The sequence below is a fragment of the Streptomyces tamarix genome (genome assembly GCF_032423885.1).
GTDB lineage: Bacteria > Actinomycetota > Actinomycetes > Streptomycetales > Streptomycetaceae > Streptomyces > Streptomyces tamarix.
This window is the reverse complement of the sequence record NZ_JAWCTQ010000051.1, coordinates 1-50,807: the sequence shown is the minus strand read 5'-3', so window position 1 is coordinate 50,807 and position 50,807 is coordinate 1. Positions and strand designations below refer to the sequence as shown.

Annotated in this window: 45 protein-coding genes and 1 riboswitch; of the genes, 16 read left to right on the top strand and 29 right to left on the bottom strand. The window is 75.1% G+C overall.

The window, feature by feature from the left end:
* Nucleotides 1–147 precede the first annotated feature (147 nt).
* The 4 genes from fxsA to RND61_RS28400 all read right to left on the bottom strand — a co-directional run bounded on the left by fxsA (nt 148) and on the right by RND61_RS28400 (nt 4,249).
* The gene (gene fxsA, locus RND61_RS28415; RefSeq protein ID WP_315881000.1) at nt 148–699 is read right to left on the bottom strand and encodes an FxsA family membrane protein; all 552 of its coding nucleotides are present in this window, start codon (nt 697–699) and stop codon (nt 148–150) included.
* A 58-nt stretch (nt 700–757) separates the two neighbouring features.
* A complete protein-coding gene (locus RND61_RS28410; protein ID WP_391654326.1) occupies nt 758–1,477 on the bottom strand; it encodes a polyprenol monophosphomannose synthase in 720 nt (239 codons plus the stop codon).
* A gap of 588 nt (nt 1,478–2,065) precedes the next feature.
* Nucleotides 2,066–3,730, bottom strand: a complete 1,665-nt coding sequence (locus RND61_RS28405; RefSeq protein WP_315880998.1) for an amidohydrolase — start codon at nt 3,728–3,730, stop codon at nt 2,066–2,068.
* A 78-nt stretch (nt 3,731–3,808) separates the two neighbouring features.
* The gene (locus RND61_RS28400; protein WP_236239047.1) at nt 3,809–4,249 is read right to left on the bottom strand and encodes an Lrp/AsnC family transcriptional regulator; all 441 of its coding nucleotides are present in this window, start codon (nt 4,247–4,249) and stop codon (nt 3,809–3,811) included.
* A gap of 202 nt (nt 4,250–4,451) precedes the next feature.
* Between RND61_RS28400 and RND61_RS28395 the strand changes: the two genes are divergently transcribed.
* Complete coding sequence (locus tag RND61_RS28395; protein WP_315880997.1) at nt 4,452–4,838, top strand: hypothetical protein; 387 nt, start codon at nt 4,452–4,454, stop codon at nt 4,836–4,838.
* Nucleotides 4,839–5,007: 169 nt separating this feature from the next.
* Here the strand turns inward: RND61_RS28395 and RND61_RS28390 are convergent, their stop codons facing one another.
* The 3 genes from RND61_RS28390 to RND61_RS28380 all read right to left on the bottom strand — a co-directional run bounded on the left by RND61_RS28390 (nt 5,008) and on the right by RND61_RS28380 (nt 8,049).
* Nucleotides 5,008–6,180 (bottom strand): acyl-CoA dehydrogenase family protein, encoded by a 1,173-nt coding sequence (locus RND61_RS28390; protein WP_315880996.1) that lies wholly within the window; start codon nt 6,178–6,180, stop codon nt 5,008–5,010.
* A gap of 227 nt (nt 6,181–6,407) precedes the next feature.
* Complete coding sequence (locus RND61_RS28385; protein WP_315880995.1) at nt 6,408–6,554, bottom strand: SCO1431 family membrane protein; 147 nt, start codon at nt 6,552–6,554, stop codon at nt 6,408–6,410.
* Between the two features lie 88 nt (nt 6,555–6,642).
* Nucleotides 6,643–8,049: a peptidase C39 family protein gene (locus tag RND61_RS28380; protein WP_315880994.1), complete on the bottom strand. Its 1,407-nt coding sequence runs from the start codon at nt 8,047–8,049 to the stop codon at nt 6,643–6,645.
* A 172-nt stretch (nt 8,050–8,221) separates the two neighbouring features.
* Between RND61_RS28380 and RND61_RS28375 the strand changes: the two genes are divergently transcribed.
* Nucleotides 8,222–8,860: a uridine kinase family protein gene (locus tag RND61_RS28375; RefSeq protein WP_315880993.1), complete on the top strand. Its 639-nt coding sequence runs from the start codon at nt 8,222–8,224 to the stop codon at nt 8,858–8,860.
* Between the two features lie 408 nt (nt 8,861–9,268).
* Nucleotides 9,269–11,221, top strand: coding sequence for an AAA family ATPase (locus RND61_RS28370; protein WP_315880992.1), 1,953 nt, complete (start codon nt 9,269–9,271; stop codon nt 11,219–11,221).
* Between the two features lie 24 nt (nt 11,222–11,245).
* On the opposite strand, the gene RND61_RS28365 is transcribed toward RND61_RS28370, so the two are convergent.
* From RND61_RS28365 to ribD, 10 genes are all read right to left on the bottom strand, one after another.
* The gene (locus tag RND61_RS28365) at nt 11,246–12,319 is read right to left on the bottom strand and encodes a hemolysin family protein (RefSeq protein WP_315880991.1); all 1,074 of its coding nucleotides are present in this window, start codon (nt 12,317–12,319) and stop codon (nt 11,246–11,248) included.
* A complete protein-coding gene (locus RND61_RS28360; protein ID WP_315880990.1) occupies nt 12,316–13,647 on the bottom strand; it encodes a hemolysin family protein in 1,332 nt (443 codons plus the stop codon). Before RND61_RS28360 ends, RND61_RS28365 begins: the two co-directional genes overlap by 4 nt.
* 208 nt (nt 13,648–13,855) lie before the next feature.
* Nucleotides 13,856–14,314, bottom strand: coding sequence for a PH domain-containing protein (locus tag RND61_RS28355; protein WP_315880989.1), 459 nt, complete (start codon nt 14,312–14,314; stop codon nt 13,856–13,858).
* Nucleotides 14,315–14,336: 22 nt separating this feature from the next.
* Nucleotides 14,337–15,185 (bottom strand): ATP phosphoribosyltransferase, encoded by an 849-nt coding sequence (gene hisG / locus RND61_RS28350; protein ID WP_315880988.1) that lies wholly within the window; start codon nt 15,183–15,185, stop codon nt 14,337–14,339.
* A 65-nt stretch (nt 15,186–15,250) separates the two neighbouring features.
* Nucleotides 15,251–15,523, bottom strand: a complete 273-nt coding sequence (locus RND61_RS28345) for a phosphoribosyl-ATP diphosphatase (RefSeq protein WP_315880987.1) — start codon at nt 15,521–15,523, stop codon at nt 15,251–15,253.
* Nucleotides 15,524–15,557: 34 nt separating this feature from the next.
* Nucleotides 15,558–16,043 carry a 6,7-dimethyl-8-ribityllumazine synthase gene (gene ribH, locus RND61_RS28340; protein WP_315880986.1) on the bottom strand — a complete coding sequence of 162 codons (486 nt, stop codon included), beginning with the start codon at nt 16,041–16,043 and terminating at the stop codon, nt 15,558–15,560.
* A 58-nt stretch (nt 16,044–16,101) separates the two neighbouring features.
* A complete protein-coding gene (locus RND61_RS28335; protein ID WP_315880985.1) occupies nt 16,102–17,427 on the bottom strand; it encodes a bifunctional 3,4-dihydroxy-2-butanone-4-phosphate synthase/GTP cyclohydrolase II in 1,326 nt (441 codons plus the stop codon).
* A complete protein-coding gene (locus RND61_RS28330) occupies nt 17,424–18,074 on the bottom strand; it encodes a nicotinamide mononucleotide transporter family protein (RefSeq protein ID WP_315880984.1) in 651 nt (216 codons plus the stop codon). The genes RND61_RS28335 and RND61_RS28330 overlap by 4 nt, the downstream gene beginning before the upstream one ends.
* Entirely contained in the window at nt 18,071–18,673 is a 603-nt protein-coding gene (locus tag RND61_RS28325; protein ID WP_315880983.1) for a riboflavin synthase, read from the bottom strand. The genes RND61_RS28330 and RND61_RS28325 overlap by 4 nt, the downstream gene beginning before the upstream one ends.
* Entirely contained in the window at nt 18,674–19,780 is a 1,107-nt protein-coding gene (ribD, locus tag RND61_RS28320; RefSeq protein ID WP_315880982.1) for a bifunctional diaminohydroxyphosphoribosylaminopyrimidine deaminase/5-amino-6-(5-phosphoribosylamino)uracil reductase RibD, read from the bottom strand.
* Nucleotides 19,781–19,940: 160 nt separating this feature from the next.
* A riboswitch (FMN riboswitch) is annotated at nt 19,941–20,071 on the bottom strand.
* A gap of 301 nt (nt 20,072–20,372) precedes the next feature.
* Between ribD and RND61_RS28315 the strand changes: the two genes are divergently transcribed.
* The 3 genes from RND61_RS28315 to RND61_RS28305 all read left to right on the top strand — a co-directional run bounded on the left by RND61_RS28315 (nt 20,373) and on the right by RND61_RS28305 (nt 24,526).
* Nucleotides 20,373–22,691 carry a chitinase C-terminal domain-containing protein gene (locus RND61_RS28315; RefSeq protein ID WP_315881001.1) on the top strand — a complete coding sequence of 773 codons (2,319 nt, stop codon included), beginning with the start codon at nt 20,373–20,375 and terminating at the stop codon, nt 22,689–22,691.
* Between the two features lie 138 nt (nt 22,692–22,829).
* Nucleotides 22,830–23,735, top strand: a complete 906-nt coding sequence (locus tag RND61_RS28310) for an RNA polymerase sigma-70 factor (protein ID WP_315880981.1) — start codon at nt 22,830–22,832, stop codon at nt 23,733–23,735.
* A 38-nt stretch (nt 23,736–23,773) separates the two neighbouring features.
* Entirely contained in the window at nt 23,774–24,526 is a 753-nt protein-coding gene (locus RND61_RS28305) for an SDR family oxidoreductase (protein ID WP_315880980.1), read from the top strand.
* Nucleotides 24,527–24,610: 84 nt separating this feature from the next.
* Here RND61_RS28305 and RND61_RS28300 read toward each other — a convergent pair whose 3' ends face one another.
* On the bottom strand, nt 24,611–25,855 hold the full coding sequence (locus RND61_RS28300) for an ROK family transcriptional regulator (protein WP_315880979.1): 1,245 nt from the start codon (nt 25,853–25,855) through the stop codon (nt 24,611–24,613).
* A 94-nt stretch (nt 25,856–25,949) separates the two neighbouring features.
* On the opposite strand from RND61_RS28300, the gene RND61_RS28295 reads away from it, so the two are divergent.
* Together RND61_RS28295 and RND61_RS28290 are read left to right on the top strand one after the other, a co-directional pair.
* The gene (locus RND61_RS28295; protein WP_315880978.1) at nt 25,950–27,170 is read left to right on the top strand and encodes an MFS transporter; all 1,221 of its coding nucleotides are present in this window, start codon (nt 25,950–25,952) and stop codon (nt 27,168–27,170) included.
* 136 nt (nt 27,171–27,306) lie between these two features.
* A complete protein-coding gene (locus RND61_RS28290; RefSeq protein WP_315880977.1) occupies nt 27,307–28,728 on the top strand; it encodes a uracil-xanthine permease family protein in 1,422 nt (473 codons plus the stop codon).
* A gap of 180 nt (nt 28,729–28,908) precedes the next feature.
* Here the strand turns inward: RND61_RS28290 and RND61_RS28285 are convergent, their stop codons facing one another.
* From RND61_RS28285 to RND61_RS28270, 4 genes are all read right to left on the bottom strand, one after another.
* Nucleotides 28,909–30,600 (bottom strand): flavin monoamine oxidase family protein, encoded by a 1,692-nt coding sequence (locus tag RND61_RS28285; protein WP_315880976.1) that lies wholly within the window; start codon nt 30,598–30,600, stop codon nt 28,909–28,911.
* A gap of 85 nt (nt 30,601–30,685) precedes the next feature.
* Nucleotides 30,686–31,483: a carbon-nitrogen hydrolase family protein gene (locus RND61_RS28280; RefSeq protein WP_315880975.1), complete on the bottom strand. Its 798-nt coding sequence runs from the start codon at nt 31,481–31,483 to the stop codon at nt 30,686–30,688.
* A gap of 638 nt (nt 31,484–32,121) precedes the next feature.
* Complete coding sequence (locus tag RND61_RS28275) at nt 32,122–32,577, bottom strand: Lrp/AsnC family transcriptional regulator (RefSeq protein WP_023589679.1); 456 nt, start codon at nt 32,575–32,577, stop codon at nt 32,122–32,124.
* 10 nt (nt 32,578–32,587) lie between these two features.
* Nucleotides 32,588–34,060, bottom strand: coding sequence for an amino acid permease (locus RND61_RS28270; RefSeq protein WP_315880974.1), 1,473 nt, complete (start codon nt 34,058–34,060; stop codon nt 32,588–32,590).
* A gap of 331 nt (nt 34,061–34,391) precedes the next feature.
* On the opposite strand from RND61_RS28270, the gene RND61_RS28265 reads away from it, so the two are divergent.
* From RND61_RS28265 to RND61_RS28235, 7 genes are all read left to right on the top strand, one after another.
* Nucleotides 34,392–35,480, top strand: a complete 1,089-nt coding sequence (locus RND61_RS28265) for a GDSL-type esterase/lipase family protein (RefSeq protein WP_315880973.1) — start codon at nt 34,392–34,394, stop codon at nt 35,478–35,480.
* A gap of 178 nt (nt 35,481–35,658) precedes the next feature.
* Nucleotides 35,659–36,555, top strand: a complete 897-nt coding sequence (locus RND61_RS28260) for an STAS domain-containing protein (protein WP_315880972.1) — start codon at nt 35,659–35,661, stop codon at nt 36,553–36,555.
* Nucleotides 36,552–36,959 (top strand): STAS domain-containing protein, encoded by a 408-nt coding sequence (locus RND61_RS28255; protein WP_315880971.1) that lies wholly within the window; start codon nt 36,552–36,554, stop codon nt 36,957–36,959. The genes RND61_RS28260 and RND61_RS28255 overlap by 4 nt, the downstream gene beginning before the upstream one ends.
* Nucleotides 36,956–37,510 (top strand): anti-sigma regulatory factor, encoded by a 555-nt coding sequence (locus tag RND61_RS28250; protein ID WP_315880970.1) that lies wholly within the window; start codon nt 36,956–36,958, stop codon nt 37,508–37,510. The genes RND61_RS28255 and RND61_RS28250 overlap by 4 nt, the downstream gene beginning before the upstream one ends.
* Nucleotides 37,507–38,595: a SpoIIE family protein phosphatase gene (locus tag RND61_RS28245; RefSeq protein ID WP_315880969.1), complete on the top strand. Its 1,089-nt coding sequence runs from the start codon at nt 37,507–37,509 to the stop codon at nt 38,593–38,595. The genes RND61_RS28250 and RND61_RS28245 overlap by 4 nt, the downstream gene beginning before the upstream one ends.
* Nucleotides 38,592–39,830 carry a PP2C family protein-serine/threonine phosphatase gene (locus RND61_RS28240; protein WP_315880968.1) on the top strand — a complete coding sequence of 413 codons (1,239 nt, stop codon included), beginning with the start codon at nt 38,592–38,594 and terminating at the stop codon, nt 39,828–39,830. Before RND61_RS28245 ends, RND61_RS28240 begins: the two co-directional genes overlap by 4 nt.
* Before the next feature lie 43 nt (nt 39,831–39,873).
* Nucleotides 39,874–40,347: an ATP-binding protein gene (locus RND61_RS28235; protein ID WP_315880967.1), complete on the top strand. Its 474-nt coding sequence runs from the start codon at nt 39,874–39,876 to the stop codon at nt 40,345–40,347.
* A gap of 55 nt (nt 40,348–40,402) precedes the next feature.
* Here the strand turns inward: RND61_RS28235 and RND61_RS28230 are convergent, their stop codons facing one another.
* The 6 genes from RND61_RS28230 to fmt all read right to left on the bottom strand — a co-directional run bounded on the left by RND61_RS28230 (nt 40,403) and on the right by fmt (nt 47,448).
* Nucleotides 40,403–41,275 carry an RNA polymerase sigma factor SigF gene (locus tag RND61_RS28230; RefSeq protein ID WP_391654311.1) on the bottom strand — a complete coding sequence of 291 codons (873 nt, stop codon included), beginning with the start codon at nt 41,273–41,275 and terminating at the stop codon, nt 40,403–40,405.
* Nucleotides 41,276–41,417: 142 nt separating this feature from the next.
* A complete protein-coding gene (locus RND61_RS28225; RefSeq protein ID WP_315880965.1) occupies nt 41,418–42,860 on the bottom strand; it encodes a GuaB1 family IMP dehydrogenase-related protein in 1,443 nt (480 codons plus the stop codon).
* Nucleotides 42,861–43,026: 166 nt separating this feature from the next.
* Nucleotides 43,027–44,073: a sugar-binding transcriptional regulator gene (locus RND61_RS28220; protein WP_315880964.1), complete on the bottom strand. Its 1,047-nt coding sequence runs from the start codon at nt 44,071–44,073 to the stop codon at nt 43,027–43,029.
* Nucleotides 44,074–44,156: 83 nt separating this feature from the next.
* Nucleotides 44,157–44,840 (bottom strand): ribulose-phosphate 3-epimerase, encoded by a 684-nt coding sequence (rpe, locus tag RND61_RS28215; protein WP_315880963.1) that lies wholly within the window; start codon nt 44,838–44,840, stop codon nt 44,157–44,159.
* A 165-nt stretch (nt 44,841–45,005) separates the two neighbouring features.
* Nucleotides 45,006–46,442: an RsmB/NOP family class I SAM-dependent RNA methyltransferase gene (locus tag RND61_RS28210; protein WP_315880962.1), complete on the bottom strand. Its 1,437-nt coding sequence runs from the start codon at nt 46,440–46,442 to the stop codon at nt 45,006–45,008.
* A gap of 73 nt (nt 46,443–46,515) precedes the next feature.
* A complete protein-coding gene (fmt, locus tag RND61_RS28205; RefSeq protein ID WP_315880961.1) occupies nt 46,516–47,448 on the bottom strand; it encodes a methionyl-tRNA formyltransferase in 933 nt (310 codons plus the stop codon).
* Between the two features lie 270 nt (nt 47,449–47,718).
* Between fmt and RND61_RS28200 the strand changes: the two genes are divergently transcribed.
* The gene (locus RND61_RS28200) at nt 47,719–48,255 is read left to right on the top strand and encodes a hypothetical protein (RefSeq protein WP_315880960.1); all 537 of its coding nucleotides are present in this window, start codon (nt 47,719–47,721) and stop codon (nt 48,253–48,255) included.
* A gap of 198 nt (nt 48,256–48,453) precedes the next feature.
* Here the strand turns inward: RND61_RS28200 and RND61_RS28195 are convergent, their stop codons facing one another.
* Complete coding sequence (locus RND61_RS28195; protein WP_315880959.1) at nt 48,454–50,598, bottom strand: primosomal protein N'; 2,145 nt, start codon at nt 50,596–50,598, stop codon at nt 48,454–48,456.
* Nucleotides 50,599–50,807 lie beyond the last annotated feature (209 nt).

Here is a 50,807-nt window from a genome sequence, read left to right as displayed (position 1 = left end):
GCGGGCGCGCCCCCCCGGGCCCCCCCCCCCCCCGCGGCTTTCACGTGCCTGCGGGCGCCCGGGTGCGCCCCGCCGGGCGCACCCGGTGCCGGACGGGCCGCACCCGGTGCCGGGCGGATGCCCGGCCGCGGTGCGGCGCCCCGGTCGTCAGGGGGTGAGCGGCGGGCGGGTGCCCCGAGGGTCCGCCGGGTCCCCGGAGGCGTCGCGGATCACCTCGCCCGGAACCACCTTGCCGTCCGGGCGGTGGATGCGGGCCTGCCGGAGGACCGTGCCCACGCGGCGGTCCAGGGCGCGTTCCGCGAAGCGGGCCGCGGCCGTGCGGACCGGCGGGAGGAGGAGGAGCAGGCCCAGCACGTCGGAGACCAGGCCCGGCAGCATCAGCAGCAGCCCGCCGAGCATCAGCATGCCGTTGCCGGTGCCGCCCTTCCCGTCCGCGGCCGGCGCACCGCCCGTCCGCTGCTGCTGGAGCGTCTCGGTGAGCGCCGTGAACGCCCGGCGCCCGGCCCGCTTCACCACGGCCGCGCCGAGCGCCCCGGCGGCCACCAGCAGGGCGAGCACCGCGAGGGCGCTCGCGGCGTCCGCCACCAGGGCCAGCAGCCAGATCTCCAGCACCAGCCAGGCGGCCAGGCCGAGGGGTATGAGGGTGCGGGCGCGGGAACGCCCACGGGTCGGGGGCAGCAGGGGTGCACCGGTCGTCATGCCTCCAGTGTGCCCGGGGCCGCGGCAGGACGGCGTAAAGGCCCGCCCCCGTCCCGCGTCAGCGGCGCTCGCGGCCCGTCAGGCGACCGGCGCGGGCGGTCACGCCCCAGGCGGTGACCCGCCACAGCGCCTCGACGATGATGTCCCGGCTCATCTTGGAGTCGCCGTGCTCGCGCTCCACGAAGGTGATGGGCACCTCGACCACGTGGAAGCCGGCGGCGACCGCGCGGCGGGCGAGGTCGATCTGGAAGCAGTACCCCTGCGACGCCACGTCCCTCAGCCCCAGCCCCCGCAGCGTCTCCGTGCGGAACGCCCGGAACCCGCCGGTGACGTCCCGGATCGGCACGCCCAGCAGCAGCCGCGAGTAGACGCTGGCGCCCCGGGAGAGGTACTCCCGCGACTTCGGCCAGTTCACGATCCGCCCGCCGGGGATCCAACGGGAGCCGAGCACCAGGTCCGCGCCCTTCAGGGCGGTGAGGAGCCGGGGCAGTTCCTCGGGCCGGTGGGAACCGTCGGCGTCCATCTCGACGAGGACGCCGTAGCCGTGGTCCATGCCCCAGCGGAAGCCCGCGAGGTAGGCCGCGCCGAGGCCCTCCTTGCCCTTGCGGTGCAGCACGTGGACGTGCGCGTCCTCGGCGGACAGCTCGTCGGCGATCTTGCCGGTGCCGTCCGGGCTGTTGTCGTCGGCGACGAGGATGTCCGCGTCCGGCACGGCGGCCCGCACCCGGGAGACGATCGGCCCGATGTTCTCCGCCTCGTTGTAGGTCGGAATGATCACCAAGGCTCTGCCCAGCGGTCCGTACCGCCGCTGACTCTGACCGTCGTCTTTCACTACTGCCCCTTACGTCCTAGCGCGGATGCCCACCTTAGCGAGCCTGCGGCGCGGACGACCGGCGGCGTCGGGCGGAGCCGGACGGGGTGGCGCGTACCGGTCCGCACGGGGGCCCGGCGTCCTTCGGGCCGACCTTGGGGCCCGCTGGCTGCGGGTCGTCCGAGAGCCGTTGTCTACTGAACGTCCGGGCCCCACCCGGGTCGCACCCCGCCCCGGCTCCCGGGAGCCGGGGGGACGCCCGTCCGGAGACCTCCACCGCCGCGGGGCGCTGGCGCTGAACCTGGCTCCCAGCGGTGGCGCGCCGGTGCGGCGCGCCACCCCGCGATCCAGCGGCGCTCCGCGGCGGCGGGAAGGCTCTGCTCGGCCGGTCGGACGTCCGTGGTGGACGCGGCCGAACCTACCCGCCGTTCACCGTTGCCTGTCAACACCCGTGCCACCTGCGGCGTTTGGACGAACGCCCAGGTCAGCGACGAAGATCCGCAGGTCGTGGCGGAGCATCCGGCCCGCCGCCCGGGCGGCCGGACCGCCTCCGACTCACTCGTTCGGCCGCACGAAGACCGTGTGCCCGCCGACCACCGTGCGCAGGCACACCGGCAGCGGGGTGCCTGGGGTCAGGTCGGGCAGGCCGGGCGTGCCCGAGCGGGGGTCGGTGGACCAGCGGGCCACCCGGTCGTCGGGTGCCTGGACGACCAGGTCACCGGCCTGCCAGACGGCGTAGTCGGCGGGCGCGCCGGGCACGAGGACGCCGGCGTCGTCGCGGCCGACCGCCCGCCAGCCGCCGCGGGTGTGGGCGGTGAAGGCGGCGCGGACGGAGACGCGGTGCTCGGGCGTCCGGTGGAAGGCGGCGGCGCGGACGGTGCCCCAGGGGTCCAGGGGGGTGACCGGGCTGTCGGAGCCGAAGGCGAGGGGAACACCGGCGCGCAGCAGCGCCGCGTACGGGTTGAGGGTGCGGGCGCGCTCGACGCCCAGCCGCTCGGCGTACATGCCGTCCTCGCCGCCCCAGGCCGCGTCGAAGGCGGGCTGGACGGAGGCGGTGAGGCCGAGTTCGGCGAAGGCGGCGACGGTCTCGGGGGTGAGCATCTCGGCGTGCTCGACGCGGTGCCGGGCGGCGCGGATCCGGTGCAGGCCGACCGTCTCGGCGGCGGCCCGGACGCCCTCCACGACGGCGGTCACCGCGGCGTCGCCGATGGCGTGGAAACCGGCCTGGAGCCCGGCCTCGGTGCAGGCGGCGACGTGGGCGGCGACGGCGTCCGCGTCGAGGTGGGCGGTGCCGGTGTGCGGGGCGTCGGCGTACGGCTCGTGCAGGCAGGCCGTGTGGGAGCCGAGCGACCCGTCGACGAAGAGGTCGCCGGCGGCGCCGACGGCGCCCAGTTCGCGGATCCGCCGCGCGTCCGCGGCGCCCGCGACGGCCTCGGCCCAGTAGCCGACGACCCGGGGCAGCCCCTCCTCCCCGGCGAGCCCCAGCAGCGCGGTGAAGTCCTCCTCGTCGGAGATGTCCGGGCCGCCGCACTCGTGGACGGTGCCGATGCCGAGGGACGCGGCGTGGCGGAGGGCGGCGCGCTGGGCCTCGGCGCGCTGGGCCGGGGTGATCGCGCCGTGCGCGGCGGCCCGTACGGCGTGGTGGGCGGCGCCGGTGAGGGGCGCGTCGGGGTGGTGGCCGTCGAGGTCCGCGACGCCGGGGACGAGGTCGAGGAGCGCGGTGGTGACGACGGCGGAGTGCACGTCGATCCGCGGGAGGTAGAGGGGACGGCCGCCGGCCGCCTCGTCGAGTTCGGCGCGGCTCGGGTGGCGCCGCTCGGGCCAGCGCGCGGCGTCCCAGCCGTGCCCCAGCAGGACCCGGTCGCCCGGCCGGGCGGCGGCGAAGTCCCGTACGAGCGCGAGCGCCTCGCCGAGGGTGCGGGCGCCGGACAGGTCGAGGCCGGTCAGGGCGAGCCCGGTGGCGGTCGTGTGCACGTGGGCGTCGGTGAACGCGGGGGTGACCAGGGCGCCTTCGAGGTCGATGACCTCGTCCACACCGGAGGCGAAGGCGTCGGCCGCGCCCTCGGACCCCACCCAGGCGACGTGTCCGCGCTCGACGACCATCGCGGTGGCGAAGGGGTCGGCGGGGCTGTGGACGTCTCCGCCGCGCAGCAGCACGGTGGGGGCTCCCCCTGTTCGAGCGGGGTCGGCGGCAGGGGGGAGGTGTTCGCGCTCGGTCATGGTGACCAGCGTAGACAGCGCCGGCGGCCGCGTCCGGCCGGGGGCGGACGCGGCCGCCGGGGCGGTCGTGCGGCGGGGTCAGACGCGGGGCGGCCTCGCCTCGTACGGGGTGGAGAGGACCACCGTGGTGCGCGTGGAGACCCCGGACTGGGAGCGGATCCTGGTGAGCAGGTGCTCCAGCTCCAGCGGCGTCGCCACCCGCACCTTGAGGATGTAGTTCTCGTCACCGGCCACGCTGTGGCACGCCTCGATCTCGGGGATGTCGGCGAGCCGGTCGGCGATGTCGTCGGGGGCGCTGGGGTCGAAGGGTTTCACCGAGATGAACGCGGTCAGCGGCAGACCGACCGCCTCGGGGTCGACGACGGCGGCGTAGCCGCGGATGACGCCGCGCTGTTCGAGGCGGCGGACGCGCTGATGCACCGCCGAGGTGGACAGGCCCGTGGCCTTGCCCAGGTCGGTGTAGCTCATGCGCCCGTCCTTGACGAGCAACTCGACGATCTGACGATCCAGCTCCTCCATGCGGTCAACCTATTGCCCCGGAACCCCTCCGGCCCAGTCGTCCGGTCACCCCGCGGGCACCTGCGGGCGGCATGTGACCAACACCACACGCTTTTGGCCACGGACGTCCGTGACCGGACGGTTATCCGGCGGGCGCGCCGGGAAGTGCTTGGGGTGGTCGGGGCCGCATGCCTGGTCGGCCCGCCTGAGGGGGAGATTCTCCATGCAGGAGCCTGTTGATTCGGTCGAGGCCGATGAGCTCGACGCATACGACATGTTCGAGATGTTCCGGGTCGTCTGCCCGGACTGCGCGCAGCCCATCGCGCTGCTCGCGGACGAGGACACCCTGCCGGAGCACGCGCTGTGCCCGACGCCGTGGAACCCGTTCGTCCTGACGGTGTGCACCGGCTCCGGACGGCCCGTGGCGGAGGCGCGGCCCGTCGACGACGGGTCGGGGCCGCAGGAGCAGGAGATGGGGCTGCTGCTGACGCTCCCCCAGGAGCTCGACTGGCGTACGCAGCCGTTCTCGCACGTGGGCGGGCCGGGGTCCCGCCCGATCAAGGTCCCGCAGATGCGCGGCACCGCCTCGCGGATGGGGCGCGCCGCCTGACCTCCCGCTGATCCGACACCCCGCCCCGGTGCGCACGAGCGCGGCCGGGGCGGCTGCCGTCGGACCCGGGGTACGGCGCGGCACGCCGGCGGGCGGTTCCCGCCCCGGCCCGCCGCGCGCCGGGGAGCCGCGCCCCGCAACGCGGCGGGCGAGGCCCCGCCGCGGGGCCTCAGCGGCTCTCGGGGCCCACGAGGTGGCGGGCGACGACCACGCGCTGGATCTGGTTGGTGCCCTCGACGATCTGCAGGACCTTCGCCTCGCGCATGTGGCGTTCCACGGGGAAGTCTGCGGTGTAGCCGTACCCGCCGAGCACCTGGACGGCGTCGGTGGTGACCTTCATCGCGGCGTCCGTGCAGAACAGCTTCGCCATCGCCGCCTGCCGGGAGAACGGCCGGCCCGCGTCCCGCAGCCGGGCGGCGGCCAGGTACAGGGAGCGGCCCGCCTCGACCTGCGTGGCCATGTCGGCGAGCAGGAAGCGCAGCCCCTGGAAGTCCGCGACGGGCCGGCCGAACTGGCGCCGCTCCCGCGCGTACGCGACGGCCTCGTCGAGCGCCGCCTGGGCGACGCCGACGGCGCAGGCCGCGATGCCCAGCCGCCCGGAGTCCAGCGCCGACAGGGCGATCGTGAAGCCCTCCCCCTCCTCGCCGATCCGGCGGGAGTCGGGGACGCGGACGCCGTCGAAGTGGAGCTGGGCGGTGGGCGAGCCCTTCAACCCCATCTTCTTCTCGGGCGCGGCGGCGGTGAGCCCCTCCGCGTCGCCGGGGACGAGGAACGCCGTGATGCCGCGCGGGCCCTCGGCGCCGGTGCGGGCCATCACCGTGTAGAAGTCGGCGACGCCGCCGTGGGTGATCCACGCCTTGGTCCCCGTGATGACCCAGTCGTCGCCGTCGCGGACGGCCTTGGTGCGCAGGGAGGCCGCGTCGGAGCCGGAGGACGGCTCGGAGAGGCAGTAGCCGCCGAGGAGACCGCCGCCCAGCATCGCGGGCAGGTGCTCGGCCCGCTGCTCCTTCGTGCCGAACCCGGCGAGGCCGTGACAGGCGAGGGTGTGGACGCTGGCGCCGAGGCCGACGGTGAGGCGGGCGGCCGCCAGCTCCTCCAGGACCTGGAGGTACACCTCGTACGGCTGGTCGCCGCCGCCGTGGGCGGAGTCGTAGGGCAGGCCGAGCAGGCCCGCTTCGGAGAGGACGGAGAAGACCTCGCGCGGGAAGCGCCCGGCTTCCTCCTCCTCGGCCGCCCGGGGAGCGATCTCCCCCTGGACGATGTCGCGCACCAGGGCGATCAGATCCCTGGCCTCCTCCGTGGGCAGCTGGCGGTCCACCGGCTGCGGGGCGCGGTCGGGCATTGCGGCGCTCTCCTCCCTGTCGGGCGCTGCGGCGGGCGCGCGCGAAGGGTTGGGCGGCGCCGCCGGGTCACACTGCTTCGCCGATGCTGCCCCTCCGGGTCACGGAAACGGCAGTTCAGCGGCTGTGGCGGCACGAGTATGCCCGATCGGGTGCCTCCCGTCACCAGCGGAAAGACACCCTTCGGTAACGCTCGTTCACGTCCCGGCGGGAGGGTGCGCCGGGGAACTCAGAGGAGGCCGGCCTGGGTGACGAACATGGCGACGACGACGACGAGGACCCAGCCGAGGACGTGCTCGAGCACCTTGGGGCCGTCGTCCTGGGGGCCTCCGGTGCGGGCACGGAGGAAGGGGGCGGCGGCTGCGTTCGCGGTCATGGCATCTCGCTGTCGTCGTACGGCTGTGACTGTCCCCCCGGCCCCTCCACAGTGCCAGCGGGAAGGCCCCCGTGGGGGGAGACGTTGCTCACTCCCGGCCGCCGCCCCGCACCTCCTGTCCCACGCCGGCGTCCGCGAGCGCCCGGCGCTGGGCCGGGGTCGCCTCGTCGGGCCAGTACAGGTAGCAGACGCCGCCCGTCCCGGAGACGACCCCGCCGGTGGCGTCGCGGCGCCTGGTGCGCAGCCAGACCGTCTCCCACTCGCGCCGCCGGTAGACGCGGCGGACGGCCTGGTTGGTCGGGGACGCCGGGTCGTTGGCGATCACGTCGCCGTCGGCCGTGAAGCCGATCACCGTCATCAGGTGACCGGCGGTCCCGTAGCCGGCCCCCGTCAGCTCGCCCTCCAGGAAGGACTGGGAGGTGATCACGGGGATGCCGGCCCCGACGAGGTTCTCCAGGTCGGTGAGCGAGCGCAGCCGGGTCACGACGGCGTTCATGCCGTCGTAGGTCGCGGCGTAGGCGGCGTTGAAGGACCAGTTGCCGCAGCCCTCGTACTGGCTGTCGTACGTGGCGCGGGCGGCGTGGCAGACCTGCGGGTCGGCGTAGGCGGGGTCGACCCAGGCCAGTTGACGGGCGGTGGGACGGCGGCCCCAGTACTCGACGACCATCTGCGAGGAGGTGGGGCTGCACCACGCCTCGCCGCCGTTGTCGTACTCGGGGTACTGGCCGATGTGGGTGTTCTGGGAGTAGCGCGGCACGCTCAGCTCGCGGACCACGCGGTGCTCGGCGGCGGGGACGGTGAAGCGGTCCGGCACGTCGGAGGCCATGGCGCCCAGCCGCCACACGGTCGGCGTGCGGTCGCTCCCGGGTGCGCGGTGGAGGGTGACGCGGAGCCGGTACGACGTGGGGCGCGGCCCGTTCGCCGGGTCGTCGACCGCGACGGTGTCGGTCCAGACGCGGGTCCGGCCGTCGCCCTGGCCGTCGACCGAGGCGCGGCGGATGTCGCCGTCGCCGGCGGCCCAGTGGGCCATCACGTACCACGGCGAGTCGGTGCCGTCCGGGTAGCCGGCGGACAGCTCGACGGTGATCCAGGTCCCGGCGGGCGTGTCGGCGTTCCAGGAGGCGACCAGCTCGGTCGCGGGGGCGGCCGTGACGTGGCGGGGGGAGGTCCAGGAGGCGTACTCCCAGCGGGCGGTGGTGCCGGTGTGCGGGTCGGTGCGGTCGGCGCTGCCGACGGGGACGTCGATGGCGATGCCGGGGCGGGGGCCCGCGACGGCGCGGACGCCCTCGGCGGTGCCGGAGCGCCAGTCGGCGGGGGTGGTCCAGAAGCGGTTGTCGATCAGCGGGCCGGTCGTGTCCCCGCCGGCGGGGTGCGGGGCGGTGACGGGGCCGGCGGGCGCGGCCGGGGCCGGGGCGGCGGAGGCCGCGACGGTGGCGGCGGAGGCCGTGGCGAGGGCGGCGGCGAGCACGGTCCTGCGCGAGGTCGGTTCGGGCATGCGGGTGGTCCCCCTGTCGGGTCGGCTGCGGTCCGGGCGCGCGGGTGGGCGCGGAAGACGGGTCGGCGCCGCCCACTATCGCCGGCGGACCCCGCCTCCGCCAGGCAATCCGCGCCCGCGTCCCCCGGGCGGCCCCCGATGCGCCCGCCGGGGGCGTCGGTAGGGTGGCGGCATGTCCCAGGCCGCCACCGAACGCCCCGGCCGCCCCGGCCTCGGGGCGCTCGCCGCCGAGCTGCGCGCCCTCGCGCCGTCGTGCGGGCCCGTGCGGCTCGTCGCCGTGGACGGGCACGCGGGGTCCGGCAAGTCGACGTTCGCCGCGCGGCTCGCGGAGGCCCTCGGCGGGGCTCCGGTCCTCCACCTCGACGACATCGCCACGCACGACGAGCCGTTCGCCTGGACGGGCCGTCTGCGCGCGCAGGTCCTCGACCGGTTCGCGCGCGGCGAGGCGGCGGAGTACCGCCCGTACGACTGGGGCGCCCGCCGGTTCGGGCCGGCGCGGCGGCTGCCGCCCGCTCCGGTCGTCCTGGTCGAGGGCGTGGGCGCCGGGCGCCGCGCGCTCCGGCCCCGCCTGGCGCGGCTGATGTGGATGGAGCGCGCCGCCGAGGAGTCCTGGCGGCGGGGGCGGCACCGCGACGGACCCGCGCAGTCCGCTTTCTGGGACGGATGGACAGTGGCGGAGACCCGCCATTTCGCCCACGACCCCTCCCTGCCGTTCGCGGACACCCTGATACGTGAGTGCCAGGGGGGATATCTGTGGCTGCCGAGGCACTTTTCAGCCGCCGATTCGAAGCCAATCCGTCACACACCGTGACGATCAACGGGGATCTTCCGCAGGAGTCGGAAATCGGCCGCCCAGACTGCCTCAACTTCGCTTGACCGAGGGGCCGTACAGGTCTTACGTTCTCAATGTGCGGCTTTTCGGAGTCGCCGCAGACGCGAAGCCCCCGGTTGTTCCCCCGTGATCGGGGGCTTCGTTCTGCCCTCGCCGCTCCGGTTCACCCCATGGTTCGGCCGCTTGGCGCTTACCCTCGGTAACTATCGCCGGCGCGCCCGTGAACGCCTCCCGAGCACTGGTCGCGCCCTTAGTCGCGCACCCCGCGCGCGGGTACGATGCACCCCGGTGCGGTCAAAGCCCGTCCACGGGAAGGCGGTCGAAAAGCCTCCGGCGGGCGCCCGCCCGGCGGGACGGCTCCGGGGACACGTGTTGTGGGGGGACCCGATGGACATCGGCACGCAGGGCCCGCAGGCCCCCGCCGACCTCGCCTGGCTGCGCGGTGTCGACGCCTACACCATGGGCGCGTACCCCCAGGCCGAGGAGGAGTTCCGCACCGCCGTGCGGATCGACCCCGGCATGGCCGACGCCTGGCTCGGGCTGCACGCCCTGCGGGTCGACACGACGACCGCGCTGCTGCGGATGTACCACCACCGCGCCCGGTTCGGCGAGCAGCGGCGGCGCCACCGGCGGACGCTGAACTCCTGGTACTGGCTGGGCTGGTGGGTGCAGCCGGTGCTGGAGAGCTCCCGCGACCTGCTGCTCGCCCACGCCTCCCACTGGCTCGACGGCCGGCACGTCCCGGAGCTCGACCGGGCGCTGGCGGGGCTGCCGCCCGTGGACACCGACCCGCAGGTGCGGTTCCTGCACGCCTGCCGGGCCTACCTCGTCAAGGACTGGGACCAGCTCGTCCGGCACACCGAGCCCCTCGTCGACGACCCGCTGCTGGGCATCGAGGCCGGGCTGTTCGGCGGCATGGCGCGGGTGCGGCTGGAGATGTACGGGCAGGCCGAGCCGCTGCTGTCGGCGGCGCTGATGCGGTGCCGCAGCGAGCAGCCCCAGCGCAAGGAGCTGCGCTACTGGCTCGCCCGGGCGCACGAGGGCACCGGGCGCACCGCCGCCGCGCTGCCCCTGTACCGGGCGGTGCACCGGGTGGACCCGGCGTTCATGGACACGGCGGCGCGGCTCGCGGCCATCGCCGAGTACGACGGTTTCGACGGGACGCCCGAGGAGACCGCGGGCCTCGCGGCGGTCTCCCTGGCGGGCGGCGCCGGGGTCGGGGGCGGGGCGGACGGCGGGCCGGGCGCCGACCTGCTGGACCCGGGGTTCGACGACGTCGCGGGCCCCGGCCTCCCGCAGCAGTCCGGGCCGGCCGCGGGGCCGGGCGGGCCCGTGCCGGGGGCGCCGCCCGCCGCGCCCGCACCGCCCGGCGGGGCGCGGGAGAAGGCGGGCGGGGCCGTGCCGGGGCGGCCGGCGCCGCCGTTCCCGGCGAGCCCGACGGACCCGGAGCTGCTGGCGAAGGCGCTCGCCGAACTGGAGCGGATGGTCGGCCTCGATCCGGTGAAACGGCAGGTCAAGGCGCTCTCCGCGCAGTTGGAGATGGCCCGGTTACGGGCGGGCCAGGGGCTCCCCGTCCAGCCGCCGAAGCGGCACTTCGTCTTCTCCGGCCCCTCCGGCACGGGGAAGACCACCGTCGCCCGCATCCTCGGCCGGGTGTTCTACGCCCTGGGGCTGCTCGGCGGCGACCACCTCGTGGAGGCCCAGCGCGCCGACCTCGTCGGGGAGTTCCTGGGACAGACGGCGGTGAAGGCCAACGAGCTGATCGACTCCGCGCTCGGCGGCGTCCTCTTCGTCGACGAGGCGTACTCGCTCTCCAACTCCGGCTACAGCAAGGGCGACGCGTACGGCGACGAGGCGCTGCAGGTCCTGCTGAAGCGCGCCGAGGACAACCGCGACCACCTGGTGGTGATCCTCGCCGGTTACCCGGAGGGCATGGACCGGCTGCTCGCCGCCAACCCGGGGCTGTCGTCCCGGTTCACCACGCGCGTCGACTTCCCGTCGTACCGGCCGCTGGAGCTCACCGAGATCGGGAAGGTGCTGGCGGCGGCCAACGGCGACGTGTGGGACGAGGAGTCGCTCGACGAACTGCACTCGATCAGCGGCCACGTCGTGGAGCAGGGCTGGATCGACGAGCTGGGCAACGGCAGGTTCCTGCGGACCCTGTACGAGAAGTCGTGCGCCTACCGCGACCTGCGGCTCTCCGGGTACGCCGGGACGCCGACGCGGGAGGACCTGGCGACGCTGCGGCTGCCGGACCTGATGCAGGCGTACGGCGAGGTCCTCTCGGGCCGCGGCCCGGGCGGCCGCGGCCCGCAGGATCCCCTGCCCCCGGCGTACTGACCGCACGGCCGCCGGGCACCTCCGTTACGCCGGGAGGGCGTTCCCCTCCGGGGACGGGCGCGGACCCGCGACGCGGACGCGGTGCGCCGGGTCCCGCACCTCCCCCACCAGCATCTCCAGCACGTCCTCCAGGGCGACCAGGCCCAGTACCCGGCCCGACACGTCCGCGACCTGCGCCAGGTGGGCCGCCGCGCGCCGCATCACGGCCAGCGCCTCGTCCAGCGGCAGCTCGGCCCGCAGCGTGGCCATGGGCCGCCAGACGTGCTGCGGCACGGCCCGGTCCGGGTCCTCCAGGTCCAGGACGTCCTTGACGTGCAGGAAGCCGAGGAACGCGCCCCCGCCCTCCGGGCGCACCGGGAACCGCGAGTAGCCGGTGCGCACGGTGAGCGCCTCGAGCTGGGCCGGCGTGACCGACGGGGGGACGGTCACCACCGCCGTACGGGGGATCATCACCTCCCGCACGGGCCGCGTGCCCAGCTCCAGGGCGTCCTCCAGGCGCTCCTGCTCGGCCGGGGCGAGCAGGCCCGCCTGGCCGGCGTCCTCGACGAGGCGGTTGAGCTGCTCGCTGGTGAAGACGGCCTCCACCTCGTCCTTCGGCTCGACCCCGAAGGCCCTGAGCACGGCGCCGGAACAGGCGCCGAGGGCCGCGGTGACGGGCCGGCACAGCCGGGCGAAGCCGACCAGGGCCGGGCTCAGCCACAGCGCGGTCCTCTCCGGCGCGGCCATCGCCAGGTTCTTCGGGACCATCTCCCCCACCACGAGGTGCAGGAAGACGACCACGGCGAGGGCGATGACGTAGCCCAGGGGGTGGACCAGGCCCTCGGGGAGGCGCACGGCGTGGAACACCGGCTCCAGCAGCCGCGCCACGGTCGGCTCCGCGACCGCGCCGAGGGTGAGCGAGCAGACGGTGATGCCGAACTGCGCGGCGGCCATCATCTGCGGCAGGTTCTCCAGGCCGTGCAGGACCGTGCGGGCCCGGGGGGAGCCGAGCTGCTCGACCTGGCTGCGGCGGACGGAGACGAGGGCGAACTCGGCGCCCACGAAGAAGCCGTTCGCGAACACCAGCAGGGCAGCGAAGAGGAGTTGGAGCGCGCTCACCGGGCGGCCTCCGCCACGTCCGCCGTGCGGACCAGCCGGACGCGCCCGGCGCGGTACCGGTCCACCCGGCGGACGAGGAGCCGCCAGCCGGGCAGTTCGGCGCGGTCGCCGGGGGCGGGGATGCGGCCCAGCAGGTCGGCGACGAGCCCGGCGACGGTCTCGTACGGGCCCTCGGGGACCTCCAGCCCTATCCGCTTCAGCTCGTGCACCCGGCAGCTGCCGTTCGCCTCCCAGGCGGGCCGGCCGTCCTCCGGCGCGACGGCGGCGAGTTCGGGCTCGCCGTCCGCGACCGCGTCGTGCTCGTCGCGGACCTCGCCGACCAGTTCCTCGACGATGTCCTCCAGGGTGACCACGCCCGCCGTACCGCCGTACTCGTCGACGACGACGGCGATGGGCTGCTCGCTGCGGAGCCGTTCCAGCAGCGCCTGCGCGGGCAGCGTCTCGGGGACGAGGAGGGGCGGGACGGCGATCCGGCCCACCGGGGTCCGCGGTCGCGCGGGCGCGGGGACCGCGAGGGCGTCCTTCAGGTGGACCATGCCGACGATCTCGTCGATGCGGTCCCGGTACACGGGGAAGCGGGACAGGCCCGTCGCCCGCGTGAGGTTGAGGACGTCCGCGGCGGTCGCGTCGGACCGCAGGGCGTTGACCTTCACCCGGGGCGTCATCACGTGCTGCGCGGTGAGCCCGCCCAGGGACAGGGTCCGTACGAAGAGGTCGGCGGTGTCCTGTTCGAGGGCGCCGGCCCGGGCGGAGTGCCGCGCGAGGGCGACGAGCTCGCCGGGCGTACGGGCGGAGGCCAGCTCCTCGGCGGGCTCCACGCCCATGAGCCGCACCAGCCGGTTGGCGACGGCGTTCAGCAGCGCGATCACGGGGCGGAGGGCCGCCGAGAACGCGTACTGCGGGCCGGCGACGAACCGGGCCACCTGGAGCGGCCGGGACACCGCCCAGTTCTTCGGGACGAGCTCGCCGACCACCATCTGCAGGGCGGAGGCGGCGAGCATGCCGACGGCCACGGCGAGGCCGGACACGACGCCCGCGGGCAGTCCGGTCGCGGTGAGCGGGCCGCTCAGCAGCCGGGCGAGCGCCGGTTGCGCGAGCATGCCGACGACGAGCGAGGTGAGGGTGATGCCGAGCTGCGTGCCGGAGAGCTGGAAGGACAGCTCCCGCAGGGCCTTGACGACCGTACGGGCGCGCCGGTCGCCGTCCGAGGCGGCGCGTTCGGCGTCGGCCCGCTCCACGGTCACCAGGCCGAACTCGGCGGCGACGAAGAAGCCGTTGGCGAGGATCAGGACGAAGGCCGCGCAGAGCAGCAGGAGGGGGAGGGTCATGCCGCCGCCTCCTCGGGTGCGGAGGGGGCGGCGGAGGTACTACAGGACGATCCGTCCATTGCTGGAGGGGGTCACTCCTCGGGTCGCAGGTGCCCCGCCGGCCCGGTCGCTGCCGTGGGTGCGGGGCGGGGCGCTCCGGGCGCCACCGCGACAAGAGTAATCACGCCGCCCCGGCCCGGGCAGGGTGCCGCGGGCCGGGCGGGGGCCGTCAGCGCTGCTCGGGGCCCGTGCCGCGGTTCTCGGCGAGGGCGCGCAGGGCGCGCGCGTCGCGGATGGCCTGCGCCTTGCCGATGCCCGGCTGGATGCCGAGGGCGGGCAGGCTGGTGCCGTCGCTGAGGTCGAGGAACACCCACGGGTCGCCGACGCGCAGGTTGACGCGGAGGATCTCCGGCCAGGCCAGGCGGCGGCTGCGGGTCAGGTTGACGACGGTGACGCCGTCCTCGTCGGCCACGACCTTCGGGCGGCTCAGCAGGATGAGCACGCCGTAGAAGAGCGCGGCCGTGAGGACGAAGCTCATCCGCTCGCCGGGGTGGAGCCGCTCCAGGACCAGGGCGACCACGGTGATGACGGCGAACATGACGGCGCCGGTGGCGAGGAGCACCGCGCGGGTGCGCCGCGGCCGGAAGGTGACGGGGAGGGCGGGGACTTCGCTGGGCACGTCGGGCATGGCGGGGCGTTCGGCTTCCGGCTCAGAGGCGGCAGGCGTGGATCTCGGTGGTGAGGATGGCCCGGGCGCCGAGGGCGTACAGGTCGTCCATGACGCGCTGCGCGTCCTTGGCGGGGACCATCGCGCGGACGGCGACCCAGCCCTCGTTGTGCAGCGGTGAGACGGTCGGGGACTCCAGGCCCGGCGTGAGGGCGACGGCCTGCTCCAGGTGCTCGGCGCGGCAGTCGTAGTCCATCATCACGTAGCTGCGGGCGACGAGGACGCCCTGGAGGCGGCGGAGGAACCGCTGCACCTCGGGGTCGTCGGCGGGGGCGCCCGTACGGCGGACGACGACGGCCTCGGAGGTGAGGATCGGCTCGCCGATGACCTCCAGGCCGGCGTTGCGCAGGGAGGTGCCGGTCTCCACGACGTCGGCGATGACCTGGGCGACGCCGAGCTGGATGGCGGTCTCCACGGCGCCGTCGAGGTGCACGACGGAGGCGTCGATGCCCTGGTCGGCGAGGTGCTTGGCGACGACGCCCTCGTACGACGTGGCGATCGTCATGCCGTGGAAGTCGGCGGGGCCGCTCGCCGTGCCCGGCCGGGTCGCGTAGCGGAAGGTGGAGCGGGCGAAGCCGAGCTCCAGGATCTCCTCGGCGTTGGCGCCGGAGTCCAGCAGCAGGTCGCGGCCGGTGATGCCGATGTCGAGCTTGCCGGAGCTGACGTAGATGGCGATGTCCCGGGGGCGGAGGTAGAAGAACTCGACCTCGTTGTCCGGGTCGACCAGGACCAGCTCCTTGGACTCCTTGCGCTGCTTGTAGCCGGCCTCATGGAGCATCGCCGACGCAGGCCCGGACAGTGAACCCTTGTTGGGGACGGCGATGCGCAGCATGGGACGGGCTTCCTTTGCCTCGGAGTGGTTCTGGTGGGGTGCGGGGTGCGTGCGGGAGGGGCGGGTCAGAGGTGGGCGTAGACGTCGTCGAGGGAGATCCCGCGCGCGACCATCATCACCTGGACGTGGTACAGGAGCTGCGAGATCTCCTCGGCGGCGGCTTCCTTGCCCTCGTACTCGGCGGCCATCCAGACTTCGGCGGCCTCCTCGACGATCTTCTTGCCGATGGCATGGACCCCCTTGTCCACCAGCTCGGCGGTGCGGGAGGTGGCGGGGTCGCCGGCCTTGGCCTTGAGCTCCAGCTCGGCGAAGAGGTCTTCGAAGGTTTTGTTCGCCATGATGACCCAAGAGTACGGGGTGGGGCGCACCCACTCAGCGCCAGGGTTCGCTGACCGTGCGCAGCGTCATGGCGGTGGCGACGGCGGCGGTGACCGCTTCGTGGCCCTTGTCCTCGTTCGAGCCCTCCAGGCCGGCGCGGTCGAGGGCCTGCTCCTCCGTGTCGCAGGTGAGGACGCCGAAGCCGACGGGGACGCCGGTGTCGACGGAGACCTGGACGAGGCCCTGGGTGACGCCCTGGCACACGTAGTCGAAGTGGGGCGTCCCGCCGCGGATGACGACGCCGAGGGCGACGACCGCGTCGTAGCCGCGGCCGGCGAGGACCTTGGCGACGACGGGCAGCTCGAAGCTGCCGGGGACGCGCAGGACGGTCGGCTCGTCGATGCCCAGCTCGTGCAGGGCGCGCAGGGCGCCGTCGACCAGGCCGGTCATGACCTTCTCGTGCCACTGGGCGGCGATGACGGCGACGCGGAGGTCGCCGCAGTTGCTGACGGTCAGTTCGGGTGCGCCCTTGCCGCTCACGTTTCTCCTCGGGTGGTGCGATCGCTCGCTCGGTGGTGGGTGGGGTGGTGCGGTGGTGCTACTGGGTGACGCAGGGGGACACGTCGGCCGGGCCGTCGAGCCAGGGCAGGTCGTGGCCCATGCGGTCGCGCTTGGTGCGCAGGTACCGGACGTTGTGCTCGCCGGCCTGGACGGGCATGGGCTCCCGGCCCGCCACGGTGAGGCCGTGGTGGGCGAGGGCGGCGGTCTTCTCCGGGTTGTTGGTCATCAGCCGGACGCTGCGGACGCCGAGGTCGGCGAGCATGCGGGCGCCGGCGGCGTAGTCACGGGCGTCGGCGGGCAGGCCGAGCTCCAGGTTGGCGTCGAGGGTGTCGCGGCCCCGCTCCTGGAGCTCGTACGCCCGGAGCTTGGAGAGCAGGCCGATGCCGCGGCCCTCGTGGCCGCGCAGGTAGACGACGACGCCGCGGCCGGCCTCGGTGATGCGGTCCATGGCGGCGTGCAGCTGGGGGCCGCAGTCGCAGCGCAGGGAGTGGAAGACGTCGCCGGTGAGGCATTCGGAGTGGACGCGGACGAGGACGTCCTCGCCGTCGCCGAGGTCGCCGTGGACGAGGGCGACGTGCTCGACGCCGTCGGCCGTGGAGCGGTAGCCGTACGCGGTGAAGTCGCCGTGCGCGGTCGGCAGCCGCACCTCGGCCTCGCGGTGGACGGCCGGGGCCGGGGCGGTCGCGGTGTCGTGGCGGGCGGCGGGGGCGGTGCCGCGGCGGTAGGCGACCAGGTCCTCGATGGAGATGATCGTCAGGCCGTGCTTGCGGGCGAAGGGGACGAGCTCCGGGAGCCGGAGCATGACGCCGTCCTCCCCGGCGATCTCGACGATGGCGCCGGCCGGGCGGAGTCCGGCGAGGCGGGCCAGGTCGACGGCGGCCTCCGTGTGGCCGTTGCGGGCCAGGACGCCGCCGGGGCGGGCGCGCAGCGGGAAGACGTGGCCGGGCCGGACGAAGTCGGACGGCTCCGCGGCGCCGCTCGCCAGGAGCTGGAGGGTGGTGGCGCGGTCGGCGGCGGAGATGCCGGTGGTGACGCCGTGGGCGGGGGCCGCGTCGACCGAGACGGTGAACGCCGTCCGCATCGACTCGGTGTTCTCCTCGACCATCTGCGGGAGGCGGAGCCGGTCGAGCTCGTCGCCCTCCATGGGGGCGCAGATGAGGCCGCGGCACTCGCTCATCATGAAGGCGACGATCTCGGGCGTGGCCTTCTCGGCGGCGACGACGAGGTCGCCCTCGTTCTCGCGGTCCTCGTCGTCGACGACCACGACGGGCCGGCCGGCGGCGATGTCGCGGACGGCCTGCTCGACGGGGTCGAGGGTGAGGTCGGCGGTGTCCCACAGGGGCAGTTCGGGCGCGGTGGTCATGCCGGGGCTCCTTCCAGGGCCTGGGCCGGGGTGCGCGTGCGCAGCCACCAGTCGCGCATGCCCCACAGCACGAGGGCGAAGTAGACGACGTAGACGAGCCCGGAGAAGGCGAGGCCGCTGCTGAAGGCGAGCGGGACGCCCACGACGTCGACGAGCAGCCAGGCGAACCAGAACTCGACCAGCCCGCGGGCCTGGGCGACCATCGCGACGAGGGTGCCGACGAAGATGTACGCGTCGGCCCAGGGGCTCCACGACAGTGACGGGTACAGCGTGAACAGGCCGCCGACGGCGAGCGTGCCGAGGACGGCGCCGGCCAGGAGGAGGCCGCGCTCCCTCCAGGTGGCGAAGCGGACGGCGATGGAGCCGTCCTGGGCCTGGCCGCGGCCGAGGTGCCACTGGCGCCAGCCCCACAGGGCGACGGCGATGACCAGGAGCTGCTTGCCGACGCCGCCGGAGAGCTGGGCGGAGGCGTAGGCGGCGACGAGGACGACGCCGGAGAGCAACTGGGCGGGCCAGGTGAGGATGGAGCGGCGCCAGCCGAGGGCGAGGGCGGCGAGGCCGATCGTGTTGCCGAGCATGTCGGACCAGATGATGCGCTGGCCGAAGGCGGTGAACGCCTCGCCGCCCAGCCAGGTGAGGGCGCTCATCGGGCGGCCCCCCGGGTGCCGAGGAGGCGCTCGACGTACTTGGCGATGACGTCGACCTCGAGGTTGACGGGGTCGCCGGGCTGCTTGTGGCCCAGGGTGGTGAGGGCGAGCGTGGTGGGGATGAGGCTGACGGTGAAGTGGTCGGCGCCGGCCTCGACGACGGTGAGGCTGACGCCGTCGACGGTGATGGAGCCCTTCTCGACCACGTAGCGGGCGAGTTCGGCCGGGAGGGAGATCCTGACGACCTCCCAGTGCTCGGAGGGGGTGCGCTCGACGACGGTGCCGGTGCCGTCGACGTGGCCCTGGACGACGTGCCCGCCGAAGCGGCCGTCGGCGGGCACGGGCCGCTCCAGGTTGACGCGGGAGCCGGCGGTGAGCGCGCCGAGGCTGGAGCGCTTGAGGGTCTCGGCCATCACGTCGGCGGTGAACTCGTCGCCCTCGTGCTCGACGACCGTGAGGCAGACGCCGTTGACGGCGATCGAGTCGCCGTGCTTCGCGCCCCGGGTGACCACGGGGCCGCGGACGCGGAAGCGGGAGGCGTCGCCGAGGGTCTCGACGGCGGTGACCTCGCCCAGTTCTTCGACGATTCCGGTGAACACTCAGTGCTCCTTGGGGGTGGGGAGGGAGGCGGGGCGGGCGGTGACGCGGAGGTCCGGGCCGATGCGGGTGGTGTCGGTGACGCGCAGCCGCAGGGCGTCGGCGACGGTGGTGATCCCGGCGTCGCCGAGCGCGGCGGGGCCGGCGCCGAGGAGGACCGGGGCGAGGTAGCCGACGACCTCGTCGACGGCGCCCTCGGCGGCGAAGGCGCCCGCGAGGGTGGGGCCGCCTTCGAGGAGTACGGAGCGGACGCCCCGCTCGTGCAGGGCGGCCAGCAGGGCCGGTACCGCCAGGCCGCGCCCGGTGGCGGCCCTGGGGAGCCGTACGACGTCGGCGCCGGCGAGGTGGTCGGCGGCGGCGTCCTCGGCGACGGCGATCAGCGTGGGGGCGGCGTCGTCGAGGACGCGGGCACCGGGCCTGACGGCACTCGCCCCGGTGTCGACGACGACCCGCAGCGGCTGGACGGCGCCGTCCACGCCGCGTACGGCGAGGTGGGGGTCGTCGGCGCGGGCGGTGCCGGAGCCGACGACGACGGCGTCCGCCTCGGCGCGCAGCCGGTGGACGTCGGCGCGGGCCTCGGGCGAGGTGATCCAGCGGCTGGTGCCGTCGGCGGCCGCGACGCGGCCGTCCAGGGTGGCGGCGTACTTCCACCGGACGTGGGGCCGGCCGAGGCGCACGGAGGTGAGCCAGGCGGCGTTGCCGGCCGCGGCCTCGTCGGCGAGGAGGCCGCCCTCGACCTCGACGCCGGCCGCGCGGAGCGTGTCGGCGCCGCCGCTGGCCTGCGGGTTCGGGTCGGCGACGGCGTAGACGACGCGTGCGATCCCGGCCTCGGCGAGCGCCTGGGCGCAGGGGCCGGTGCGGCCCGTGTGGTTGCAGGGTTCGAGGGTGACGTAGGCGGTGCCGCCGCGGGCGCGGGCGCCCGCCTCGCGCAGGGCGTGGACCTCCGCGTGGGGGCCGCCGGCGCGCTCGTGGTACCCGGCGCCGACCTCGTGGCCGGAGGCATCGAGGACGACGCACCCGACGACCGGGTTGGGGCTGGTGGAGCCGAGTCCACGGGCGGCGAGCGCGACGGCTCGGCGCATGGCGGTCGTGTCGGCCGCTGTGGCCACCGGGTCCTCCTGCCTCGTCGGGCACGGACTCCGGGGCCTGTCGGTGGCGACAGGAAGCGGGAACGGCGCCTCGCGGGGGTACGCCGCCACGGCGCCGGCCGGCCTCCGGGGGACGCCCGGCCGCCGGCAGACGACGGCGCGCCCCGAGAAGGGTTGCCCGCCGCGCACTGCCTCCCATCCGGACTTTCACCGTCGGTCCAGGAGTTTCACCTGGTCAACCGGCCACTGGATGCGGCCGGGTCGCGGACTGTAACCGCCGGTTCGGAATTGCACCGACCCCGGAGTGCGCTGCTGCTGATACAGGGCCAGTGTGCCACGGCTCCGCGCCGCCCACGCGGGTGATCTCTGTGGGCTGACTCACAGCGGGGGCCGGGCCTCCCTCCCGCGCGCCCCCGGCCCCTTCTTCCCGCCCCCGTGGAACCAGATTGGTCCAGACCTATTGACGCTTTGGTCTAGTCCTCTTAATGTCTGCGTCACCTCTCCGCGGAGACGGCCCTCCGGTGTGCGCACACCTGGGCCGGGCACGACCCCAACCCCCTGCCAGAAGCCGCACGTTGTGTGAAGCCCGACTCCCCAGGAGGAGCCGACCGTGCTGTCATCCCCCCGTGCGAGAGCCTCGCTGCTCGCATCCGGCGCCGCCGTCGCCGGACTGCTGCTCAGCTCGCTCTCCGGTGGCGTCTCGTACGCCGCCGACCACGAGTCCTGTCGCCCCGACGGCCTGTACAAGACGCCCGGCGTGGACGTCCCCTACTGCTCCGTGTACGACGCCGAAGGCCGCGAGAAGATGGGCGCCGACCACCAGCGCCGCGTCATCGGCTACTTCACCGGCTGGCGCACCGGCAAGGACGGCACGCCCGCCTACCTCGCCAGCAACATCCCGTGGGACAAGATCACCCACATCAACTACGCCTTCGCCCACGTGGGCGCCGGCAACAAGATCTCCGTGGGCACCGACGGCCCGAACAACGCCGCCACCGGCATGACCTGGCCGGGCGTGGCGGGCGCCGAGATGGACCCGACCCTGCCCTACAAGGGCCACTTCAACCTGCTGAACAAGTTCAAGAAGCAGCACCCGGACGTCAAGACGCTGATCTCGGTCGGCGGCTGGGCGGAGACCGGCGGCTACTTCGACGACAGCGGCAAGCGCGTGGCCTCCGGCGGCTTCTACTCGATGGCCACCAACGCGGACGGCTCCGTCAACCAGGCGGGCATCAACACCTTCGCCGACTCGGCGGTCGAGTTCATCAAGAAGTACGGCTTCAACGGCGTCGACATCGACTACGAGTACCCGACGACCATGAAGGACGCCGGCAACCCGCTCGACTGGTCGATCGCCAACGGCCGCCGCGCCGGCCTCGTCCAGGGCTACACGGCGCTGATGAAGACCCTGCGCGAGAAGCTCGACCGCGCCGGCGCCGCCGACGGCAAGCACTACATGCTGACCGTCGCCGCCCCCTCCTCGGGCTACCTGCTGCGCGGCATGGAGACGTACCAGCAGCAGAAGTACCTCGACTACGTCAACATCATGTCGTACGACCTGCACGGCGCCTGGAACGAGCACGTGGGCCCGAACGCCTCGCTGTTCGACGACGGCAAGGACTCCGAGCTGGCCGCGGCGAACGTGTACGGCAGCCAGCAGTACGGCGGCATCGGCTACCTCAACACCGACTGGGCGTACCACTACTTCCGCGGCTCGATGCCGGCCGGCCGCATCAACATCGGCCTGCCGTACTACACCCGCGGCTTCAAGAACGTCCAGGGCGGCACGGACGGCCTGTGGGGCAAGGCGGCGGCGGCCAGCTGCCCGGCCGGCTCCGGCCTGACCAAGTGCGGTGACGGCGCGGTCGGCATCGACAACCTCTGGCACGACAAGGACGACAACGGCAAGGAGTCCCCGGCGGGCTCCAACCCGATGTGGCACGCCAAGAACCTGGAGAAGGGCGTCGTCGGCGACTACCTCACCACGTACGGCTTCCCGGCCGGCACGAAGCTGACCGGCACCTACGCCCGCAAGTACGACTCCACGCTGGTCGCGCCGTGGCTGTGGAACGCCGAGAAGAAGGTCTTCCTGTCGACGGAGGACGAGCAGTCGGTGGCCCGCAAGGCCGACTACGTGGTCGACCGCGGCATCGGCGGCACCATGGTGTGGGAGCTCGCCGGCGACTACGGCTGGAACGCCGCGAAGGGCCAGTACGAGCCCGGCTCGACGCTGACGTCGCTGATGTACGACAAGTTCAAGGCGGCCTCCCCGTACGGCGCGAAGGTCTCGAACAAGGCGCTGCCCACCAAGGCCGTGAACATCGGCGTGCAGTTCGGCGAGTTCAAGCTCGGCGACTCCAACTACCCGATCACCCCCAAGGTGAAGATCACCAACAACACGAAGACGACGCTCCCGGGCGGCACGGAGTTCCAGTTCGACTACGCCACCTCGGCCCCGGCCAACGCCTCCGACCAGTCCGGCTTCGGCACGAAGGTGATCAGCAGCGACCACACGGGCGGCAACGTGGGCGGGCTGAAGGGCGACTTCCACCGCGTCTCGCTGAAGCTGCCGGCGTGGCAGACCCTCGCGCCGGGCGCCTCGGTGGAGCTGTCCTTCAACTACTACCTGCCGGTGTCGACCCCGTCGAACTGGACGGTCAACATCGCGGGCACGACCTACGCGCTCGCCGGCGACCTCGCCCGCGGCACCACGGTCGTCGAGCCCGGCACGGGCCCGACGCCGAACCCGACCGACCCGCCGCCGAGCCCGGGCGCCTGCACGGCCCCGGCGTGGGACGCCTCGGCCTCCTACGGCAGCGGCACCACCGTCTCCCACAAGTCCCACACGTGGAAGGCGAAGTGGTGGACGAAGGGCGAGGAGCCCGGTACGACGGGCGAGTGGGGCGTGTGGCAGGACCTCGGCACCTGCTGACGCGTCCGGCCGGGCGTCGGGCGGTCCGCGCCTGACGCCCGGCGGCCGGAACGGAGACCCGGCGGCGGTGGGGGAAGGCCCCTGCCCGCCGCCGGGTCTCCTCCGTGCGTGCCGTGGCAGGCTGTGAACGTGAGTGTCGTGACAGAGACCGTCGAAGAGTTCGAGAGTCACCGCCCGCGCATGTTCGGCCTCGCCTACCGCATGCTCGGTTCCGCGGCGGAGGCCGAGGACGTGGTGCAGGACGCGTACCTGCGGTGGAGCGGGACCGAGCGGGACCGCATCGACCGGCCGGGGGCGTGGCTGGCGAAGGTGGTCACCAACCTGTGCCTGAACCGGCTCACCTCGGCGCGCGCCCGGCGCGAGCAGTACCCGGGCCCCTGGCTGCCGGAGCCGGTCGTCACCGAGGAGGGCGCACTGGGCCCCCTGGAGTCGGCCGAGCGGCGCGAGGCCGTGTCGACGGCGCTGCTGGTGCTGCTGGAGCGGCTGACGCCGACCGAGAGGGCCGTCTACGTGCTGCGCGAGGCGTTCGCGTACAGCCACCGCGAGATCGCCGGGGTCCTCGACATCAGCGAGGCCAACAGCCGCCAGCTCCACCGCAGGGCCGCCGCGCGCGTCGCCGCGGCCGAGACCCGGTTCACCGAGCGGGACGAGCGGCGCCACCGGGAACTCGTCGAGTCGTTCGTCGCCGCGGCGCGCGACGGGGACCTGGCGTCCCTGGAGAAGACGCTCGCCGCCGACGTCGTGTGGTGGGGCGACGGCGGGGGCGTCGTGTCGGCGGCGCGGCGGCCGATCGAGGGCCGGGAGAAGGTGCTGCGGTTCCTGGGCGGGCTGGTGGCGCGCCACGCGGGCCGGCTGCGCCTGGCGAGCGTGCGGATCAACGGCGAGCCGGCGCTGGTGGCGTGGGCGGGCCCCACCCTGGTCGCGGTCGCGTCGTTCGTGGTGCGCGACGGGGCCATCGCGGCCGTGCACAACGTGGTCAACCCGGAGAAGCTCGCCTTCGCGGGGCGGCAGCTGTCACGTCCCGGGGACCCCGCCGGTTCGTAGCCGTCGAGAACACCGGCGACGGAAGGACGGACGGGACCATGGGCACGATCGTGGTGACGGGCGGTACGGGAACGCTCGGGCGGCACGTCACCGAGCGGCTGCGCGAGGCCGGGCACGAGGTGCGGGTGGTGAGCCGCCGCTCCGCGCCGTACGCGGTCGACCTGCGCGACGGCAAGGGCCTGGACGCGGCGCTGGCGGGCGCCGGCACGGTGGTGCACTGCGCCAGCACGCCGAGCGGGGGCGACGAGCGGGCGGCCCGCCGGCTGGTCGACGCGGCGCTGCGGGCCGGCGTCTCCCACCTCGCCTACATATCGATCGTCGGCGTCGACCGGGTCCCGCTCGGCTACTACCGGACGAAGCTGGCCGTGGAGGGGCTGGTCGAGCGGTCCGGCCTCGGCTGGACGGTCCTGCGGACGACACAGTTCCACGACCTGGTGCTGCGCCTCCTGGAAGGCTGCGCCCGGCTGCCGGTGCTCCCGGTCCCGGCGGGCGTCCTCGACCAGCCGGTCGAGGTCCGGGAGGTGGCGGCGCGGCTCGCGGAGCTCGCCCTGGCGGGCCCGGCCGGACGCGTACCGGACATGGGCGGGCCCGAGGTCCGGGCGTTCGAGGACCTGGCGGAGGCGTACCTGCGGGCGGCCGGGCGGCGGCGCCGGGTGGTGCCCGTACGGCTCGCCGGCAGGACGTACCGGGCGCTGCGCGCGGGCGGGCACCTGACGCCGGGGCGCGCGGTGGGCACGGGGACGTTCGAGGAGTACCTGGAGCGGCGCTTCGCGCGCGGGGCGCGGGCCTGAACGACGGCCGCGCGCCGGCCCGCTCGGCGGGCGGGCGGGGGCCCACCGCCCCCCGCCCGCGTCACCGCCGGGAGCACGGCCCGCTCAGGGGACGGGCGGGGACCCGAAGAGGGCGTCCTGGGCGGTGTCGCGGGCGGTGAGGAGGGCGCCGCGCAGGACCGCCGCGCCCCCCAGCGCGCTCGCCCGGACCTCGGTGCGCAGCGGGGAGAGGGCGGCGAGCCGTTCCTCGACGCGGGCGGCCAGGGCGGCGCCGCCCGCGTGGCCGAGTTCGCCGCCCAGGACGACGCAGCCGGGGTCCAGTACGGCGCCGACGGCCGCCGCGCCCAGGGCGACGCGCCCGGCGAGGGCGTCCAGGAACGCGTCCGCGGCGCCCGCGGCGGCTCCCCGCGCGGCCAGGTGCTCCAGGGCGGCGCGTACCGCCCGCGCGCCGGCCGGTTCGCCCCCGCCGTCTCCCCCGCCCCCACCCCCGCCGCCGTCGCCCGCGGCCTCGATGCCGTGCTCGGCGGCCAGGGCCCGGACGGCAGCCGAGCCGACCAGGGCGTGGAGGCCGCCGGAGCAGTCGGTCGCGGACGGCAGCCGGCCCGTGCCCGGCACGGGCAGGAAGCCGATCTCGCCCGCGCCGCCCGACGCGCCGCGCCGCAGGGCGCCGTCCAGGACGACGGCGGCGCCGACGCCGTGGCCGAGCCAGAGCAGGACGAACGTGCCGCGGTCGCGGGCGGCGCCCTCGCGCAGCTCGGCGACGGCGGCGAGGTTGGTCTCGTTCTCGACGAGGACGGCCGCGGGCACCCGGGCGCGCAGGGCGGCCACCAGCCGGCGGTGCCAGGCCGGCAGGCCGGCCGCGTCGCGCGGTGCCCCGGTGGCGGGGTCGATCAGGCCGGGCGCGCCCAGGCAGACCGTGTGGAGCCGGGTCGCGCCCGCCTCCCGGACGGCGCGTTCCAGCAGGGCGGCGGCCCGGTCGGCGGCCCGGTCCGGGTCCGTGTCGCCGCCGACGGGGGCGGTCGCCCGCGCGAGCGGGGCGCCCAGCAGGTCGGTGACGGTGACGGTCACGCCCCGGAGCCGTACGTCGAGGGCGGCCAGGTGGGCGCGGTCCGCGACGATCCCGTACAGCCGGGCGTTCGGGCCGCGCCGCTCGGTGCCGGACTCCCCCACGACCCGGACCAGGCCCGCGCCCTGGAGCCGCTCGACGAGGTCGGCGACGGTGGGCCGGGACAGCCCGGTCAGCCTCGTCAGCCGGCGCGCCGTCAGGGGCCCCTCCTCCTGGAGCAGGCGCAGGGCGAGCCGGTCGTTGACGGCCCGGGCGGTGCGGGGGGACGCGGGGGTGGGGGACATGCCGCGGGTCCTTCCGATCTTACTTTCAGGCAGGGTTCCTGATAATTTACGGCGGCGGGTGCCCGGCAGGGGCCCGGACACCGTGGGAACACCGATGCGGGGAGGGCCAGTGCCGTACGGCAAGGAGAGGGTGAGGCGGGCGCGGTACGCCGTGGCCGCCGTGTTCTGCGTGCACGGCGCGGTCGCCGGCAGCTTCGCCACCCGCATCCCGTGGATCCAGGACCACACGGGGGCGAGCCCCGGGCAACTGGGCCTGGCCCTCGCCTTCCCCGCGCTCGGCGCGTCGCTGGCGATGCCGCTCGCGAGCGCGATCGGCCACCGCCTCGGGGCCCGTACGGCGCTGCGCGCGCTGCTGGCCCTGTGGACGCTGTCGCTGGCCCTGCCCTCGCTCGCGCCCAACGTCTACGGCCTGTGCGGCGCGCTGTTCGTGTACGGCGCGTCCTCCGGCATGTCCGACGTGGTGATGAACGCGCAGGGCGTCGAGGTGGAGGACCGGTTCGGCCGCTCCATCATGTCCAGCCTGCACGGCATGTGGAGCGTCGGCGCCCTGATCGGCTCGGCCACCGGCACGCTCGCCGCGCACCTGGGCAGCGACGCGCGCCTCCACCACCTGCTGGCCGCCGCCGCCCTGACGGTGCTGGGGCTGGTGTTCTGCCAGGGGGTCCTGGACCTGCGCAGCGCGCCCGACGAGGAGCCGCCGCCGCGGTTCGCGCTGCCGCCGCGCTCGGCGCTGGTGATCGGGGCGATCGGCTTCTGCGGGGTCTTCGCGGAGGGCGCGAGCCTCGACTGGTCGGCGGTCTACCTGAAGGACGAGCTGGGCGCCTCGCCGGGCGCGGCGGCGGCCTCCACGACGGCGTTCGCCCTGACCATGGCGGTGGCGCGGCTGGTCGGCGACCGGATAGTGGACCGGTTCGGCGCGACCCGCACGGTACGGGCCGGGGGGCTCGCGGCGACGGCGGGCGGCGCGCTGGTCGTCGCCGCGCCGCACCCGGTGGCCGCGATGGCCGGTTTCGGACTCATGGGGCTGGGCGTGGCCGCCGTCGTCCCGCTGGCCTTCGCCGCGGCCGCCCGCAGCGGTCCGAACCCGAGCCAGGCCATCGCGGGGGTCGCCACCATCACGTACACCTCCGGTCTGGTCGCCCCCTCGCTGATCGGCGGTCTCGCCGACCTGACGTCGCTGACCGTGTCCTTCGGGGTGGTCACGGTGCTGGCGTTCGGCCTGGTGGCCGGGGCGGGCGTGCTGGCCCCGGGCCGCCGGGCCCGGGCCGGCGGGGCGGGCCCGGACGCGGCGGCCGGGGGCGGCCGGGGGGCCTGAACGGGCGAGCGACGGGTCCGTACCGCCGTCCCCGTACCATGGCGGTCGTCCATTTTCGGCCGATCGCCCACCCGCCCGGCCGCCCTCCCGCCCCGCACCGCCGGGGCGCGATCGACAGAACGGGAGCGACCCACCCATGAACCTCGGCGTGCGCTGGACCCTGCACGGCGACGGGCGGACCCCCGCGCCCGGCGCCGTGGTGCGCCCGGACGAGCGGCTGTCGTGGCCGCGGACGGCCGGGCTCGGAGCCCAGCACGTGGTCGCCATGTTCGGCGCGTCGTTCGTGGCGCCCGTCCTCATGGGCCTCGACCCCAACCTGGCGATCATGATGTCGGGCGTCGCGACGATGGTCTTCCTCCTCGCGACGCGCGGCCGGGTGCCCAGCTACCTCGGGTGCTCGCTGTCGTTCGTGGGCGTCGCCGCCGCGATCCGCGCGTCCGGCGGGGACAGCTCGACGGTCACCGGGGCGGTCCTCGTCGTCGGGCTCGCCCTGTTCCTGGCGGGCCTGGCGGTACGGCGGTTCGGCGCGCGGATCATCCACGCGGCGATGCCGCCGGTCGTGACGGGCGCCGTCGTGATGCTGATCGGCTTCAACCTGGCGCCGGTGACGGCGTCCACGTACTGGCCGCAGGACCAGTGGACCGCGCTGCTCGTGATGCTGTTCACGGGCCTGGCCGTGGTCTGCCTGCGGGGCTTCTGGTCCCGTGTGGCGATCTTCCTGGGGCTGGTCTTCGGGTACGCCCTGTCGTGGGTCCTCGACCTGGTCTTCGGGAAGATCCACTCCCCCGCCGGCGGCGCCGAGGCGGTCGACCACTGGCGGCTGGACCTGTCGGGCGTCGCCAAGGCCGACTGGATCGGGCTGCCGACGTTCCACGCCCCGAGCTTCGAGTGGTCGGCGGTCCTCGTCGCCCTGCCGGTCGTGATCGCCCTGATCGCGGAGAACGCCGGCCACGTCAAGGCGGTCGGCGAGATGACCGGTGACCCGCTCGACGACCAGCTCGGCACGGCCATCGCCGCCGACGGCGCCGCGTCGATGCTGTCCACGGCGGTCGGCGGCCCGCCGAACACCACGTACTCCGAGAACATCGGCGTCATGGCCGCGACCCGCGTCTACTCGACCGCCGCCTACTGGGCCGCCGCCGGCTTCGCCCTCCTCTTCGGGCTCTGCCCCAAGTTCGGCGCGGTCGTCGCGGCGATCCCCGGCGGCGTCCTGGGCGGCATCACGGTCATCCTGTACGGCATGATCGGCCTGCTCGGCGCCCAGATCTGGATCAACGCCAAGGTCGACCTGCGCAACCCGCTCAACCTGGTTCCGGCCGCCGCCGGCATCATCATCGGCGTCGGCGGCGTCAGCCTGAAGATCACCGACACGTTCGAGCTCGGCGGGATCGCGCTGGGCACCATCGTCGTCATCACCGGCTACCACACGCTGCGCGCCTTCGCCCCCGCCCACCTGAAGGAGCAGGAGCCGCTGCTGGACGCGGGCACCTCGGCGTACGACGACCACGCGGCCGACGGGGCGACCACGAAGGGCGACGGCCGCCCCACCGGCTCCTAGGCACGGGCCGGGTACGACCTGCCGCCCGGCCACCGTGGCATCCGCGCCGGGCGGCAGGTCCGCGGGGGCGGATGCCGGCCGGGGGGTGGCCGGACGCCTCGACCGCTCCGTGGGGCCGGCGGGGCGCCCGACCGCTCCCCTGGGGCCGGTGGGGCGGATGTCGCCCGGGCCGCCGGGGCGTCAGTCCTCCGGCAGCTCCACCGGGGCGATCTCGTCGTAGACGTCGCCCGGGCCCGGGTTGGACGGGTCGGTCGCGCCGCCCAGGTGGTGCATGACGCCCCACACGGCGTTCAGCGCGGTCTGCACGGCGCCCTCGGCCCAGCCGGCCGTCCACGAGATGTCGTCGCCGGCGAGGAAGATGCCGCGCTTGTCCTCGGGGAGCCGGTCCTGCATGAAGTGGGTGTACAGGCGGCGCTGGTAGCGGTAGTGGCCCGGCAGGTTGGCCTTGAACGCGCCCATGAAGTAGGGCTCGTTCTCCCAGGAGACGGTCACCGGGTTGCCGATGATGTGCTTCCGGATGTCGACCTTCGGGTAGATCTCGCCGAGCGACTTCAGCATGACCTCCATCCGCTCGTTCGCGGACAGCGGCAGCCACTTCAGGCTGTCGTCGCACCAGGTGTACGACAGGCAGATGACGGCCGGCTTGTCCGGGCCGTTGTCCAGCAGGTACGTGCCGCGGGTCATCCGGTCGGTCAGCGTCATCGACATGACGTCGCGGCCGGTCTCCTCGTCCTTGTCCAGCCAGAACGGCCGGTCGACGGGGACGAACAGCTTCGAGGACTCCATGTAGTGGGTGCGCTCGATCGCCGTCCAGTGGTCGATCGGGAACAGCGAGTCGTCGCACTCGATCTTCGACAGCAGCATCCACGACTGGGCGGTGAAGATCGCCGCGCGGTAGGTGCGGATGTCGCCGTTGGCGTCGGTGACCGTGATGCGGTTGCCGGCGGTGCGGTGCAGCCGGGTCACGGCCGGCTTGGGCTCGCCGCCGTGGAGGGACTTCAGCGAGGTGCCGAGCGGCCAGTGGACGATCTTCCCCGGCTTGCGCTCCCACAGCCGCAGCGGGAGCTGCTGGCTGCCGCCGACGATGCCGCGGTGGTAGTCGTCGGCCTCGGTGTAGACGACGCGGAGGATCTCCAGGATGGAGTTGGGGAAGTCGGTGTCCCAGCCCCCGGTGCCGAAGCCGACCTGGCCGAAGATCTCGCGGTGGCGGAACGACTTGAACGCCTCGGACTCGCAGAGGAAGCCGTAGAAGGTCTGGTTGTCGAGCTTCTCGACGAGCTTCGCCCAGATCTCCCGGATGCGGGGCACGTCGCGCTCCCGCATGGCGCGGTTCATGTCGGAGAAGTCCGCGCCCTCCTCCAGGCAGGCGCTCCAGGCGGCCGCGACGTCGCGGTACACCTGCGGCAGGTCGTCGATCGTCTCCGCGTAGTGCGTCTCGCCCTTGAGGTCCACGACGGTGGACGGGGTCGACTCGGCGAGCGGGTTCGGGAACGGCTTGGTCTCCAGGCCGACCAGGTCGATGTAGTGCTGCAGGGCGGTGGAGGACGGCGGGAAGCGCATCGCGCCCAGCTCGCAGTTGAGCTCCGGGTCGCAGCCGTCGAAACCGACGGTGCGCAACCGGCCGCCGAGCTGGTCGGCCTCGTACACGACGGGCTTGAGGCCCATCTTCATCAGCTCGTACGCGGCGACGACGCCGGACAGGCCGCCGCCGATGACGGCGACCTCGGTGCCGTGCTCGGTGGCGGGTATCTGGCCGAGGCCGGCCGGGTGGGCCAGGAAGTCGTCGTACGCGTACGGGAAGTCCGGGCCGAACATGGTGATCGGCGGCTGGGCGTCGGTGTGCTGGACGGCGGTGGGCACCGTGGACGTCATGGGGTACGGACTCCTTGCACGGGTGAAGACGAGGGGGGTGCTGGGCGGGGGGCGCTCAGGCGAGGGGTGCCGGGTGCGGGGGCGCTCAGGCGAGGGTGGTGTAGAGGGCGGGACGGCGGTCCCGGAGGTACGGGTTCTCGCCGCGCGACCGCCGCAGCAGCTCGGGGTCGGCGTCGCCGACGACGAGGTCCTCGCCGCGGCCGGCGCGGGCCCGGGCGGTGCCGTCGGGGCCGGCGAGCGCGGACAGGCCGACGAATTCGAAGCCGCCCTCGGGCCCGGTCCGGTTGGCGTACGCGATGTAGAGCTGGTTCTCGAAGGCGCGGACCGGCACGACGGAGTCGGCGACGATCCGTGCGGGGTGCATCAGCGCGGTCGGTACGAGGAGGAGGTCCGTACCGGCGAGGGCGTGCGCCCGGACGTTCTCCGGGAACTCCACGTCGTAGCAGATCATCAGGCCGACCCGGACGCCGCCGACCTCGGCCTGGACGACGGGTTGGTCGCCGGGGGTGAACCACTCCTGCTCGAAGCCTCCGTAGAGGTGGGTCTTGCGGTAGTTCGCCAGGAGCGCGCCGTCGGCGCCGACGAGACGCGCGGAGTTGTACACCGCGTCCCCGTCGCGCTCCGGGTAGCCGTAGGCGATGGCCAGGCCCTGGCGTGCGGCCACGGCGGCGGCCTCGCGGGCGGACGGGCCGTCCGCGGGCTCGGCGAGCCGGGCGACGTCCGCGCCGATCGCGTACCCGGTGAGGAACATCTCGGGGGCGACCAGCAGCCCCGCGCCGGCAGCCGCCGCGCGGGCGGCGGCCTCGTCGAGGGCCTTGAGGTTGGCGGCCACGTCACCGAGCTGTCCGGAGCTCTGGAGCAGGGCGGTGCGCAGCGGCGGCATGGGCGGACCTCGTCGGGTGCGGGGGGTGGAGAGAGACGCAAAAAAGGTACGGTCCGGACTTCTGCCCGGACAAGCCGTGACCGTTGCGGACCGACCGCCGAAACGTTGCGCGCTCACCGGGTGGGGCGGCGATTCGTTGCGCGTCGGTCCGACCGGGGGCGGAGGGGCGCCTCCGGCGCGGGGAGGGCGGGACGCGGCACGAAGCGCGGGGGCGGGGGCGCGGGAGGCCCGGAGCCGTCCGGTTCGACAGGGCCCCGGAGAGGAACGGCCCCTGCGGAGCGTCGTACGAGGACCACCACCGTCGCCGCCGTGCTGCCGCCGGGCGGACTGGCGGGCGCGGGCGGACCGGCGGGCGCGGGCGGGACGGCGGGTCCCGCCCGTCGAGGCGGGCGACCTGTGGCCGACAGGCCGACAGGCCGACAGGCCGACAGGCCAGGGTCGCCGCCCACGACCCGGGCGGAGGGACCGGCTGGGCCGCAACCGGCCGGCCCGCGGCCCGGAGCGGGGCGATGCGCCGCCGGGTGAGGGCTCGACGCCCTTCGGGAAGGCCGACGGGCGTACGGACGGCTTCCGGGTCGCCTCCTGGCGGCCCGGGGCCGGTGAGCGGCCCGGAAGCCGGTGGGCGGTCCGGAGCGGGCTCAGGCGGGCGAGCCGGAGGAGAACCGCCGCAGCAGCGGGGAGAGCACCAGCACCGACTTGGTGCGCTCCACGAACGGCTCGCCCGCGATGCGCTCCAGCACGCGCTCGAAGTGGCGCATGTCGGAGGCGAAGACCTGGACGATCGCGTCCGCCTCCCCCGTCACGGTGGAGGCGGACGCGATCTCCGGGTAGCGCTCCAGGCCGCGCTGGATCGTCTCGGGCGAGGTGTTGCCCCGCGCGTAGATCTCGATGAACCCCTCCGTCTCCCAGCCGAGCGCCGCCGGGTCCACGCGGACGGTGAAGCCGGTGATGGCCCCCTCGGCCCGGAGCCGGTCGACGCGCCGCTTCACGGCCGGCGCGGACAGTCCGACCAGCGAGCCGATGTCGGCGTAGCTGCGGCGGGCGTCTTCGGCCAGGGCGTGGACGATGCGTTCGTCGAGGTCGTTGAGTCGCACGGGGAGGGGGTCACTTCTCTGCGGTGGCCAATCGGGAGCGGCGCATGCCGTACAGGAAGTAGAACACGAGGCCCACGGCCATCCAGAGTCCGAAGACCACCCAGGTGATCATGTCGAGGCTGTACATGCTGTAGCCGCAGAACAGGAAGCCCAGGATCGGGAAGAGCGGGCCGAAGGGGACCTTGAAGCTGCGCTCCAGCTCCGGGCGGGTGAGGCGCAGGACGACGACCGCGACGTTGACCAGCGCGAACGCGAACAGCGTGCCGATGCTGGTGGCGTTGACGAGTTCGCCGAGCGGGACGGCGGCGGCGAGGAGGCCGCAGAACAGCGAGACGATCACGGTGTTGGCGCGGGGGGCGCCGGTCTTCGGGTCGACCTTGGCGAAGACCTTGGGCACGAGGCCGTCGCGGGACATCGCGAAGAGGATGCGGGTCTGGCCGTAGAGGACGGTCAGGACGACGCTGGCGATGGAGATGACCGCGCCGGCCGCGAGCAGGGTGCCCCAGAAGCTCTGGCCGGTGACGTCGTTCATGATCGCGCTGAGCGACGCCTCGGAGCCCGCGAACTTCTTCCAGTCCCAGGCACCCACGGCGACGGCCGCGACGAGGACGTACAGCGCGGTGACGACGACCAGCGACAGCATGATCGCGCGGGGCAGGTCGCGCTTGGGGTTCTTGGCCTCCTCGCCGGCCGTGGAGGCGGCGTCGAAGCCGATGTACGAGAAGAACAGGATGGCGCCCGCCGCGCCGACGCTGGAGACGCCGAGCGGCATGAAGTCGGAGTAGTTGCCCGACGAGAAGCCCGTGAAGCCGACGGCGCAGAAGAGGGCGAGCGCGGCGATCTTCACGATGACCATGATCGTGTTGGCGCGGGCGGACTCCTTGGCGCCGCCGAGCAGGAAGACCATCGCCAGCATCACGACGATCAGCGCGGGCAGGTTGAACACGCCGCCGTCGCCGGGGGGCGCGGTGAGCGCCTCGGGGAGGGTGACGCCGATCGTGCCGCTGAGGAGCTCGTTGAGGTAGTCGCCCCAGCCGACCGCCACGGCGGCGACGGACACGCCGTACTCCAGGAGCAGGCACCAGCCGCACACCCAGGCGACGAGTTCGCCCATCGTTGCGTACGCGTACGAGTACGAGGAGCCGGCGACGGGGATGGTGCCGGCCAGCTCGGCGTAGGAGAGCGCCGAGAAGAGCGCCGTCAGGCCCGCGAAGACGAACGCCAGGGTGACGGCCGGGCCCGCCTCGGGAACGGCCTCGCCGAGGACGACGAAGATGCCCGTGCCGAGCGTGGCGCCGATGCTGATCATGGTCAGCTGCCACATGGACAGCGAGCGGCGGAGCGAGCCGCCCTCACCCTGACCACCCTCCGCGACCAGGTCTTCCACCGGCTTGCGGCGGCCGAGGGCGGAGAGGGCGGAGGCTCCGGCGGCCATCCGGGCAGAGGGCTCGGTGGCCGGTGGGGCTGCGCCTTGATCGAGCACTGCGGGGCTCCTTCATCGCTGCGGTCGGGGGTACGGCGGAACCGGCGGCGGCGCGCGGGCGGAGAGAGCCCACAGGGAACCCACGGGGGAAGGGGGAGACCGCCGAGCCGGCGGACACCGCCACTCCAGGTACGGGCCCCGAGCCTACGGGGAGAGCTTCGCATTCTGAAATGCAGCGTTGTTGCGCATCGACGGATGATCATTGCGCACTTCGGGCACGGACGGGGAAACATTGCGCGCTGCCGCATGAATCGACACATCGGGGCACACGGACGGCAGGGGGCGCACAGGCGGGCGGAGGGCGCCCGGAGGGGCGTGCGAGGGGGTGCGGATGAGGCGGACGGGTGGCGGGCCGTGGCTGGACCCGGTGCCGTTCCTGCGGGGCACGGCGTGGTGGGACGGCACGCGGCCGGTGCGGACGGACCCCTCGGTGGTGGGCGTCCTGCCGTGGGAGCTCGTCGAGCGGGCCGCGCTGCCGGTCGGCGTACGGCTGGAGTTCACCGCCTCGCCGGGGACGCGGGCGGTGGAGGTCCGCTACCGGGCGCGGACGCCCGGGCGGGACGGCGCGCCGCCCGTGCCGGTGCACTGCTTCGGGCTGTGGCGGGACGGGCGGCGCGTCGGCGAGGCGTACGGCGCGCCGTCCGCCGGGGAGGCGACGGCGACCCTGACGCTGCCGCCGGTGGCGGGGCGGGGCGCCGTGTTCACCGTGTACCTGCCGGAGGGGGCGGCGCCGGTGGTGCTCGGCCTGCGCGCGGTGGGCGGCGCGGTCGCGGCGGCGCCGCGCCGCCCGCGCTGGGTCGTGTACGGCGACTCGATCACCGAGGGCTGGTGGGCCACGCGGCCCGCGCACGCCTGGCCCGCCGCCGCCGGGCGGGCCCTCGAACTGGACCCGGTGAACCTGGGCTACGCGGGCTCGGCGCGCGGTGAGCTGCCCGTCGCGCGGCAGCTGGCCGCGCTGCCCGCCGCGCTGCTCACGCTCGCCTTCGGCACGAACTGCTGGGGCCCCGTGCCGACCACCGCGCCCTTCCTGTACGAGCTGACCCGCGCCTTCGTCGCCACGGTCCGGGAGGGCCACCCCGACACGCCCCTGCTGGTCGTGTCGCCGCTGCTGCGCCCGGACGCCGAGACGACGGCGAACGCCTCGGGCGCGACGCTGGCGGAGCTGCGCGCGGCGATGGAGGAGGCCGTACGGGAGCTGCGCGCGGCCGGCGACCTACGCCTGGTCCTGCTGCCGGGCCGCCCCCTGCTGCGCCCGGAGCACCTGTGGGACGGCCTGCATCCCGACGACGCGGGCCACGCGCGGCTCGCGGCGGCGGTCGCGGACGCGGTGCGCGCGCACGGCCTCGCCCCGGCGGGTGGCGCGGGGTCCGTGTACGGCGACCGGGCGACACGGCGGCATGGGGTCTTCACGCGCGGGTAGGGGCGCACCGGAACGTCGCGGCGGGCGTGACACACGGCGGTTCGCGTTCGCGACCCGGCGGACCCTACGATTCCGTCTGCGTTGTCCGAAGGCAAGAGGGCCCGGCCAAGTCCCGTGCGCCACCGGTGCGTTCACGGCGCACGGCCGGGGCCCCCTCCGTCGAATGCGAGAGGTACGTGTGAACACCAGCGAATCGAGTGTGCGGGACCGCCTCTGCGAGGCGCTGCGCGACCGCGAGGAGGAGATCGCGGACCGCTGGGTCCGGCTCCAGCTGGAACAGGCCGTGCTCAGCACGGACATGAGCGAGCACGAGGTCCGCGAGGAAGCCGACCTGCTGATCTCCGCGCTGGCCGCCGGGCTCGCCAGCGACGTTCCCGTGGAGCGGCTGGTGACCTCGCGCAACGACCTGCGGCGCACGGTGATAGAGCTCTCGCTGCGCCGCGCCCGCGCGGGGGCGTCGCCGACGGCGACCTCGCTCGCCGTCCTGTCGCTGAAGGAGGCGCTGCTGACGGCGGTCCAGCACACCACCCGCGACTCCGCCGAGCTGTTCTCCGCCGCGATCCTGATCAACCGGCTCCTCGACGCGGCGGGCGTGCTGTCCTTCGAGACGTACGTGGAGGGCCGCGAGGAGGTCATCCAGCGGCAGAGCCGGCAGTTGCTGGAGGTGTCCACGCCGGTGGTGCGGCTGTGGCGGCACGTCCTGGCCGTGCCGCTCATCGGGACGCTGGACACGGCGCGGACGCAGGTGGTCATGGAGAGCCTCCTCCAGGCGATCCAGGACAACGAGGCACAGGTCGCGATCATCGACATCACCGGCGTCCCGGCCGTCGACACGGCCGTGGCCCAGCACCTGATGCACACGGTCAACGCGGTGCGGCTGATGGGCGCCGACTGCGTCATCAGCGGCATCCGCCCGCCGATCGCGCAGACCATCGCCCAGTTGGGCATCGACCTGTCGACGATCCTGACGCGGGCGACCCTGGCGGACGCCCTGGCCGCCGCCATCCGCCTCACCGACCAGCCCGCCGTCGGCGCCGGCGCGGTCGCCTCCCCCGACCGGCCGGTGACCGAGTGACGCCGCCCCGCCCCACGGGCGTGCCCATCCTGCGGCTGGGCGACGTACTGGTGACCGGCCTGCTGAACGAGCTCGACGACACCTCGGCGCTGGCGTTCACCGCCGAGCTGACCGAGCGCATCGTGGCGGACGGCGCGCGGGGCGTACTCATCGACATCTCCCGGCTGGAGATCATCGACTCCTTCGTCGCGCGGACGCTCACGGAGCTGACCACGATGGCGCGGCTCCTCGGCGCACGGGTCATCGTCGCGGGGATGCGCCCGGCCGTGGCGATCACGCTGGTCGAACTGGGGCTGCGGCTGACCGGCGTGGAGACGGCGCTCAACGCCGAGCAGGGGCTGACCGCCCTCGGCTGGCAGCGGATGCCGCACCCGCCCGGCCCCCGCGGGGAGGGCCGGCCATGACGCCGGGCGACGCCCTGACCGCGGGCGGCCAGGTGAGATGGCCGCGCACCCCGGTGCACGACGGCGCGCGGGTGGCCGTGCCGCCCCCGGACCCCGTCCCGAGGCGCGGGGCGGCGGGGGCCGGGCCCGACGTCCCGGACGTCGACGAGAGCCGGTGCTCCCGGTACGAGGTGCGCTCCGAGGAGGACCTGCTGACCGTCCGGCACGCGGTGCGGGCGGCCACCGTCCAGGCCGGGTTCGGGATCGTCGACCAGACCCGCATCGTCACCGCCGCCAGCGAACTGGCCCGCAACGCCTACGTCCACGGCGGCGGCGGAACGCTGGAGGTGCGGCTGCTGACCCCGGGAGGGCGGCGCGGCCTGCGGCTGACGGTCCGCGACGAGGGGCCCGGCATCCCGGACGTGGAGGCCGCGCTCCAGGACGGCTTCACCACCGGCAGCGGTCTCGGCCACGGTCTGGGCGGGGCCCGCAGGCTCATGCACGACTTCCAGATCCGCACCGCCCCCGGCCGGGGCACGACGGTGGTGGTGACGCGGTGGAACGACCGGTGACCGCGGTGACCGCGCGCGTGCGCGTCCACGACGACGGCGCCGTCCTGCTGGCGGCCGGCGCCGCGCGCCGGGCGGCCGTGGAGCAGGGGCTGTCCGGGGCGCTGCCGGAGCGGGCCGCCGAGTGCGCCGGCGAGCTGGCCCGCGGCCTCGCCCTGCACTCCGTGCGGGGCGCGGTGTACATACAGCCGTTGGCGCTGCGCCCGGGGCTGGACATCGTGGCGGTCGGCGCGGCCCCCGACCCCGGGGACCCGACCGGTGCCGGGCCGGACGGCAACGGGCCGGACGGCGACGGGCTGGGGCGGTGGCCGGCCGCCGCGTCGCCCGGCGGGACCGCGCCGGCCGATCCGGGGCCCCTGCCCGGTCTGGGAACCGTACGGCGGCTGGCCGACGACTTCGTGCTGCGCGTCGCGCCGGGGCGCGGGACGGCGGTGTGCGCCCGGCTGCGCGCCCCCGCCGCCGGGCCGCCGGACGGCTCGCGGCAGGCCGCCGCACCGGAGGTCGGGACGCTGCGGCTGCCCGTCGACGGCGAGTCGTCGTGCGGCGACGCCTGGGCCCTGGAGGCGGCGCCCGGCGACGGGACGCTGACCGCCATGGTGGCGGACGGCCTGGGCCACGGCCCGGCCGCCGCGGCGGCCGCGGAGCTCGCCGTACGAACGCTCCGCCACTCCCCCGGCCTGCCGCTGCCGCGGCTGATGTGCGCGGTGCACGAGGCGCTGCGGAGCACCCGCGGCGCGGCGGTGGGGCTGCTGCGGCGGACACCGGACGGCGCGGTCGAGCACTGCGCCGTCGGCAACGTACGGGCGTACGTCGTCGGGCACGACGGCGTGCGGCACCGGTTCGGCGCGCAGCCCGGCGTGGTCGGCTGGAACATGCCGGCCCCGGTCGCGCAGCGGCTGCCGGACGCGCGCGGCGGCACGCTGCTGCTGCACAGCGACGGCGTCGACGGAGGCTGGGCGCGCTCGCCCGGGCCGGAGCTCACCCGCCTCCCCGCCCCCCTCCTCCCCGTCGTACTGGCCCACGAGCACCGGGCGGCGCGGGACGACGTCACCGTGCTGGCCGTGGCCCCGGCCCGGAGAACCCCATGAGACCCCAGTCCACCACCCACCACTCACTGGACGAACTGCGCACGACCCTCCGCCGGGTGGCGCACCGGGCCGGTGTCGGCCCGGACCTGCGCTCCCGGCTGGTGCTGTCGGCGAGCCGGCTCGCGGCGGCGGAGCTGGCCGCCGGGCGGGCCGTCTCGCTGGAGGTCGTACCGCCCCTGCGGGACGCCGGGACGGCCCTGACGGTACGCCTGTCGCTGCCGCACTCCCCCTCCCCGCCCGCTCTGGACGCCCTGCCCCTGCCCGCCCTGCCGGCGCCCGCCGGGGCCGCCTGGACGGTCCCCCTGCCGGACCCCGGGGCGGCCGTCCCGGACGGCGGCGGCCCGCCGGACCCGCCGGACCCGGTGGCGCTGCTGGAGGAGGAGGCGGCCTTCCTCACGGAGCGCCTGGACTGCCTGGCCCGCGAGCACCAGCGGCTCAAGGACGAACTGGCCGAGACCAACAGCGGCGTCCTCGCCCTCTACGTACAGCTGGAGGAGCGCGACGAGCAGCTGCGGAAGGCGCACGGCCGGATGCTGCGCCAGTTGGAGGACGCGCTGCGCCCGCCGCCGGTCGAGGTGCGCGGGCTGGAGATGGCCGTGCGGTACGAGCCGGCCGAGAAGCACGCGCCGACCGGCGGCGACCTGTACGACTGGTTCGCGCTGCCCGACGGCACGGTGCACATCACCATCGTGGACGCGCTCGGCCACGGGCTGACCAGCACCCGCAGCGCCCTCAACGTCACCCACGCCGTCCGCACCCTGGCGCTGGAGGGCCACGAGCTGGGGACGCTGGTCGCCCGGGCCGCCGACGCGCTGGCCGCCTTCGACCAGGAGCTGATGGCGACGGTGCAGGTGGTGCGGATCGACCCGCGGACCGGAGAGCTGTGCCTGGCGAACGGCAGCCACCCGCCGGCCCTGCTCGTGCGCCGGGACGGCGCCACCCGGTTCCTGGAGGCCCCCGGGCGGGGCGTCGGCTTCCCCCTGCCGGGCAGCGAGGTGCTGCTCCGGGACCGGCTGGACCCCGGCGACCTCCTGGTCCTGTACACGGACGGGCTGACCGAGAGCCGCCGCGACCCGCGCGAGGGCGAGCAGCGCCTCGCCCTGGCGGCCCGCCGCCACCGGCACCTCCCCATGGAGGAGGTGCCGGGCGCCCTCGCGGAGGAGATGCACACCGTGATCCTCCACCCGGACGACACGGTGGCCCTGACGGTCCGGCGCACGGAGGAGGGGTACTGAAGTCGGCGGTGAGCGGGTACGCGAAGCGGGGAAGGAGGCGCTCGTGCTTGTTCTGGACTCACGTACCGTCGACAGCGCCGAGGTCAGGGAGACCGTCACCGGCTTCGTCACCGACCGCTGCCCCTGGGCGGATCTGACCGCCGTGCGCCTGGTGGTCACCGAGCTCTTGGCGAACGCGCTGCACCACACCGACGGGGAGTGGTGCCTGCGCCTGCACGCCCAGGAGCAGCGGCTCACCCTGGAAGTGGAGGACACGAGTCCCGCCCTGCCCTCCGCGCGGCAGCCCGACTTCGGCGGCGGCGGGGGCTTCGGCTGGCGGCTGGTGGAGCAGCTCGCCGACCGGGTCGACGTGCGCCCGGGGCCGGCGGGAAAGACCGTGCGCGCCGAGTGGTGGGCCCCGGCGGACCGCCGGCCGGAGGTGGGCCCCGGGAAGCGGGGGAGCCACCGGCCGACGCGTCCCGACGCCCCGGAGTCCAGGTCGCGCCTCGTCGACCACGCCGGGTCCGCGGCGTCCTGACCCGGCGCCCCGGCCGGCCCGGCACGGCCCCCGGAGCCCTGCGCCGGCCCGTTCCTCAGCCCTCGCTCAGCAGGCCCTCGCGCATCCGCGCCGTCATCCGCGCCAGCAGCCGGGACACGTGCATCTGCGACACGCCCAGCCGCTCGCCGATCTCCGCCTGGGTCATCTCCTCGGCGAACCGCATCCGCAGGATCGCCCGGTCGCGGTCGTCGAGCTGCTCCACGATCGGCTTGAGCGCCTGGACGTTCTCCGTCAACTGGATGTCGCGGTCCTCCTCGCCGATGAGGTCCGCCAGGGTGGCCGACGCCGGCTCCCCCGACTCGTCGAGCGGCATGTCCAGCGAGGCGGCCGTGTACCCGTTGACCGCCACCAGTCCCTCGATCACCTCGTCCTCCCCGATGCCGAGGCGGGCGGCGAGTTCCGCCGCGGTCGGGGACCGGTCCAGCTCCTGGAAGAGTTCGTCGGTCGCCCGGGCGATGTCGATGCGCAGCTCCTGGAGGCGCCGGGGCACGTGCACCGACCAGCTCGTGTCCCGGAAGAAACGCTTGATCTCGCCAATCACGCACGGCATGGCGAAGGTCGCGAACTCGACCTGCCGGCTCAGCTCGAACCGGTCGATGGCCTTGATCAGACCGATCGTGCCGACCTGGACGATGTCCTCCATCTGGTCGGCGCGGCTGCGGAACCGGGCTGCCGCGTACTTGACCAGGGACAGGTTCAGTTCGATCAGCGTGTTGCGGACGTACTGGTACTCCTCGGTCCCCTCCTCGAGGACCGCGAGCCGCGCGAAGAACTGCTTCGAGAGCTCCTTGGCGTCCTGAGGTGCGACCTCGGTGGGCTCTGGGACCCGCGGCAGGGTCGTCGCGGGTGCCGCCGCCGTCGGGGTCGTGGTCGCCGTGGACACGTTGCCCTCCCTTCGTCTCGACATTGCCGGAGGCGCGTCTACCCCGTAACGCGCCGGACACTCCTCCCGGATTCCGTTTTCCGCCGGACGGCTCCGCGCCGCCCGTAGGGGCGGACGAAGACGGGCCGCCCCCGTCCGCGTACGGGACGGGGGCGGCCTCGGCGCATCAGCTCCAGCTGGCGTGGAGCGGCTTGCCCTCGGCGTAGCCGGCGGCGCTCTGCACGCCGACGACGGCCTTCTCGGCGAACTCCTCCAGCGAGGCGGCGCCCGCGTAGGTGCAGGAGGAACGGACACCGGCGATGATCGAGTCGATCAGGTCCTCGACGCCGGGGCGGGCCGGGTCGAGGTACATCCGCGAGGTGGAGATGCCCTCCTCGAACAGCGCCTTGCGGGCCCGGTCGTACGCGGACTCCTCGCTGGTGCGGTTGCGCACGGCGCGCGCGGAGGCCATGCCGAAGGACTCCTTGTACAGGCGGCCGTCCGCGTCCTGCTGGAGGTCGCCGGGCGACTCGTACGTACCGGCGAACCAGGAGCCGATCATGACGTTGGACGCGCCGGCGGCGAGCGCCATGGCCACGTCGCGGGGGTGCCGGACGCCGCCGTCCGCCCAGACGTGCTTGCCGTACTTCTTCGCCTCGGCGGCGCACTCCAGGACGGCCGAGAACTGCGGGCGGCCCACGCCGGTCATCATGCGCGTGGTGCACATGGCGCCGGGGCCCACGCCGACCTTGATGATGTCCGCGCCGGCCTCGATGAGGTCGCGGACGCCCTCGGCGGCGACGATGTTGCCTGCGACGATCGGGACGTGCGGGTCGAGGCCGCGGACCACGCGGATCGCGCTGATCATCGATTCCTGGTGGCCGTGGGCCGTGTCGATGACGAGCGTGTCGACGCCCGCGTCGAGGAGCTGCTTGGCCTTGCCGGCCACGTCGCCGTTGATGCCGACGGCGGCGGCGATGCGCAGCCGGCCGCGGTCGTCGACGGCGGGGGTGTACAGCGTGGCGCGCAGGGCGCCCTTGCGGGTGAGGATGCCGGCGAGCCGCCCGTCGCCGTCGACCGCCGGGGCGTAGCGCCGGTTGTGGTGGTCGAGGGTGTTGAACGCCTCGATCGGGTCGATGTCCGCGTCGAGGAGGAGCAGGTCCTTCGACATGACCTCGGAGAGCTGGGTGAAGCGGTCGACGCCGGTCAGGTCCCGGTCGGTGACGACGCCGACGGGCTTGTGGTCGGCGTCGACGACGACGCCGGCGTTGTGCGCCCGCTTGGTCAACAGCGACAGCGCGTCGGCGACGGTCTGGGCCGGGTCGAGGACGATCGGCGTGTCGAGGACGTGGTGGCGGCTCTTGACCCAGGAGACGACGTCGGCGACGACGTCGATCGGGATGTCCTGGGGGATGACCACCAGGCCGCCGCGGCGGGCGACGGTCTCGGCCATCCGACGGCCGGCGATGGCGGTCATGTTGGCCACGACCAGCGGGATGGTGGTCCCGGTGCCGTCGGGGGTGGTGAGGTCGACGCCCTGGCGGGAGCCCACGGCCGAGCGGCTAGGCACCATGAACACATCGTCGTACGTGAGGTCGTACGGCGGCTTCAGGTCATTGAGGAAACGCACGTGCTGAACATCCCAGTCGTTCGGAGTTGGCCCCCGGGCATCTCAGCCGGGGGAAAACGCACGTACTTCATTCTCCCATGCCGACACGCGTTCGACCCCCAGGAGAAACCTCCAGGTCACGCGGGGTGACCTGGGAGGTTCCTCCAAAGAGGGCCGGGCGGGCGGTTCAGTTGTCCGGGTCGAAGCGCTCCAGGGCGGGCCGCGGGCCCGGCTCGGACTCGGTCAGCAGGTAGTCGGCGGCGGACGTGTCCGTGACGAGGCTGGTGACCAGACCGGAGCGGAGCACGGCGCCGATGGCCGCGGCCTTGCGGGAGCCGCCCGCGATGGCGACGACCTCCGGGATGCGGCGCAGCCGGTCGGCCTCGACGGTGATGCACCGCTCACCCAGGTCGCGTCCGACGCGGCGGCCGGAGGCGTCGAAGAGGTGGGCGGACATCTCGGCGGCGACGCCGAGGGAGGCGTAGTGGGCGCGCTCCTCGTCGCTGAGCATGTCGTGGACGGTGGAGATGCCCGGCTCCCACGAGCCGATGGACACCGCGGCGACGGTGACCTTGTCGAAGTACTCGAAGGCGCGGGCGATGCCGGTCTGGTTGCGCAGCGCGGCGGCGGTGGCCGGGTCGGGCAGCAGCATCGGCGCGTAGATCGGGTGCGCCTCGCCGCCGGAGACCTGGGCGGCGCGGCGGACGGCCTCGACCGAACCGCGCTCGGCGGTGCCCGCGTCGTACACGCCGGTCAGCTGGACGACCGTGCACGGCGGGAGCCGGTCGAGGGCGGCGGCCATGTGGATGGTGGACCGGCCCCAGGCCAGGCCGAGGACGTCGCCCTCGGTCACCAGCTCGCCGAGCAGGTCGGCCGCGACCTCGCCCAGGTTCTCCGGGTCGGGCGACTCGTCCTCGCCCTCGGCGGGGGATTCGACGACGACGGCGTGGCGCAGGCCGTAGCGGGCCCGGAGCGCGTCGGACCGCTCCGCGTCCAGCTCCGCCGGTACGCGGATCTCGATCCGCACGAGGTCCCGCTCCAGGGCCGTCTCCAGGACGCGGGCGACCTTGAAACGGCTGACGCCGAACTCCTCGGCGATCTGGATCTTGGACTTGCCCTCCAGGTAGAAGCGACGGGCCATGGCCGCCGCCTGCACCAGCTCCGCGGGTCCCATCCGCAGGGCTGGACGTCCCGCCGACATTGCAGACACCGCGTTCTCCTCACTGCTGTTCACTCCGGATCGCCATCCTTGCAGATCCGGCGACCCTTGATCAGTCCTGTTGGTTTGCGTTCATCTCCCGGTGACCCACCGGTGGCTCAGTGTCCGCACGCCCACGCGGCGGAGGCCGTCGCCCGGTCGGCCCGGTCGCGCAGCGCCCGCACGGCCCCGGCCGGGTCGTCGGCCCCGTACACGGCGGAACCGGCGACGAAGACGTCCGCGCCGGCCTCGGCGCAGCGCTCGATCGTGGACGCCGAGACGCCGCCGTCGACCTGGAGCCACAGCTCCAGGCCGTGCTTGGAGATCAGCTCACGGGTGCGGCGGATCTTCGGCAGCATGATGTCGAGGAAGGCCTGCCCGCCGAACCCCGGCTCGACGGTCATGATCAGCAGCATGTCCAGCTCGGGCAGCAGGTCCTCGAACGGCTCGATGGGCGTGGCGGGCTTGAGCGCCATGGAGGCGCGCGCGCCCTTGGCCCGGATCTCCCGCGCCAGCCGTACGGGCGCGGCGGCGGCCTCCACGTGGAACGTGACGGACCCGGCGCCGGCCTCCACGTACTGCGGGGCCCAGCGGTCGGGGTCCTCGATCATGAGGTGGCAGTCCAGCGGGGTGTCGGTCGCCCGGCTGAGCGACTCGACGACCGGCACGCCCAGGGTGAGGTTGGGCACGAAGTGGTTGTCCATGACGTCGACGTGGAGCCAGTCGGCGCCTTCGACGGCCCTGGCCTCCTCGGCGAGGCGGGCGAAGTCGGCGGACAGGATGCTGGGGTTGATCTGGGCCATGTGCCAAGCCTGCCATGCCGCGTGGCCCTTCCTCGCCCCGATCCCCCGGCCCGGCCGCACCGGCGGCGGAACAGTCCGCCCGAAACCCCGCAAAACCCGGGTGGACCGTCGCCACCCGGGTCGCCGGCGGGGTCCGGGGCGGCGCGGCGGCCGGCCGGCCCGGGGTCAGGCGGTGCGGCGGAGCAGCGCCAGGTACATGGCGTCGGTGCCGTGCAGGTGCGGCCAGAGCTGCACGTCCGGGCCGTCGCCGAGCGCGGGGACGCCGGGCATCAGGGGACGCGCGTCGATCCACTCGGCGGTCACGTCCTGCGCTCCCCCGCGCCCCTTGAGCACGTCGTCCACGACGGCGCGGGTCTCGGCGAGGTGCGGCGAGCAGGTCGCGTACCCGACGACACCGCCGACCCGTACGGCCTTCAGCGCCTCGGCGAGCAGGGAGCGCTGCAGCGGCGCGAAGCCGTCCAGGTCCTCGGGCCGGCGGCGCCAGCGCGCCTCGGGACGGCGCCGCAGGGCGCCGAGGCCGGAGCAGGGCACGTCGACCAGGACGCGGTCGAAGGAGCCGGGGCGCCACGGCGGGCGGGTGCCGTCGGCGGTGACGACCTCGTACGGGCCGGGGTTCCCGGCGAGGGCGCGCTGGACGAGGCGGGCGCGGTGGGGCTGCTTCTCGGCGGCGAGCAGGGCGGCGCCGCGCCGGGCCGCGAGGGCGCCCAGCAGAGCGGCCTTGCCGCCGGGGCCGGCGCAGCCGTCGAGCCACCGCTCGTCGGGGCCGTCGAGGGGCGCGTCGGCCAGGGCGAGGGCGACGAGCTGGCTGCCCTCGTCCTGGACGCCGGCGCGGCCTTCCCGTACGGCGTCGAGGGCGCCCGGCTCGCCGCCCTCCGCGAGTCGCACCGCATACGGCGACCAGCGCCCGGGCTCCCCCGCGCCCTCGCCCAGCGCGTCCAGCAGCTCGGCCCGCGTGGCGCGGCCGGGGCGGGCCACGAGGGTCACCTCGGGGCGCTCGTTGTCGGCCTCCAGCAGGTCCTCGATGCCGGCGCGGCCACCGCCGAGGGCGTCCCACAGGGCGGAGACGATCCAGCGGGGGTGGGAGTGCACCACGGCCAGGTGGTCCTCGGGGTCCTCGTCGTAGGGCGGCGCGACCTCCGCCAGCCAGCCGTCCAGGTCGTGCCGGGCGACGCGGCGCAGGACGGCGTTGACGAACTTGGCCCGCCCGTCGCCCAGCACGACGCGCGCGAGCTCGACGCTCGCGGACACGGCGGCGTGCGTCGGGATGCGCGTGCCGAGCAGTTGGTGCGCGCCGAGCGCCAGCACGTCCAGCACCGGCGGGTCGACCTCGCGCAGCGGCCGGTCGACGCAGGCGGCGACGATCGCGTCGTACGTGCCCTGCCGGCGCAGCGTGCCGTACACCAGCTCCGTGGCGAGCGCGGCGTCCCGCGCGTCGAAGCCGTCCTCCTCGCGGGCCTTCCTCAGCAGCGGCGGCAGCACGAGGTTCGCGTACGCGTCCCGCTCGTCCACGGCGCGCAGCACCTCGAAGGCCAGGACGCGCACCGGGTCCTTCCGGGGACGCCGGTACGGCTTGGAGGGACGGCGACGGCCTTGCTCGCTCAAAAGGTGCTCCGCTTCCAGTGGGGTCGAACCCTTCCAGCGTAGTCCCCGCCCGGGCGGGCCCTTCCCGGAGGCGTCAGGCGCCGAGGCGCTCGCCCGCCGCGATGCGGACGCCGCGGGCCCAGTCCGCCGCGCGCATCGGCTTCTTGCCCTGGGCCTGGACCCAGAGCAGCTCCACCGCGTGGGAGCCGGTGCCGACGTACACGTTGTTCTTGCCGGCCGACAGCTCGCCCGGCGCCAGGTCCGCGCGGTCCGGGGCCGGCACCGCCTGGACGAGCTTCAGCCGCTCGCCGCGGAAGACGGTCCACGCCCCGGGGGCGGGCGTGCAGCCCCGCACCACCCGGTCGACGCGGAGCGCCGGCGCCGTCCAGTCGACGCGGGCGTCCTCGACGGTGATCTTCGGGGCGAGGGTGACGCCCTCCGCGGGCTGCGGCACCGCCTTGAGCGTGCCGTCCTCGATGCCGTCCATCGTCGCCGCGAGCAGCCCGGCGCCCGCGAAGGCGAGCCGGGTGAGCAGGTCGCCGCTCGTGTCCGTGGGGCGGATCTCCTCGGTGACGACGCCGTAGACGGGACCCGAGTCGAGCCCCTCCTCGATCTGGAAGGTCGACGCCCCGGTGACCTCGTCCCCGGCCATCAGCGCGTGCTGGACGGGCGCGGCGCCGCGCCACGCGGGCAGCAGGGAGAAGTGCAGGTTCACCCAGCCGTGGGCCGGGACGTCCAGCGCCGCCCTCGGCAGGAGCGCCCCGTACGCGACGACGGGGCAGCAGTCCGGCGCGATCTCGCGGAGCCGGGCGAGGAACTCCTCGTCGCGCGGCTTCGCGGGCTTGAGGACCTCGATGCCCGCCTCGGCGGCCCGCTCCGCGACCGGGCTCGCGACCAGGCGCCGGCCCCGCCCGGCCGGGGCGTCGGGCCGGGTGACGACGGCGGCCACCTCGTGCCGGCCGGAGGCGAGCAGGGCGTCCAGGGCGGGGACGGCGACCTCGGGGGTGCCTGCGAAGACGAGCTTCACTCCGTGTTACCTCGCTTGTTCGTCGGATGCGCCGGAGTCGCGGCGGGAGGGGCCCTGCCGGGTCGGTCCGCGGGGCGGTCGGGCAGCGCACCAGTCTAGGGCCCGGCGTCCCGGGGGGCGTACGCGTGCCCGCGCGCCTTGCGCATATGCGGATACGCCCCTGCCGCGTGACCCGGCGACGGGTGCCGCGTTGTCAAAGGAGATTGACCTCATCGGGCCGCCCTCGGATGCGGCCCGCCCCTTTTCAACGCCGGTTCGAGAGGCTTGTAAATGGCCGACCACGCAACCCACGACGCCCAAGCCCGGGCAAGCCTGCACCTGTTGGTGCGGGACATCGAGCGGGTCCGCCGGCAGGTGGACGCCCTGCGCACGCTCACCGCCCAGCTGGGCAACGTCTACCGCCCGCGTCGCTCCGGCCCGTCGACGGGCTTCGTCGTCTACGGCAGGGCCCCGGCCCCGACCGTCCGGCTCGCGCAGGAGCTGCGGGACAGCGTCGAGACCCTGGTCACCGCGGCCGTCGACTTCGACCGCTCGCTCGGCTTCTCGTGGGACGCGGTCGGCTCGGCGCTGGGCGTCACGAAGCAGGCGGTGCACCGCCGGTACGGGGCGCGCCGCGCGGCGGCCCGGCAGCCGGCCGCGGCCGAGCGCCCGGGGCAGGCGCGCACGGTGCCTGCGGCGCAGGTGCCGGCGCCACAGGTCCCGGCGGCGCGGTCGATGGCGCCGCAGCCGACGGCGCAGGCGCTCAGGGACCAGCCCCACCGGGAGGAGGTCCGCCCGAGCGCCTTCCCCGCCCCGCGCAACGGCTGACCCCCTCCCCGGCGTGCGGGGCGGCTCCGCCTCACCGTCCCGCACACCGCCCGCGCCGCCTTCCCCGCCCGCCGGCGGTGGGTCCGCCCCCACCCGGGGAAACCGGCGCGCCGCCTCCCCTTCCCCCCCCCTCTCGCCCCGCCCGCTCCCCCTCACCGCACGGACCGCCGCCGAGGACCGGGACGCCCGCGGGGCCCCTCAGCCGATGTCCGGCGGGTCCATCCTGACGCGGACCGGCGGCACGCCGCCCCTGGCCAGGCGGGCGGCCTGGGCCTTCTTCAGGGCGGACGCCAGGGCCGCGCCCGTCCCCGGGGGGACCCGTACCAGAGCGCGTTCCCAGGGTTCCCCGGCGGGCGGGTCGCCCGGGCGCCGCGGGCCGCCGGGGGCCGCGGGCCGGAGCGGTACCGGCCCCAGGACCTCCGCGTCCGGCGGGAGCTCCGCCGCCGCCAGGAACTCGGCCACGGCCTCCGGGCGGCCCGCCACCGAGGCCATCCGGGAGACCGGCGGGAAACCCAGCTCCGCGCGCTCGGCCAGCTCCCGCTGGGCGTGGCCCACCGGGTCCCACCGCACCAGCGCCTGCACGGGCCGCAGCGTCGGCTCGGCGACGACCACCACCGTGCCGCCCTCGTCCTGGCCGCGCACCAGCGACGCGGCGTCGATCCAGCGGCGCAGCGCCTCCTCGCCGGCCCGCAGGTCGGGCCGGGCCAGCAGGGCCCAGCCGTCCAGCAGCAGCGCGGCCGCGTACCCGCCCTCGGCGACCGGTTCGGCGCCCGGTGTGCTCACCACCAGCGCGGGTCTGCCCGGCACGGAGTCCAGGACGTGGTCGCGCCCGGAGGTGCGCACCGGCACGGCGGGGAAGGCCCGCCCCAGCTCCTCCGCGGTGCGCCGGGCGCCCACGACCCGCGCGCGCAGCCGGGTGGAACCGCACTCGGCGCAGTGCCAGTCCGGCTCGCCCCGCCCGCACCAGCCGCACCTCAACTCCCGCTGTTCCGGCGCCTCCAGGGGCCCGGCGCAGTGCCGGCACCGGGCGGGCGTACGGCACCGCTCGCACGCCAGCCGGGGCACGTAGCCGCGCCGGGGCACCTGCACCAGCACCGGGCCGGACCTCAGCCCCTCCCGTACGGCCTGCCACGCGAGGGACGGCAGCCGCGCGGCCCGCGCCGCCTCGTCGCGCGCCAACTCCCCGTCGCCCACGGTCCGTACGAGCGGCGCGGCGGCCCGCACCCGCTCGCGCGGCGCTACCAGGGGCCGTGCCCAGCCGCTCCGGACGAGCTGGGCGGCCTCCACCGTGCAGCTCGTGCCGCCCAGCAGAAAGCCGCATCCGTCGTGCGCGGCGCGCAGCAGCAGCACGTCGCGCGCGTGCGGCTGCGGGGCGTGCGGCTCGCTGTGGCTGCCGTCGCCGTCGTCCCAGACGGCGACGAGCCCCAGGTCCCGTACGGGCGCGAACATGGCGGCCCGCGTCCCCACGACCGCGCGCACCGAGCCGCGCCGCACGGCCAGCCACTGCCGGTAGCGCTTCTCGGGCCCGGCCTCGGCGGTCAGCAGCGCGTGGTGCCCCTCCCCGAGGACGGCCGTCAGGGCGGCGTCCACCCGCGCGGCGGCACGCCCGTCGGGGACGACGACGAGGGCGCCGCGCCCGGAGGCGAGCGTCGCGGCCACCGCCCGCGCCAGCTCCTCCGCCCAGTGCGGGCCGGGCAGCGCGGTCCACACGGCGCGCGGCGCGCCCCCGCGCGCGAGGGCGTCCAAGAACGCCTCCCCGTGCGCGTACCGCGCCCACGTGCCGGCCCCGGGCGCGGGCGGCGGGGGCAGCGGCTCGGGCGACGGCCTGCCCTCCGCGCGGGCGCTGCGCGGCGGCACGGCCAGTTGCAGGACGTCGGCGAGGCTGCCCGCGTACCGGTCGGCGACCGCCCGCGCCAGCCCCAGCAGCTCGGGGCCGAGGACGGGCTCGGGGGACACGACGTCGGCGAGCGCGGCCAGCGGCCCCGCGTAGTCCGTGTCGGCGCGCCGCTCGACGAGGAACCCGTCGATGAGCCGCCCGCCCTCGCGCCGCCCGTCCCGCACCTGGTGCGCCCCGGCCCCGAACCGCACCCGCACCCGCACTCCGGGCCGGGCCACGGCGTCGAGCTCCTCCGGGACCGCGTAGTCGAAGTACTGGTCGAGGTGGAGCACGCCCTTGTTCACGACGACCCGCGCGACGGGCAGCTCCTTCGCCAGCGCGGCCCCCCGCCACGTCCGCGGCTTGGCCCGCGGCGCCTTCGCCTTCCGCACGGACTCCCGGATGAGCGCGAGCTGCTCCGGCCCCTCGCCCGGCCGCCCTTCCCGTTTCCCGCTCCCGCTGCTCACAGCCCCATGCCTACCAGACCCCACCGACACCGCGCCCCGGCCGCAGGGACGCGGGCGGGGCGCGGAAACGCCGCAGTCCGGCTCCGTACGGGACGGGGCCGGACTGCCGGTGCTCGCCGGGCGGGCGGGTCCTACAGACCCGCGGCCTTGCGGAGGGCGTCGACGCGGTCGGTGCGCTCCCAGGTGAAGTCGGGCAGCTCGCGGCCGAA

Bases quoted from the DNA above. Each gene is read 5' to 3' on its own strand.
- fxsA (WP_315881000.1), bottom strand. From the start codon at position 699: ATGACGACCGGTGCACCCCTGCTGCCCCCGACCCGTGGGCGTTCCCGC.
- RND61_RS28405 (WP_315880998.1), bottom strand. From the start codon at position 3,730: ATGACCGAGCGCGAACACCTCCCCCCTGCCGCCGACCCCGCTCGAACA.
- RND61_RS28400 (WP_236239047.1), bottom strand. From the start codon at position 4,249: ATGGAGGAGCTGGATCGTCAGATCGTCGAGTTGCTCGTCAAGGACGGG.
- RND61_RS28395 (WP_315880997.1), top strand. From the start codon at position 4,452: ATGCAGGAGCCTGTTGATTCGGTCGAGGCCGATGAGCTCGACGCATAC.
- RND61_RS28390 (WP_315880996.1), bottom strand. From the start codon at position 6,180: ATGCCCGACCGCGCCCCGCAGCCGGTGGACCGCCAGCTGCCCACGGAG.
- RND61_RS28385 (WP_315880995.1), bottom strand. From the start codon at position 6,554: ATGACCGCGAACGCAGCCGCCGCCCCCTTCCTCCGTGCCCGCACCGGA.
- RND61_RS28380 (WP_315880994.1), bottom strand. From the start codon at position 8,049: ATGCCCGAACCGACCTCGCGCAGGACCGTGCTCGCCGCCGCCCTCGCC.
- RND61_RS28375 (WP_315880993.1), top strand. From the start codon at position 8,222: ATGTCCCAGGCCGCCACCGAACGCCCCGGCCGCCCCGGCCTCGGGGCG.
- RND61_RS28370 (WP_315880992.1), top strand. From the start codon at position 9,269: ATGGACATCGGCACGCAGGGCCCGCAGGCCCCCGCCGACCTCGCCTGG.
- RND61_RS28360 (WP_315880990.1), bottom strand. From the start codon at position 13,647: ATGACCCTCCCCCTCCTGCTGCTCTGCGCGGCCTTCGTCCTGATCCTC.
- RND61_RS28355 (WP_315880989.1), bottom strand. From the start codon at position 14,314: ATGCCCGACGTGCCCAGCGAAGTCCCCGCCCTCCCCGTCACCTTCCGG.
- hisG (WP_315880988.1), bottom strand. From the start codon at position 15,185: ATGCTGCGCATCGCCGTCCCCAACAAGGGTTCACTGTCCGGGCCTGCG.
- RND61_RS28345 (WP_315880987.1), bottom strand. From the start codon at position 15,523: ATGGCGAACAAAACCTTCGAAGACCTCTTCGCCGAGCTGGAGCTCAAG.
- RND61_RS28335 (WP_315880985.1), bottom strand. From the start codon at position 17,427: ATGACCACCGCGCCCGAACTGCCCCTGTGGGACACCGCCGACCTCACC.
- RND61_RS28330 (WP_315880984.1), bottom strand. From the start codon at position 18,074: ATGAGCGCCCTCACCTGGCTGGGCGGCGAGGCGTTCACCGCCTTCGGC.
- RND61_RS28305 (WP_315880980.1), top strand. From the start codon at position 23,774: ATGGGCACGATCGTGGTGACGGGCGGTACGGGAACGCTCGGGCGGCAC.
- RND61_RS28300 (WP_315880979.1), bottom strand. From the start codon at position 25,855: ATGTCCCCCACCCCCGCGTCCCCCCGCACCGCCCGGGCCGTCAACGAC.
- RND61_RS28295 (WP_315880978.1), top strand. From the start codon at position 25,950: ATGCGGGGAGGGCCAGTGCCGTACGGCAAGGAGAGGGTGAGGCGGGCG.
- RND61_RS28290 (WP_315880977.1), top strand. From the start codon at position 27,307: ATGAACCTCGGCGTGCGCTGGACCCTGCACGGCGACGGGCGGACCCCC.
- RND61_RS28285 (WP_315880976.1), bottom strand. From the start codon at position 30,600: ATGACGTCCACGGTGCCCACCGCCGTCCAGCACACCGACGCCCAGCCG.
- RND61_RS28280 (WP_315880975.1), bottom strand. From the start codon at position 31,483: ATGCCGCCGCTGCGCACCGCCCTGCTCCAGAGCTCCGGACAGCTCGGT.
- RND61_RS28265 (WP_315880973.1), top strand. From the start codon at position 34,392: ATGAGGCGGACGGGTGGCGGGCCGTGGCTGGACCCGGTGCCGTTCCTG.
- RND61_RS28250 (WP_315880970.1), top strand. From the start codon at position 36,956: ATGACGCCGGGCGACGCCCTGACCGCGGGCGGCCAGGTGAGATGGCCG.
- RND61_RS28240 (WP_315880968.1), top strand. From the start codon at position 38,592: ATGAGACCCCAGTCCACCACCCACCACTCACTGGACGAACTGCGCACG.
- RND61_RS28230 (WP_391654311.1), bottom strand. From the start codon at position 41,275: ATGTCGAGACGAAGGGAGGGCAACGTGTCCACGGCGACCACGACCCCG.
- rpe (WP_315880963.1), bottom strand. From the start codon at position 44,840: ATGGCCCAGATCAACCCCAGCATCCTGTCCGCCGACTTCGCCCGCCTC.
- RND61_RS28200 (WP_315880960.1), top strand. From the start codon at position 47,719: ATGGCCGACCACGCAACCCACGACGCCCAAGCCCGGGCAAGCCTGCAC.